Source organism: Salinicoccus jeotgali (assembly GCF_055379195.1).
Genome location: NZ_AP043830.1, coordinates 1,263,922 through 1,321,592 on the forward strand (window position 1 = coordinate 1,263,922; position 57,671 = coordinate 1,321,592).

54 protein-coding genes, 2 pseudogenes and 1 riboswitch (2 of these 57 only partly in view) are annotated in these 57,671 nt (G+C 43.8%); of the genes and pseudogenes, 32 read left to right on the forward strand and 24 right to left on the reverse strand.

Going from position 1 to position 57,671, the window contains the following annotated elements; all coding sequences use genetic code 11:
* The 21 genes and pseudogenes from ACZ43I_RS06380 to ACZ43I_RS06480 form a co-directional block, all read left to right on the forward strand.
* Window positions 1-748, forward strand: the 3' portion of a protein-coding gene (locus ACZ43I_RS06380) for a thymidylate synthase (RefSeq protein ID WP_344703030.1). Its footprint begins 206 nt before the window's first position; 748 of the gene's 954 nt are visible here — the last part of the coding sequence; its start codon lies off the left edge, out of view; its stop codon occupies window positions 746-748.
* A gap of 7 nt (window positions 749-755) precedes the next feature.
* Window positions 756-1,232, forward strand: a complete 477-nt coding sequence (locus ACZ43I_RS06385; RefSeq protein ID WP_344703100.1) for a dihydrofolate reductase — start codon at window positions 756-758, stop codon at window positions 1,230-1,232.
* A 20-nt stretch (window positions 1,233-1,252) separates the two neighbouring features.
* On the forward strand, window positions 1,253-1,801 hold the full coding sequence (locus ACZ43I_RS06390; RefSeq protein WP_344703032.1) for a DUF2140 family protein: 549 nt from the start codon (window positions 1,253-1,255) through the stop codon (window positions 1,799-1,801).
* Between the two features lie 12 nt (window positions 1,802-1,813).
* Window positions 1,814-2,335 (forward strand): peptide-methionine (S)-S-oxide reductase MsrA, encoded by a 522-nt coding sequence (gene msrA / locus ACZ43I_RS06395; RefSeq protein ID WP_344703034.1) that lies wholly within the window; start codon window positions 1,814-1,816, stop codon window positions 2,333-2,335.
* 1 nt (window position 2,336) lies between these two features.
* Entirely contained in the window at window positions 2,337-2,762 is a 426-nt protein-coding gene (msrB, locus tag ACZ43I_RS06400; RefSeq protein ID WP_344703036.1) for a peptide-methionine (R)-S-oxide reductase MsrB, read from the forward strand.
* Window positions 2,763-2,795: 33 nt separating this feature from the next.
* The gene (locus tag ACZ43I_RS06405; protein ID WP_344703038.1) at window positions 2,796-3,296 is read left to right on the forward strand and encodes a PTS sugar transporter subunit IIA; all 501 of its coding nucleotides are present in this window, start codon (window positions 2,796-2,798) and stop codon (window positions 3,294-3,296) included.
* Complete coding sequence (locus tag ACZ43I_RS06410; protein WP_344703039.1) at window positions 3,296-3,517, forward strand: sterile alpha motif-like domain-containing protein; 222 nt, start codon at window positions 3,296-3,298, stop codon at window positions 3,515-3,517. Before ACZ43I_RS06405 ends, ACZ43I_RS06410 begins: the two co-directional genes overlap by 1 nt.
* A gap of 30 nt (window positions 3,518-3,547) precedes the next feature.
* Complete coding sequence (deoD, locus tag ACZ43I_RS06415; protein ID WP_344703042.1) at window positions 3,548-4,267, forward strand: purine-nucleoside phosphorylase; 720 nt, start codon at window positions 3,548-3,550, stop codon at window positions 4,265-4,267.
* Between the two features lie 116 nt (window positions 4,268-4,383).
* A complete protein-coding gene (locus ACZ43I_RS06420) occupies window positions 4,384-5,970 on the forward strand; it encodes a S41 family peptidase (protein ID WP_344703044.1) in 1,587 nt (528 codons plus the stop codon).
* A gap of 99 nt (window positions 5,971-6,069) precedes the next feature.
* Window positions 6,070-7,146 carry an undecaprenyldiphospho-muramoylpentapeptide beta-N-acetylglucosaminyltransferase gene (locus ACZ43I_RS06425; RefSeq protein ID WP_344703046.1) on the forward strand — a complete coding sequence of 359 codons (1,077 nt, stop codon included), beginning with the start codon at window positions 6,070-6,072 and terminating at the stop codon, window positions 7,144-7,146.
* A complete protein-coding gene (locus tag ACZ43I_RS06430; RefSeq protein WP_344703048.1) occupies window positions 7,146-7,772 on the forward strand; it encodes a phosphatase PAP2 family protein in 627 nt (208 codons plus the stop codon). Before ACZ43I_RS06425 ends, ACZ43I_RS06430 begins: the two co-directional genes overlap by 1 nt.
* 185 nt (window positions 7,773-7,957) lie before the next feature.
* Window positions 7,958-8,632 carry a response regulator transcription factor gene (locus ACZ43I_RS06435; protein WP_344703050.1) on the forward strand — a complete coding sequence of 225 codons (675 nt, stop codon included), beginning with the start codon at window positions 7,958-7,960 and terminating at the stop codon, window positions 8,630-8,632.
* Entirely contained in the window at window positions 8,629-9,993 is a 1,365-nt protein-coding gene (locus ACZ43I_RS06440) for a HAMP domain-containing sensor histidine kinase (RefSeq protein WP_344703051.1), read from the forward strand. The genes ACZ43I_RS06435 and ACZ43I_RS06440 overlap by 4 nt, the downstream gene beginning before the upstream one ends.
* Before the next feature lie 112 nt (window positions 9,994-10,105).
* Entirely contained in the window at window positions 10,106-12,880 is a 2,775-nt protein-coding gene (locus ACZ43I_RS06445) for a 2-oxoglutarate dehydrogenase E1 component (protein WP_344703053.1), read from the forward strand.
* Between the two features lie 14 nt (window positions 12,881-12,894).
* Window positions 12,895-14,175 (forward strand): 2-oxoglutarate dehydrogenase complex dihydrolipoyllysine-residue succinyltransferase, encoded by a 1,281-nt coding sequence (gene odhB / locus ACZ43I_RS06450; protein WP_344703055.1) that lies wholly within the window; start codon window positions 12,895-12,897, stop codon window positions 14,173-14,175.
* 85 nt (window positions 14,176-14,260) lie between these two features.
* On the forward strand, window positions 14,261-14,467 hold the full coding sequence (locus tag ACZ43I_RS06455; protein ID WP_344703057.1) for a DUF6501 family protein: 207 nt from the start codon (window positions 14,261-14,263) through the stop codon (window positions 14,465-14,467).
* A complete protein-coding gene (locus ACZ43I_RS06460; RefSeq protein WP_344703059.1) occupies window positions 14,467-15,258 on the forward strand; it encodes an ATP-binding protein in 792 nt (263 codons plus the stop codon). Before ACZ43I_RS06455 ends, ACZ43I_RS06460 begins: the two co-directional genes overlap by 1 nt.
* Entirely contained in the window at window positions 15,258-16,538 is a 1,281-nt protein-coding gene (locus ACZ43I_RS06465) for a hypothetical protein (protein ID WP_464761317.1), read from the forward strand. The genes ACZ43I_RS06460 and ACZ43I_RS06465 overlap by 1 nt, the downstream gene beginning before the upstream one ends.
* A 40-nt stretch (window positions 16,539-16,578) precedes the next feature.
* A complete protein-coding gene (locus ACZ43I_RS06470) occupies window positions 16,579-16,977 on the forward strand; it encodes a VWA domain-containing protein (RefSeq protein WP_464761319.1) in 399 nt (132 codons plus the stop codon).
* A gap of 108 nt (window positions 16,978-17,085) precedes the next feature.
* A complete protein-coding gene (gene brnQ, locus ACZ43I_RS06475; protein ID WP_344703063.1) occupies window positions 17,086-18,399 on the forward strand; it encodes a branched-chain amino acid transport system II carrier protein in 1,314 nt (437 codons plus the stop codon).
* Between the two features lie 166 nt (window positions 18,400-18,565).
* Window positions 18,566-20,264, forward strand: a pseudogene (locus ACZ43I_RS06480) (IS1182 family transposase).
* On the opposite strand, the pseudogene ACZ43I_RS06485 reads toward ACZ43I_RS06480, so the two are convergent.
* From ACZ43I_RS06485 to ACZ43I_RS06495, 3 genes and pseudogenes are all read right to left on the reverse strand, one after another.
* A pseudogene (locus ACZ43I_RS06485) lies at window positions 20,242-21,042 on the reverse strand (toxic anion resistance protein); the annotation flags it as partial. The pseudogenes ACZ43I_RS06480 and ACZ43I_RS06485 sit on opposite strands and share 23 nt — an antisense overlap.
* The gene (locus ACZ43I_RS06490; RefSeq protein ID WP_464761321.1) at window positions 21,002-21,679 is read right to left on the reverse strand and encodes a 5-bromo-4-chloroindolyl phosphate hydrolysis family protein; all 678 of its coding nucleotides are present in this window, start codon (window positions 21,677-21,679) and stop codon (window positions 21,002-21,004) included. The gene ACZ43I_RS06490 and the pseudogene ACZ43I_RS06485, both read right to left, overlap by 41 nt.
* A gap of 26 nt (window positions 21,680-21,705) precedes the next feature.
* Window positions 21,706-21,963 (reverse strand): acylphosphatase, encoded by a 258-nt coding sequence (locus tag ACZ43I_RS06495; RefSeq protein ID WP_425568379.1) that lies wholly within the window; start codon window positions 21,961-21,963, stop codon window positions 21,706-21,708.
* 117 nt (window positions 21,964-22,080) lie between these two features.
* Here ACZ43I_RS06495 and ACZ43I_RS06500 point away from each other — a divergent pair, with 117 nt between their 5' ends.
* Both ACZ43I_RS06500 and cspA read left to right on the forward strand, forming a co-directional pair.
* On the forward strand, window positions 22,081-22,371 hold the full coding sequence (locus ACZ43I_RS06500) for a DUF1033 family protein (protein WP_344703069.1): 291 nt from the start codon (window positions 22,081-22,083) through the stop codon (window positions 22,369-22,371).
* A gap of 136 nt (window positions 22,372-22,507) precedes the next feature.
* Window positions 22,508-22,708 carry a cold shock protein CspA gene (cspA, locus tag ACZ43I_RS06505; protein WP_017548994.1) on the forward strand — a complete coding sequence of 67 codons (201 nt, stop codon included), beginning with the start codon at window positions 22,508-22,510 and terminating at the stop codon, window positions 22,706-22,708.
* 81 nt (window positions 22,709-22,789) lie between these two features.
* Here cspA and lysA read toward each other — a convergent pair whose 3' ends face one another.
* The 11 genes from lysA to ACZ43I_RS06560 form a co-directional block, all read right to left on the reverse strand.
* On the reverse strand, window positions 22,790-24,052 hold the full coding sequence (lysA, locus tag ACZ43I_RS06510) for a diaminopimelate decarboxylase (RefSeq protein WP_344703071.1): 1,263 nt from the start codon (window positions 24,050-24,052) through the stop codon (window positions 22,790-22,792).
* Window positions 24,030-25,118 (reverse strand): alanine racemase, encoded by a 1,089-nt coding sequence (locus tag ACZ43I_RS06515; protein ID WP_344703074.1) that lies wholly within the window; start codon window positions 25,116-25,118, stop codon window positions 24,030-24,032. The genes lysA and ACZ43I_RS06515 overlap by 23 nt, the downstream gene beginning before the upstream one ends.
* Before the next feature lie 12 nt (window positions 25,119-25,130).
* Window positions 25,131-26,267 carry a M20 metallopeptidase family protein gene (locus ACZ43I_RS06520; protein WP_344703076.1) on the reverse strand — a complete coding sequence of 379 codons (1,137 nt, stop codon included), beginning with the start codon at window positions 26,265-26,267 and terminating at the stop codon, window positions 25,131-25,133.
* Window positions 26,260-26,976: a 2,3,4,5-tetrahydropyridine-2,6-dicarboxylate N-acetyltransferase gene (dapD, locus tag ACZ43I_RS06525; protein ID WP_344703078.1), complete on the reverse strand. Its 717-nt coding sequence runs from the start codon at window positions 26,974-26,976 to the stop codon at window positions 26,260-26,262. The genes ACZ43I_RS06520 and dapD overlap by 8 nt, the downstream gene beginning before the upstream one ends.
* Before the next feature lie 2 nt (window positions 26,977-26,978).
* On the reverse strand, window positions 26,979-27,707 hold the full coding sequence (dapB, locus tag ACZ43I_RS06530) for a 4-hydroxy-tetrahydrodipicolinate reductase (RefSeq protein ID WP_344703079.1): 729 nt from the start codon (window positions 27,705-27,707) through the stop codon (window positions 26,979-26,981).
* Window positions 27,704-28,600, reverse strand: coding sequence for a 4-hydroxy-tetrahydrodipicolinate synthase (gene dapA, locus ACZ43I_RS06535; RefSeq protein WP_344703081.1), 897 nt, complete (start codon window positions 28,598-28,600; stop codon window positions 27,704-27,706). Before dapA ends, dapB begins: the two co-directional genes overlap by 4 nt.
* Before the next feature lies 1 nt (window position 28,601).
* Window positions 28,602-29,588, reverse strand: coding sequence for an aspartate-semialdehyde dehydrogenase (locus ACZ43I_RS06540; RefSeq protein ID WP_344703083.1), 987 nt, complete (start codon window positions 29,586-29,588; stop codon window positions 28,602-28,604).
* A gap of 16 nt (window positions 29,589-29,604) precedes the next feature.
* The gene (locus tag ACZ43I_RS06545; protein ID WP_344703085.1) at window positions 29,605-30,807 is read right to left on the reverse strand and encodes an aspartate kinase; all 1,203 of its coding nucleotides are present in this window, start codon (window positions 30,805-30,807) and stop codon (window positions 29,605-29,607) included.
* A 139-nt stretch (window positions 30,808-30,946) separates the two neighbouring features.
* On the reverse strand, window positions 30,947-31,792 hold the full coding sequence (locus ACZ43I_RS06550; protein WP_464761327.1) for an IS3 family transposase: 846 nt from the start codon (window positions 31,790-31,792) through the stop codon (window positions 30,947-30,949).
* A 47-nt stretch (window positions 31,793-31,839) separates the two neighbouring features.
* Window positions 31,840-32,508 (reverse strand): transposase, encoded by a 669-nt coding sequence (locus ACZ43I_RS06555; RefSeq protein WP_344703107.1) that lies wholly within the window; start codon window positions 32,506-32,508, stop codon window positions 31,840-31,842.
* 90 nt (window positions 32,509-32,598) lie between these two features.
* A riboswitch (Lysine riboswitch) is annotated at window positions 32,599-32,775 on the reverse strand.
* Between the two features lie 83 nt (window positions 32,776-32,858).
* Window positions 32,859-34,463 (reverse strand): ABC-F family ATP-binding cassette domain-containing protein, encoded by a 1,605-nt coding sequence (locus ACZ43I_RS06560; protein WP_344703223.1) that lies wholly within the window; start codon window positions 34,461-34,463, stop codon window positions 32,859-32,861.
* A gap of 84 nt (window positions 34,464-34,547) precedes the next feature.
* Between ACZ43I_RS06560 and ACZ43I_RS06565 the strand changes: the two genes are divergently transcribed.
* Window positions 34,548-35,273, forward strand: a complete 726-nt coding sequence (locus ACZ43I_RS06565) for an NAD-dependent protein deacylase (RefSeq protein WP_344703225.1) — start codon at window positions 34,548-34,550, stop codon at window positions 35,271-35,273.
* 15 nt (window positions 35,274-35,288) lie between these two features.
* Window positions 35,289-36,161, forward strand: coding sequence for a CvfB family protein (locus tag ACZ43I_RS06570; RefSeq protein ID WP_344703227.1), 873 nt, complete (start codon window positions 35,289-35,291; stop codon window positions 36,159-36,161).
* A 33-nt stretch (window positions 36,162-36,194) separates the two neighbouring features.
* Here the strand turns inward: ACZ43I_RS06570 and pepF are convergent, their stop codons facing one another.
* Window positions 36,195-38,000 carry an oligoendopeptidase F gene (gene pepF / locus ACZ43I_RS06575; RefSeq protein ID WP_344703229.1) on the reverse strand — a complete coding sequence of 602 codons (1,806 nt, stop codon included), beginning with the start codon at window positions 37,998-38,000 and terminating at the stop codon, window positions 36,195-36,197.
* Between the two features lie 148 nt (window positions 38,001-38,148).
* Here pepF and ACZ43I_RS06580 point away from each other — a divergent pair, with 148 nt between their 5' ends.
* Entirely contained in the window at window positions 38,149-38,472 is a 324-nt protein-coding gene (locus ACZ43I_RS06580) for a hypothetical protein (RefSeq protein WP_344703231.1), read from the forward strand.
* A 475-nt stretch (window positions 38,473-38,947) separates the two neighbouring features.
* On the opposite strand, the gene ACZ43I_RS06585 is transcribed toward ACZ43I_RS06580, so the two are convergent.
* Window positions 38,948-39,514, reverse strand: coding sequence for a recombinase family protein (locus ACZ43I_RS06585; RefSeq protein WP_344703233.1), 567 nt, complete (start codon window positions 39,512-39,514; stop codon window positions 38,948-38,950).
* A gap of 255 nt (window positions 39,515-39,769) precedes the next feature.
* Here ACZ43I_RS06585 and ACZ43I_RS06590 point away from each other — a divergent pair, with 255 nt between their 5' ends.
* From ACZ43I_RS06590 to ACZ43I_RS06605, 4 genes are all read left to right on the forward strand, one after another.
* The gene (locus tag ACZ43I_RS06590; RefSeq protein ID WP_344703235.1) at window positions 39,770-39,964 is read left to right on the forward strand and encodes a hypothetical protein; all 195 of its coding nucleotides are present in this window, start codon (window positions 39,770-39,772) and stop codon (window positions 39,962-39,964) included.
* A gap of 15 nt (window positions 39,965-39,979) precedes the next feature.
* Window positions 39,980-40,753, forward strand: a complete 774-nt coding sequence (locus ACZ43I_RS06595; RefSeq protein WP_344703237.1) for a sodium:solute symporter family transporter — start codon at window positions 39,980-39,982, stop codon at window positions 40,751-40,753.
* 20 nt (window positions 40,754-40,773) lie between these two features.
* On the forward strand, window positions 40,774-41,442 hold the full coding sequence (locus ACZ43I_RS06600) for a sodium:solute symporter family transporter (RefSeq protein WP_344703240.1): 669 nt from the start codon (window positions 40,774-40,776) through the stop codon (window positions 41,440-41,442).
* 174 nt (window positions 41,443-41,616) lie between these two features.
* On the forward strand, window positions 41,617-43,338 hold the full coding sequence (locus tag ACZ43I_RS06605; RefSeq protein WP_464761332.1) for an IS1182 family transposase: 1,722 nt from the start codon (window positions 41,617-41,619) through the stop codon (window positions 43,336-43,338).
* On the opposite strand, the gene ACZ43I_RS06610 is transcribed toward ACZ43I_RS06605, so the two are convergent.
* From ACZ43I_RS06610 to ACZ43I_RS06625, 4 genes are all read right to left on the reverse strand, one after another.
* Window positions 43,292-44,536, reverse strand: a complete 1,245-nt coding sequence (locus tag ACZ43I_RS06610) for a peptidoglycan bridge formation glycyltransferase FemA/FemB family protein (protein ID WP_344702812.1) — start codon at window positions 44,534-44,536, stop codon at window positions 43,292-43,294. The two genes, ACZ43I_RS06605 and ACZ43I_RS06610, sit on opposite strands and share 47 nt — an antisense overlap.
* Before the next feature lie 21 nt (window positions 44,537-44,557).
* The gene (locus ACZ43I_RS06615; RefSeq protein WP_344702810.1) at window positions 44,558-45,832 is read right to left on the reverse strand and encodes an aminoacyltransferase; all 1,275 of its coding nucleotides are present in this window, start codon (window positions 45,830-45,832) and stop codon (window positions 44,558-44,560) included.
* Between the two features lie 7 nt (window positions 45,833-45,839).
* The gene (locus ACZ43I_RS06620; RefSeq protein ID WP_344702808.1) at window positions 45,840-47,099 is read right to left on the reverse strand and encodes an aminoacyltransferase; all 1,260 of its coding nucleotides are present in this window, start codon (window positions 47,097-47,099) and stop codon (window positions 45,840-45,842) included.
* 189 nt (window positions 47,100-47,288) lie between these two features.
* Window positions 47,289-48,548 carry a Y-family DNA polymerase gene (locus ACZ43I_RS06625; protein ID WP_344702806.1) on the reverse strand — a complete coding sequence of 420 codons (1,260 nt, stop codon included), beginning with the start codon at window positions 48,546-48,548 and terminating at the stop codon, window positions 47,289-47,291.
* A 133-nt stretch (window positions 48,549-48,681) separates the two neighbouring features.
* Here ACZ43I_RS06625 and ACZ43I_RS06630 point away from each other — a divergent pair, with 133 nt between their 5' ends.
* Window positions 48,682-49,680 carry a cation diffusion facilitator family transporter gene (locus tag ACZ43I_RS06630; protein WP_344702804.1) on the forward strand — a complete coding sequence of 333 codons (999 nt, stop codon included), beginning with the start codon at window positions 48,682-48,684 and terminating at the stop codon, window positions 49,678-49,680.
* Between the two features lie 60 nt (window positions 49,681-49,740).
* Here the strand turns inward: ACZ43I_RS06630 and ACZ43I_RS06635 are convergent, their stop codons facing one another.
* Window positions 49,741-50,733 (reverse strand): LCP family protein, encoded by a 993-nt coding sequence (locus ACZ43I_RS06635; protein ID WP_344702802.1) that lies wholly within the window; start codon window positions 50,731-50,733, stop codon window positions 49,741-49,743.
* Between the two features lie 146 nt (window positions 50,734-50,879).
* Between ACZ43I_RS06635 and ACZ43I_RS06640 the strand changes: the two genes are divergently transcribed.
* On the forward strand, window positions 50,880-51,836 hold the full coding sequence (locus ACZ43I_RS06640; protein ID WP_344702799.1) for a DUF1002 domain-containing protein: 957 nt from the start codon (window positions 50,880-50,882) through the stop codon (window positions 51,834-51,836).
* A 35-nt stretch (window positions 51,837-51,871) separates the two neighbouring features.
* Here ACZ43I_RS06640 and ACZ43I_RS06645 read toward each other — a convergent pair whose 3' ends face one another.
* The 3 genes from ACZ43I_RS06645 to parE all read right to left on the reverse strand — a co-directional run.
* Window positions 51,872-53,338 carry an alanine/glycine:cation symporter family protein gene (locus ACZ43I_RS06645; protein WP_344702797.1) on the reverse strand — a complete coding sequence of 489 codons (1,467 nt, stop codon included), beginning with the start codon at window positions 53,336-53,338 and terminating at the stop codon, window positions 51,872-51,874.
* A 71-nt stretch (window positions 53,339-53,409) separates the two neighbouring features.
* Window positions 53,410-55,818: a DNA topoisomerase IV subunit A gene (parC, locus tag ACZ43I_RS06650; RefSeq protein WP_344702795.1), complete on the reverse strand. Its 2,409-nt coding sequence runs from the start codon at window positions 55,816-55,818 to the stop codon at window positions 53,410-53,412.
* Window positions 55,811-57,671, reverse strand: the 3' portion of a protein-coding gene (gene parE, locus ACZ43I_RS06655; protein ID WP_344702793.1) for a DNA topoisomerase IV subunit B. The gene runs 119 nt beyond the window's last position; the window shows 1,861 of its 1,980 coding nt (coding positions 120-1,980); the start codon falls outside the window, past its right edge; its stop codon occupies window positions 55,811-55,813. The genes parC and parE overlap by 8 nt, the downstream gene beginning before the upstream one ends.

Below are 57,671 nucleotides of genomic sequence, written 5' to 3' on the forward strand. Positions count from 1 at the left end.
GGATACGAACATACGTTTCCTGCTTCAATACAACAATAATATATGGAACGAGTGGGCGTTTAAAAATTGGGTCGAATCCGCAGAATATGAAGGCCCGGATATGACCGATTTCGGACGCCGTGCGCTGGAAGATGAATCATTCAATGAAACTTACAAAGAAGAGATGGCGCGTTTTAAAAATAAAATTTTGGAAGATGATGCATTCGCCGAGGAATACGGTGATCTTGGAAATGTCTATGGCAAGCAATGGCGCCATTGGCAAGGCCCGGACGGCTCGTTTACCGATCAGTTGAAGAACGTAGTCGAAAGCATCAAAAAGAATCCGGATTCAAGAAGACATATCGTTACGGCGTGGAATCCTGCCGAAATCGATGGTATGGCATTACCACCATGCCACGCCTTCTTCCAATTCTATGTAAACGATGGGAAGTTGAGTCTGCAGCTCTATCAGAGAAGCGGAGATGTTTTCCTGGGCGTACCATTCAATATAGCAAGCTATGCGCTATTGCTTGAGCTCGTTGCACGGGAGTGTGGTCTGGAGGCGGATGAATTCGTCCATACCTTGGGAGATGCGCATATCTACACTAACCATATGGACGCAGTAAATGAACAGCTCGCCCGTAAGAGCTTCAGTCCTCCTAAAATAAAAATAAAAGGCAATAGATCAATGTTCGAGCTGGAATATGAAGATTTCGAAGTCATCGACTATGACTGCCACCCTTATATCAAGGCACCAATAGCCGTCTAGGAGGAGAATCATGATATCTTTAATAGTCGCTTATGCCGACCAATCTGTAATTGGCTTTAAAAATGAAATGCCCTGGCATCTTCCCGAAGATCTTAAACATGTAAAGCAACTGACGGAAGGGAATACAATCGTCATGGGGCGTAAGACATTCGAGTCTTTGGGACGTCCCCTACCCAATAGGCGTAATGTGGTATTGACGCGCGATGAAACTTTCAGTGCAGAAGGCATCGATGTCATCAATCATATTGATGCAATCAATTCCTTGGAGGGAAAAGTATTCATCTTTGGAGGGAGCACCATCTATGATCAGACGATGCACCTTGTAGAGGAAATGCATATCACCCGCATTCACAGACGCTTCGCTGGTGATACATTCTTTCCCGATTATGATCCTTCCGAATGGGAATTGGTCGATAAGATTGAAGGGACTCAAGATGAAAAAAACAGATATCCTTATGAATTCCTGCACTATAGACGCAAATGAATAATGAGAGGAGTGGGGGCTTGAACGTCTGGAAATCTCTCTTCGCAATACTGCTGTCCATCAATATTCTGTTCATCATCTGGGTAACCATTACATTCAGCAATTCATACGATCTGCCTGATGAGAAAAACGGTAATTATAATACAGCAGAATCGGGTATAGAGTTGAAGATGACCAATCAGTCAGTGCAATCCATCCTCAACGATGTAATCGATGATGACTCCATTCAGATTTCTGTGGGTGAAGCAGGCATCTACTTTAAGGCTGTGCAGAGTGTCCTTGGCATTGACGTAGAGACTTCTCTGAACTTGGAGCCTGTCTCTATAGGTGAAGAACTTGTCTTTGCAGTAAAAGATATCGATGTTGCCGATCTGCCGCTCACCCAAGATATGTTCTACTCAATCATCAAAAATCAAAGCGACCTCCCAGAAGGCATCCGTTTTGATGAAGATGAGCGTGCACTATTAATCAACATCAAAGCATTAACGCAGGATTTTAAAATGGAAGTGGAAGTCGAAAAGATTGATTACCGGAATGACGAGTGGTATTTTTCAATAATAAATGATTAAGAGGTGAGTAATTTGTCAACAGCTACACTAGCAGGAGGATGTTTCTGGTGCCTGGTCAAACCATTCGACCAATTTGATGGTGTCAATTCCGTCGTGTCTGGCTATTCGAATGGACATGTGGAAAACCCTACGTACCAGCAAATCTCAACCGGCACAACAGGACATGTTGAGGCCGTTCAAATTGATTTTGATGAAACTGTAATGCCTTACGAAAAACTATTGAATATCTTTTTCCAGACTTTCGATCCAACTGATACAGAAGGTCAGTTTGGTGATAGAGGCCCGCAGTATGCACCGGCTGTTTTCTATCATGATGACAAGCAAAAAGAAATTGCAGAATCTGTAATTGCAGATTTGGACAAACAGAATATATTCAATGGTCCGATAAAAACACCTGTTTTACCTTACAAAAACTTCTATAGAGCTGAAGAAGAACATCAGGATTTCTATAAAACCAACAGTGCCCATTATAATGCGTACTTTAAAGGTTCCGGCAGAAAAGCATTCATAGAAAAGCATTGGGGGATGAAATAAAATGGCAATAGAACGTCATGAATCAGAGTTATCACCAGAAGAATATAGTGTAATGAAGGATAATGGGACTGAACCACCATTCCAGAATGAATATTGGAATCACTACGAGGATGGCCTTTATGTCGATAAATTAAAAGGCACACCGTTATTCACTTCGAGGGATAAATTCGCCTCCGATTGCGGTTGGCCAAGTTTTGCCAAAACAATTTCAGAGGATGTAAGTGAAAAATTCGATGAATCCTTCGGGATGCGTAGAACTGAAGTGAGGAGTGAAGCTTCAGACAGCCATCTTGGCCATGTCTTCGAAGATGGCCCTAAAGAATTGGGTGGCTTGCGCTACTGCATCAATTCAGCCGCTATGGACTTCATACCGAAAGATGAACTCGAAGAAAAAGGTTATGGGGAATACCTCAAATTATTCGATTGAATTTCAAATCCATTTTGATAGGAGAGTAAAATTATGTTCAAAAATCTATTTGGTAAAAAAGACAATGCTGAGAAGAAATTGGAAATCACAAGTCCGTTGAACGGTGAATATGTAAAACTTGAAGATATCCCAGACCCGGTCTTCGCCGAAAAAATGATGGGCGAAGGGTTTGGCGTCAATCCTTCCGACGGTGAAGTCGTTGCGCCCGTCTCCGGGACAGTCATGCAAGTATTTCCAACAAATCATGCAGTCGGACTCAGGACTGCCAATGGGCTGGAAGTTCTGATCCATATCGGTCTTGAGACTGTAGCTATGAAAGGTGAGGGCTTCACAGGCCATGTTTCAGAAGGAGATTCCGTCGAAAAAGGGGATCCACTTGTCACTTTCGATATGGAACTGGTAAAATCAGAAGCGAACAGCACCATTTCTCCTGTCATCATCACGAATAGTGATATGCTGGATGAATTCAAGGTTGAGGATGTCACCAACTTAAACAGGGCCGACACTGTAGTTGTGACCGCTACCGTCAAATAATGAAGAATCATTCGTTCTACCAGTACATGAAAATAAGAAAAGGTGAAAACTCACCAATCGGAGGTTTAGCCGAACATATCTTAAAAGATCCCATGTTCCCGAAATATTCCACTGAATATCCTGAGGTTACGGAATACCTTGAGAACAATCCATATGAAGATATGCCGCTTTCGCATTTTGATACTGCTTTTGACGATTACCTCAACTGGCTGCAGCATTAAGACAACTTAAGATAAAGGAGCAATAAAACAATGAGTATTCATATCAATGCCAAAAAAGGTGATATCGCCGATACTATACTACTGCCGGGAGATCCACTGCGCGCGAAATATATCGCTGAGAACTTCTTGGATGATGTCACTTGCTATAATGAAGTCCGTAACATGCTCGGATTTACAGGGTACTACAAAGGAAAACGCATTTCCGTCCAAGGGACTGGTATGGGAGTACCTTCAATTTCCATTTACATCCATGAACTTATGGACGAGTATGGCGTTAAAAACCTGATACGTGTTGGAACTTGCGGTGCTATACAAAAAGATGTCGAAGTAAGGGATGTTATACTTGCCCAAAGCGCATCAGGAGATTCGTATCAGAACCGTAAACTTTTCAAGAACATTGATTTTGCTCCAACATCCGATTTCGAATTGCTGCTCTCAAGTTATAATGAAGCGCAGAAAAAGGGCATGAATGTTAAAGTCGGAAACATATTCACAGCTGATTCCTTCTATGATGAGAATGGCAATATTGAACAGTTGGCGGAATATGGAGTATTGGCGCTTGAAATGGAATCCACTGCATTGTTTACAATCAGTAAAAAATTCAATGCCAGGGCGCTTTCAATTCTGACGGTTTCCGATCACGTGTTAACGGGTGAAGCAACTTCAAGTGAAGAAAGACAAACTTCTTTCAATGAAATGATAGAGGTTGCCTTAGAAGCAAGCCTGCCATTCATTGGAGAAGAAAAATAATTCCAAAAGAAAGGAAAGGTGTCGACACCTTTCCTTTTTACATATATTTGTTTAATTTTCATCTTTAAACTGGTAAACTGTTACTTAATTATTCAAGTAGAAATTAGGTGTAGATTTTGAAAGAAGAGCATGATTCAAATAATCCCCGAAAAGTCGGGGCCAAACATATAAATATCAATTTTTTCTGGTTCCTCATCATAATACTTACTTCCATCATACTTTCTGCAGTTATTACTGCGTTGAGCCTTGAAGCAGGCAATGAAAAAGCAGTGAATGTAGGTACTGATACCAGGAGTGAGTTTTCCAAACTCTATAGTGTCTATGACACCATCACTGACAACTACTACGATGATGTCGACAAAAACGCACTGATAGAGTCATCAATACAGGGAATGGTTGAAGGTCTCGACGACCCCTACAGCGAGTACATGAACAACGAGGAAATCGCTTCGTTCGAAGAATCCGTCAGTGGAGACTTCGAAGGTATAGGCGCAGAAGTGATGCAGGAAGGCAGTCGCATTATCATCACATCTCCAATGCGGGGTTCTCCGGCTGAAGAAGCCGGAGTCGAGCCTGGCGATGAAATACTTGCAGTTGATGATGAGCCAGTGGAAGGTATGAATGTACAAGAAGCAGTTCAACTTATCCGCGGGGAGAAAGGTACGGATGTCACCCTTACTCTTGTAAGAAATGAGGGGGACCCATTTGAGATTACGATTACCCGTGATACCATCCATATCGATAGTGTTACCTATGAAGAGGTAGATGGAGTCGGCCATATCAGCATAAACAGATTCCAAAGAGGCACCAATGATGAATTCGAAGCTAAATTGAATGAAGCTGCAGAAGCCGATATTGAAGACCTTATCATCGATTTCAGAAATAACCCGGGCGGTCTCTTGGATGAGGCAGTCGGCATGATCAACCAATTCATCGATGAAGGGGAAACTGTACTTTATCTAGAAGAGAATGGGGGAGAACGAAAAGAAATTACAGCACCTGGACCTTCAAATGAAAACACGGACGACTTTAATCTATATATAATGATTAATGAAGGTTCAGCGAGTGCTTCCGAAGTCTTCACCGGAGCAATGGACGATTTGACTGATGTCACAATTGCCGGCACAGAGTCATTCGGTAAAGGTATTGTTCAACAGACAATCGAATTCGGTGATGATTCCCTTCTCAAGTACACTGATACAAAATGGCTTACGCCAGAAGGCAATTGGATTCATGAGAAAGGTATCACACCGGATATCCGACTAGTGAACCCTGATTATTACAGAGTCGAAATGCTTGGGCCTGATGAAGTCTTTACAGAAGGCATATCCGATGAAACTGTTCCTTCCATCAAGGTCGCGCTCGATACTCTCGGATATGCAGTGGATGATTTTGATGAGTCCTACGATAAGAAGCTGACGAAAACAGTGATGAAGTTCCAGGCTGATAATGATCTCGAACAGACAGGCAACGTCACTGGCGAGACAGCCACTGCCATAATGAGTGAGCTGCGGACCTACATCAATGAAAACGATGCGCAACTCAATTATCTTGTGGATTATATCAATGGTGATTATACACGTCCTGAAATCGAAGAGTATGCAAAAGAACATGCGGAAATACTTGAAATGCAGAAACCAGAAGAAGACGATTCAGAAGAAAGTTCTGAAGAGTCCCCTGACGAAGAAGATACAGAAGAATAATCCAGAAGCCGTATGAACATAATGTTTATGCGGCTTCTGATTGTACAGCAAGTCAAAATAGTTTAAAGTAATTACAATAGAACAGTAATGGAGGAAAGTATGGAACTTAAAAAAAGAAAAGTTGCCCTTACCGGAGGCGGAACTGTGGGACACGTCATGCTTAATAAATTGATGATTCCATGCCTGATAAACCGGGGGATAGAACCTATCTACATCGGATCGAAAAAAGGAATTGAGAAAGAAATAATCGGTGCAACATCGATCAAATACTACAACATCTCGAGTGGTAAGTTAAGACGCTATTTCTCGATGGAGAACCTTAAAGATGTAACACGCGTTGCAAAGGGCATCGGTGATGCCAGAAAAATTCTTAAGAAAGAAAAGGTGGAATTTGTATTTTCAAAAGGGGGGTTTGTCAGCGTGCCTGTAGTACTGGCCGCCAGATCACTCGGCATACCTGTATATATCCATGAGTCTGACATTACACCTGGCCTGGCAAATAAAATTGCCGTTAAGTTTGCCACACAGATTTTCGTCACATTCAAAAAAACCCTAGACTATCTGCCACAAAATAAAACTGAATATCTGGGCCCTGTAATACGTGACGAATTGACACGTGGATATGATGAGATTGGGTATGAACTTACAGGATTCACTCCTGAAAAACCTGTAATGATAGTGATGGGGGGATCACTTGGCGCGAAATCAATCAACAACTTCATCAGGAAGAATCTCGACGTGCTGACTAACGAATGGCAGATTATCCATCTGTGCGGTAGAGGAAACTATATTGAGGGGCTGGATAATCCGAATTATAAACAATTTGAATTCGTCAAAAAAGAATTGCCGCATCTTATGAAAATTTCCAAGATTGCAGTTGGCCGTAGTGGCTCCAATGCAATCTACGAGTTTTTGCTGAATGAAAAACCAATGATCCTCATCCCACTTCCTAAAGGACAAAGCCGGGGAGATCAGGTTGAGAATGCAGATTATTTTAAAGAGAAAGGATATGCAGAAGTCATTGATGAAGAGGTACTCGGCATAGATACTTTCCAAGAGGCCGTGAACCGCATCCGAGACGATGAAGATGAGATACTTGCCAGAATGAAGCAATTTGATGCAGGTTTCCGTCCAAAGGACCTGGTGGATATGCTGGTGGATAAGGAGGCGGATTAATGAGCCGCACAAAGAAATTTTCGCTTTTCATGGTATTCGTTCTGATCTTCGGTACCATTGCACTATTCCATGAATCACGGGTCGGCCGCTGGGTGGACAAAGAAGTTTACGAACTTATATATGCTTCTGAGAGTTTCATCACTACAGCATTGATGCTTGGCTTTACCCAAGTCGGAGAAGTCCTCTCAATGATTATATTATCAGTGATGATGATTACTATATTGATGCTCTATAGATTAAAGTATGCGACTTTATTTCTGATCATATCCATGCTCTCCAGCAGCATACTTGTCCCAGTGCTGAAGAATTCCTTTGATAGAGAAAGGCCTTCGATGCTCCGGCTGATAGAAATTACAGGATTCAGTTTCCCGAGTGGCCATGCAATGGGTTCGACCATCTTTTTTGGCTCGTTGATGGTTCTGGTGAAAAACAGTTCCCTCAATCACAAGACCTTACTTTATAGTCTCGCGGCGTTTTTTATAATAATGATTTCATCATCACGGGTATACCTAGGCGTACATTATCCAACTGATGTAATAGCTGGAATTGTCGGAGGTATTGCTGTAGTGACAGGTACAAGTTTTATTATGCATAAAAAGCTTGACAGAACTCGTCTACAACGATAAAATTTTAATTGAAAATGATTCTCAATGAGAATAAGCCCCCCTTATTAATCTAATCATTTTCAAAAACTATATATCCTTTCTAAGTGGTATGGCTGTTTTTCAGCTATACCACTTTTTGTTGCTATCCTTTCTTAGAAATGAAGATTAGTGATATGATATGTAAAAAGAATGATAGGAAGATTACGATGAAACAAATACTTGTAGTCGAGGATGAGCTCAATCTTGCCCGTTTTATAGAACTTGAGTTGACGCATGAAGGGTATGGAGTCACATCAGCTTCGGATGGCGAAGATGGGTTGAGGAAAGCAATGGAAAATGATTATGACTGCATTCTCCTTGATCTCATGTTGCCCGGATTAAACGGTCTTGAAGTATGTAGAAGGCTAAGAAAGGAAAAAGACACTCCGATCATCATCATCACTGCGAAAGGGGAGACGTATGATAAAGTCATAGGTCTTGATTATGGTGCCGATGACTACATTGTCAAACCTTTTGAAATCGAGGAGCTTCTCGCAAGAATCAGAGTGATTATGAGACGCTCACCATCTAAAGGGAATGCAAGCGAGATACTCAGTACCAATGGCATCAAGATAAATTCCGACGCCCACCATGTCTCCGTTGACGGCAATCCAATCGAATTGACGAAGACTGAATATGATCTTTTGTATCTGCTGATGAAGAATGCCGGGATCGTGCTCCAAAGAGAGACTATTCTAGACCATGTATGGGGATATGAAAGTGAAGTTGAAACGAATGTAGTGGATGTCTACATCAGATACTTAAGGAATAAATTGAAGCCCTATAATAAGCACAAGCTGATTGAAACTGTAAGGGGAGTAGGGTATGTGATCCGAACATGAATAAGAAATCGTTGAAGTATAAATGGCTGAGGCTATCCACCCTGATTATATCAGTAACCTATCTGATCTTCAGTTCGATGCTCATATATTTCACCAGTATATATTTGAAGGATCAGGAGTACCGTTCAGTCGATAGAAGTATTGAAGAATTGGAAAGCTTATATGAAACGCAACCGATCAACACCATAAGCCAGGATGAAGTGTATTCAAGCCTATATGACAGACAGAAGATGATACTCTATACCCAAGGTGGCGAGGAGGTCTTCAGCGCCACTACCGGTATACCGATGAAGCTTGATATTGATTTGGAAGCTGTTTCTGAACGGGAAATAAAGGAGTCTGAAATCGATCAGGAAGATTTTCTTATAGGCAGCACCAAAATTGATTCACAGTATTGGGATGGTTACATTTCAGTCATCCATCCCTTGAACTCATACAATTCAGTGATCCGCATGATGATGTTCATAGCAACAGTAGTTGGTTTCATGTCGATTCTCTTCACCTCCGTCATCAGCTACTTCTTTTCCAATAGGATGGTGCGCCCAATCAGGAAGATTGCGAACCAATTGAAACGGATCGAAGAGCAAGGCTTTTCTGAACGTCTGAAGATTACAACCAATTCAGAAGAAACGGACTATATGATCGATTCATTCAACCATCTGATGGATTCACTGGAACAATCCTATAATCAGCAGAAACAATTCGTCGAGGACGCCAGTCATGAACTACGGACTCCCCTCCAGATTATCCAGGGGCATCTGAAATTAATAAGCAGATGGGGAAAGCATAAGCCTGAAGTTCTGGATGAGTCATTGGGCATATCCATCGACGAACTGAGACGGATTAATAAATTGGTCGAAGAACTCTTGATCCTTACAAAGAACGAAGGTAAACCCGATATGAATATGGAGAAGGTGGATATTAACGAAGAGGTCAGAAGCCGTGTTGAATCTATGAGGAAACTCCATTCTAATTATACTTTCACACTTGACTTGGAAGAAGAACCGATCAAATATATGATCAACCCCTACCACCTCGAACAGATACTCGTCATATTTCTTGATAACGCCATAAAATATGATAAAGATAGATGTCACATAATGATTACTACAGAAATGAAAGAAGATCATTTTGACATAGTCATCATGGATTATGGCATTGGAATACCGGAAAAGGAAATCGAAGCCATATTCGATAGGTTCTATAGAGTGGATAAATCAAGGAGCAGAGAAATGGGAGGCAATGGACTCGGCCTTTCAATTGCGAAAAAGCTTATTGAAAGCTATAGGGGAAATGTCTGGCTGGAAAGCGAAGAAGGACAGTTTACGAAGGTAACAATCCGTTTTTATATGAAAAAGTGACCTAAAGTAGCTTATTCTATGTTTTGCTCTTATTATTGGCTTTAAAACCTTATTCTATAGTGCTAAAATGGAGCTGTATAAGTTAAAAAGATTCTAAAGAGGGTGTGGCAAAATGCAGGAGAAAGAACTTGAGAATGCCCCGGTACGTTTCGGCGCTAACATGGGAATGCTTCTCGAGCTTCATGAAATGTATCAGGAAGACCCAAACAGTGTAAGCGAAGAAATGCGATTCCTGTTTGAAAATCTCAGCTCGGGTGGTGCTGTTGCCGATTCTTCGGGAACTGACCATAAGAAGGTGAAGAATCTACTTCACCTCATCGACAATATAAGGCTATTTGGACATTTGAAATCGGAAATCTACCCCGTGTATGACCCTGATATAAAAAATGTGCCAAGTTTGGATTTCAAAGATTACGACCTCACTGAAGAAGATCTGAAAAATATGCCTGCTACTGTTGTCAGCGAGTATCTGAGCGATGACAACGATAATGCATATGAGGCATTAATGCAGCTTCATGACCTTTACACTGGACCGATTGCATACGAATACATGCATGTCAATGACACTGAGGAACGCCAGTGGTTCAAAGAGATGATTGCAGATCAGCGTAATTTTGAAATGTCAGATGATGAAAAGAAGCACCTCTTCAAAATGCTGGCTAAAGTAGAAGGCTTTGAAAAGTACATTCATAAAAACTTCGTTGGTGCGAAAAGGTTTTCTATTGAAGGTCTTGACTCCATTGTCCCTATGCTTGATCACTTGCTTACGCTTATGGCGGGACAGGGGATACCAAACCTTCAGATCGGTATGGCTCACCGTGGGCGTCTGAATGTACTGACGCACATTCTTGAAAAACCATATGAAATGATGATCAGTGAATTCATGCATACCGATCCTATGAAATTCCTTCCTGAAGATGGTTCCCTGGAAATAACACAGGGCTGGATGCGCGATGTCAAATATCACCTTGGAGGCGCTAAAACGCGTTCTGATAAAGGTCTTGAGCAACGTATCACCCTCGCCAACAACCCAAGTCACCTTGAAGTCGCGGGCCCTGTAGTCCTCGGCAGAACAAGGGCACAACAAGAGACTGCGAACCTTGCTGGTCGTCCAGAACAGGATACCAACAAAGCAATTGCAGCCATCATACATGGAGATGCTGCCTTCCCGGGACAAGGAATTGTGTACGAATCACTTAACCTAGGTAAATTGAAGGGCTATTCAGTCGGTGGTTCCCTGCACATCATTGCAAATAATAGGATTGGCTTCACCACTGAAGAAACAGATGCAAGGTCAACTGTCTATGCTTCAGACCCTGCACTTGGTTTCGACCTGCCTGTGATACATGTCAATGCGGATAAGCCAGAACATGTCTTGCGTGCAATGGAAATCGCCCTGAGATATAGGCAGCAATTCGGTAAGGATATCGTCATAGATGTAATCGGCTACAGAAGATATGGCCATAATGAGATGGACGAACCTTCCGCTACAAACCCACTGCTCTACAAGGAAGTCAAGTCGCGTGAAACTCTTGAAGAACTTTATGGTGCCAGACTCGTTGATGAAGATATTCTTTCTGAAGACGAGAAGCAGGAAATTATCCAGAGTGTCTTTGATGAAATGAGAGCAGCGCATGATGCCATCGATAAGAATGATACAAATATAGATGGTGACCTTAAAGCTCCGGACTCGGTGATGGAAGGTCAAGATAGTAACTCCGAAGACAATATTTCAAGGGAGAGACTCCAAAAGATTAATGATGCGCTCTTGGATTATCCAGAGAATTTCACCGTATTCAAAAAACTTTCCAAAGTCTTAGACCGTCGAAAAAAACCTTTCGAGGATGATAAAGAGCTCGTGGACTGGGCACATGCTGAAGCACTTGCTTTCGCTACAATCAATCAGGATGGCACCCCTATCCGTCTGACAGGACAGGACTCCGAAAGGGGCACATTCGCCCAAAGACATGCGGTACTCCATGATCCAGAAAGTGGTGAAGAACTTGTACCTCTTCACAACGTAGAAGATCTGAGTGCTTCATTCGATATACACAACTCACCATTATCCGAAGCTGCTGTAGTCGGATTTGATTATGGCTATAACATTGAACATAAAGATGTTATGACGATATGGGAAGCGCAATATGGCGACTTTTCAAATATGGCTCAAGTTTTATTTGATAATTTCCTATCGTCCGGGAATGCCAAATGGGGAGAAACTTCCGGCATGACCCTCTTCTTGCCACATGGACAAGAAGGTCAAGGGGCGGAGCATTCTTCAGCACGGCTTGAGCGTTACCTTCAGCTTGCGGCAGAAAATAATATGACGGTTGCAAACCTATCCAGTGCATCCAATTATTTCCATCTATTGCGTAAGCAAGCTCAATACATGGATACCGAAAAAATGAGACCTCTGGTTCTAATGACTCCAAAAAGCCTGCTTCGCAACGCAATAGTGAGTGAACCGGTTAGTGCATTCACTGAAGGTCAATTCAGGGAAGTAATCATCCCTTCCTATAAAAAGACAAAAGTCAAAAAAGTATTGATTGCAAGCGGAAAAATGGCAGTAGACCTTCTTGCTGAACAAAAGGATAATCCTGACGATGAAATCATCGTTGTAAGGCTGGAGCAGATTTATCCATTCCCATCCGAACAGCTGAAAGATCTATTGGATGATCTAAAAAATCTCGAAGAAGTGCGATTTGTTCAGGAAGAACCGAAAAATATGGGTGCATACCATTATGCGTTGCCACTATTGCTCGAGATCCTGCCTGAAAAAGTGGAATTGAACTACGTCGGAAGGTTAAGGCGTGCATCTCCTGCTGAGGGCGATGGAGAATCCTATAAACTGATACAACAAAAAATAATCGAAACTGCTTTTAAATAATAGGAGGTTGAAAAATGGCTGAAGTAAAAGTACCGGAACTAGCTGAATCCATAACAGAAGGAACGATTGCGACTTGGTTAAAACAAAAAGGCGACTATGTTGAAAAAGGTGAAAATATCCTTGAGTTGGAAACTGATAAAGTCAACGTAGAAGTGATCAGTGAAGAAGCTGGTACCCTTACTGAACTGAAAGCTGAAGAAGGGGATACGGTTGAGGTCGGACAAGTCATTGCCATAGTTGACGAAAGCGGTAAAGCGGACTCTTCTGATGAACAAGCTTCAGAGAGTTCCTCTGATAATGAAAATGCCCAACCAAAACAAAAGAAAGAAGAAGCGCCTGCCAAAGAGGAGACAAAATCCGAAGAACCAGCGACATCAGAATCTTCCTCTGATGATGAACATGTAGTCGCTACTCCTTCTGCCCGCAAAATGGCACGTGAAAAAGGCATCTCAATCAGTGATATCAATGCTGCCGATCCACGTGGGTTGGTGAGGAGTCAAGATGTCGAGAACCATGGCAATAAACCTGCCGAAGAAAAAGCACCAAAACAATCACAGCAGCCTAAATCACAAGACTCCGGCAAACCTGAAAAGCCGGTAGTAAGGGAGAAGCTCTCACGCAGAAGGCAGACTATTGCCAAGCGTCTGCTGGAAGTTTCCCAGAACACTGCCATGTTGACGACATTCAATGAGGTTGACATGACAAATCTGATGGAACTCAGAAAACGTAAAAAAGAAGAGTTCCAGGAACGTCATGATGGTACCCGCCTTGGGTTCATGTCATTCTTCACCAAAGCTTCAGTAGCAGCACTAAGAAAATATCCAGCGGTAAATGCTGAAATTGATGGAGACGATCTCGTACTCAAACAGTTCTATGACATCGGTGTTGCAGTATCGACTGAAGAAGGTCTTGTAGTGCCTGTCGTACGGGACTGTGATCGTAAGACATTCGCTGAAATAGAGAGTGGCATCGCAGATATGGCGAAAAAAGCTCAAAATAAAAAGTTGGGTCTCGATGACATGACCGGCGGCTCGTTCACAATAACAAACGGTGGCGTCTTTGGATCACTGATGTCCACGCCTATCATCAATGGTACTCAGGCAGCCATTCTTGGAATGCATACCATCCAAAAGCGACCTGTTGCAATAGATGATGAAAATATGGAAAACCGCCCAATGATGTATATCGCACTAAGCTATGACCACCGTATAATTGATGGCAGAGAAGCAGTCGGTTTCCTGAAAACGATTAAAGATCTTGTAGAAAATCCTGAAGATCTACTTCTTGAAGGCTGATAATATATTTTGTGTCAGGCGTCCATGTGACGCCTGACTTTTTTATGTTAGAATCATATTAAATAAAATGACTGGAGAGATTGATATGTTACATGAAACATGGCACGAAAATGACCTAGGTACAGTAAAGGTAGTGCATACAGATGCCGAAAAGTATAAAGTTTCTGATATGTTGACTGTTGGTAAAACATATAAAATGGTGAACGAAACTGAAGAATATATATTCGTCATAGATAATTCCGGAAAAGTCGGCGGCTATTACAAGACATATTTCGAAAAAGTGGAATCATAATGGCTATTCGTTTTCTCCATAATGATGAAACCATATATGAAGATTCGAAAATAATAATGTCTCTGAATAAAAATCTCCTGCTCAAAGGGCCGACCGGGTCGGGAAAGACCAGACTTGCTGAAAATTTAGCTGAAGATATGAATAGTTCCATGTACAGCATCAATTGTTCAGTGGATGTAGATATAGAATCTTTGCTTGGTTTCAAGACAATCGAGTATATCGATGGCAAGCAGGAAGTCGTATTCGTGTCAGGGCCCGTCATACAGGCGATGAATGAAGGGGCAATTCTCTATATAGATGAGATAAATATGGCGAAACCGGAAGTTTTGCCTATATTGAATGCCGCTTTGGACTACCGCCGAACCATTACCAACCCTTTAACAGGTGAAACAACGACGGCAAAGGATGGATTTAATGTCATTGCCGCGATAAATGTCGGATATGTCGGAACAATGCCCATGAATGAAGCGCTACTCAACCGGTTCAACGTAATCGAACTCGGTTATGTCTCGAGAGAGGCACTGACTGAAGTTCTGAAAGCACAAAGCCTACAACAAGAGGAATCAGTCATTGACGCAATCACTCTTTTCCATACTGATCTCGTTACCATGACAGAACAGGGGCAGATTTCACAGGAAGCTTCCAGTGTCAGGAGTCTGATAGACCTCGCAGACTTATCTACTAAAATACCTATAAACCGTGCGTGTCGTCGCACAATCATTGATAAGCTCGATAGTAACCAGGAGAAGAAGGCGATTTTAAATGCAGCTGAGTTACGCTTTGGAAGGTGATGGATATCGCTTATTCATTTATTAAATTCAACGATGAAGTTATAGATTCAAAAATTATGATGGAGTTGACGGATCTGACGCGCCTTCTGCTCAAACAGGAAAAAACTACTGTGATGGTGCGTAAATTCAGTTACTTCAATCCAGTTGACAATATCTTCAATCTCAGTTTCTTTTGGAAACATAGACAGGATATATCCGAATTGGAAGGATTCAGATACGATATCCTGACACGCTATCCGTCCATTTTTATATTTGATTATACTCTATACAGTGAAATGAAAGAGGTATCCAGATTTACCCAACAAATCTTTCTTTCGCTGGAATACAACCGTACTAGAAGATATGCATTACAAGAACGTCCGTTAATAGTAGACATGATTGGTCCAGGTGACAATATTATGATGAAGGAATATGAAAAACCTTCCAAAAGTGATGCTGAGAAGTTTTTAAAAGGGTTTAATACAGCCATTTTAAAATCCGAAGGTTCATTTTATTTCATGGATGAATATTTTAATATCATCACCCATTCTACTGCTGAAAGTATAAAGCTGGCAAAAGAAATGACAGATTATTTGTCCAGGTACATCTCAGTGTCTTCAAAGTTTCAGATTCACGATATGCCGTTCAGTGAAATCGAGTCGGCCATCCGCCAAGATGATTTACGGAAGGATGCACAGAAACTAAAAAGCCAATCCAATGAAGACCAGCAGGATGAGATGAGGCAGATAGATACTAAAACGGATAGGGATGCGAGACAGGCTAATATGATTGGTGAGGCGGGAGACAACGCGTCCCAGAAAAACGACCATGGAAAGCAAAATGATTATAATGATGATGTTGATGATTACCACGAAGGTTTCGGCACAAATACTGGTGATAATCATTTCATGGACTCCTATTCTGCCAACCACGATGCTGTCCTGAATATTGTGCAACCTAAAATAAATCTCACGGATTACACGGATTACAGATCATTATATGATACCTATCACTCTGCAGCTCGGAAAATCATTCTAGAAATCATGCAGATTCTCGATTACAAGATAAATTCTATACAAGACAATCGATCTTCAGGCAGGCTCATGAAAAATCCAGTAGGACCAATGATTACAGGTAGCCATAAAGTTTTTACAAAGAAAAATACAGAATCGAGAGAAATAGATGCTGCATTTACTCTTATCATCGATCAATCTTTCTCTATGATGGAGAATCTCGAAGGATGCCGTAATGGGGCAATCATCATCAACAATGTCCTAAAGACGCTTGAAATCCACATTTGAAGTCATGAAAAATCACTATCCCAACACCATCTATGAGCATATGGATTTCGAGCGGTCCAAATATTACTATCCTGTTTCTTTATTAAATATTGAAGCTTCGGGAGATAATAGGGATGGTATGATCTTAAGGCATGAGATGGAGCTTTTGAATAGGCGTAATGAAAAGAATAAATTCATCATTATGTTTTCAGATGGACTGCCAAGCGCAGAGGAATATAATCAGAGTGGCATAATTGACACTCATGAAGCCGTGCAGGAAGCAGCTAAAAATGGTATAGGAGTAATCAATATCTTCATAAACCAAGATAATGAAGAAAATACACTAGAAGCCATAAAAAATATATATGATACTAATGCTGTCATTGTTGACGATGCTGAAAATATCGTATATGTTCTGCCGCAACTTATGCAAAGACTACTGACGCAGATTTTATTGTAACTCTCTGCGTCTTATATCTGATAATTTAGAATTTTCATAGACTAAAACAGTTTTATACTGTAAACTAAAGTCTATCATTTATATCAAATTCAATTAGGAGGTCAATAAATGAAGTTTAAAAACAGTCTTATAGTTGGATTTATGTTGTTTGCCATGTTCTTTGGAGCAGGCAACCTTATTTTCCCTCCGGGTCTGGGTTTTCAAAGTGGAGATCTATTCTGGCTGGCGATTATCGGGTTCGTCATCACTGGAGTAGGGCTACCTCTGGTTGGGGTGATTGCAGGCTCAATCTCAAGAGGAGGGTATAGGGAATCACTGAAAGTGGTCCACCCCGTCTTCGCTGTTCTTTTTATGGTTGTTATATATTTAGCTATTGGGCCTTTCTTTGCCATTCCAAGAACTGCAACAACTGCATATGAAATGGCTGCTGTTCCATTTATCAATGGAGCAGGTGGAGTTAGTCTTCTTATCTTTTCAATTGTCTTTTTCATTATAGTATTCGCCCTCAGCTATAATCCAACAAGCATGGTCGATAATATCGGACGGTTTTTGACGCCTGTATTACTACTTACCATCGTCGCTCTTATCATTAAAGCAATAATGATGTATACAGGTAATGATCCAAATCCTTCTACCGAAGAATTTGATGCCAGTGCACCATTCTCTGTCGGTTTCACGGAAGGCTATCTGACTATGGATGCCATAGCAGCTATAGCATTCTCAGTTATCGTTTTGAACGCCATCAGAGGACTCGGCATCAACAGCCGGAAAGAATTGTTGATCGAAACTATAAAATCCGCTTCAATCGCAGCTCTGTTGCTTGGAATAATTTATATATCACTCGGTTGGATAGGCAATAGGGTAAATATAGGAGACGAAGTTATAGGTGACCAGAACTTGGGCACATTCATCCTTACATTCACCGCTAGCGACACCTATGGTGGTTTTGGGGCTGTATTATTAGGGGTTATTGTACTAGTTGCCTGTTTGACAACTGCCACAGGGCTCATCGTTGCAGTCAGTGAATATTTCAACAGTATTTTGCCTAAAATTTCATACGAAACTTTCGTCATCGGTTTCACATTGTTATCACTTATACTTGCCAACCAAGGATTGAATCAGGTAATACAGACAAGTGTACCTGTCCTTTACATCATCTATCCAGTCGCCATGGCGTCTGTTGCGTTGTTGTTCATAACATACTTTGTCCCTTCACCGAGACTCAGCTTCCAACTGCCTGTTTACCTTATAATCATAACCAGTGTTTTGGCTGTCATTCAACGTAATGGTTGGATGGATATCGGATGGATTGAAAACATGCCGTTATTCTCAAGTTCATTCGAATGGATTCCAGTAATGATAATCGGCTATATCGTTGGTTATCTGATAGGTCTCAAGAAAGAACGTATATCTTATTCTTAATAAAATAAAGAATCGGGGCTGGGACATAAGTCCCGATCCAAGCAGAATCCCCCGGGTTAAAATGAAAATTTTAACCCGGGGGATTCCTATGTATATAAATGAAAGACAAAACAAAAGGCACCCTTTATAATGTAAGTAACCACACAAACAGAAAAAGAGGTGCCTTATGTATAAAGATTATACCATGAACCAGCTGACACTGCCACTCGATTTGGCAGTCATCATACCCGAAGATGACATCGCCCTTGCCGTCAATGCATTGGTGGAAAGCATCCCAGAGACTGAATTTGCGCCCTTTGACCATGCCTTCGGTGCGACGTCGTACCATCCAAGAATGATGATGAAGATCATCCTCTGCAGCTACACACAATCGGTGACGTCCGGGCGCAAAATTGAAGCGCTGTTGACAGACAGCGTCCGGATGATGTGGCTGGCTCAAAACCAGACGCCCTCCTACCGGACCATCAACCGGTTCCGGGTGCATCCCCACATGGATGCGCTGATCCAGGAAGCGTTCATCCAGTTCAGGATGCAGCTGGAAGCCCAGGCGCTGATTGATACGGATGCGATTTTCATCGATGGTACGAAGCTCGAGGCCAATGCCAACAAATATACATTCGTCTTCCGGAGAAGTGTCGAGAAACACCAGGAGAAACTCCGCGCCCAATCGAAGCTGATGTATGAAACGCTGTATGAAGAGCAGATCGTGACGGCCCTCCTTGAAGAATCGGAAGCCATCGTGACGGCCGATCACCTGCACACGATGCACCAGGCGCTAGAGACGGTGGAAACGGATTTGACGGAGACCATCGAGGCGACGGAAACCGTGGAAAAAAGAAAAGCCCGCCGGTCTGAACGGTCCGTCATCCGAAAGACTAAAAAGAAATGTGCAGACCTGCGGGACCGGGAATTGAAATATACCCAACAATTGGAGATCCTCGGTGCCCGCAACAGCTACTCGAAGACCGACCCCGATGCGACATTCATGCGCATGAAGGAGGACCATATGCAGAATGGTCAGCTGAAAGCCGGCTACAACCTGCAGATTGCGACCAACAATCAATTCGTTTTAGGCTTTGACCTCTATCCCAACCCGACAGATACCCGGACCCTGCCGCCATTTCTCCATACGATGCTGGAACATTTCCAGCATCTGCCTGAAAAGATTGTGGCCGATGCCGGCTATGGCAGTGAATCCAATTATGAGATAATCATGGACGACTACGGCCGCACCGCGCTCATCCCCTATAATACATACCATAAGGAACAGAAGCAGAGGCACCAACCCGATGAAATGCATCCGGACAACTGGGTGTATGATGATGAGAATGATATGTACATCTGCCCGGACGGACGGCCCCTCCAGTTTGAACGCTATGCCGATCGGACCGACAAATATGGCTACACCCGGGCGTTTAAAATGTATGCATCAGCAGACTGTACCGGATGTCCCCTCCATGACATATGCATCAAAAGCGACAAGCAGACCACCAAGCGCATCCAAAAGAATATGAACCTGGACTACTTCAGAGCCCAGGTGAAAAAGCAGCTTTCAGTTGAAGGGCACCGCAACATCTATCAGCAGCGCAAGGTGGATGTTGAGACGGTTTTCGGCAATTTGAAGGCCAATTTGGCGTTCAGGCGATTTTCACTCCGCGGGAGACGCAAAGTGAAAATCGAAATCGGCCTCGCATTATTGGCCGGGAACCTCGGGAAGTTCAACCGAATGATGCGCACTGCTTTGGAAGCAGACACAAAAAATGGCGATCCATCCGCTTTATCGGGATGGATCGCCATTTTTCTTAGTGTTCAGGGGCCTTTATGTCCCAGCCCCGATTCTTTTTAATAACGATGTTCATCTTTAAGTTCAAGTAGCCTTGATTTAAGCTCGTCTTCCATATTGACGAGTTCTTTTTCTGCAGCTTGCCTCTTTTGGGATCCTTCTTGCTGTATCCTTAGTGTTTCTTCTATAGTGCTGACAAGATTGTCCTGCGTGGTTTTCAGCGTTTCAATATCTACTATACCACGTTCATTTTCTCTCGCTGTTGTAATCGAGTTCTGCTTAAGCATCTCAGAGTTCTTTGTGAGCAAGTCATTAGTCGTGTTCGAAACAGCTTGTTGAGCCTGTGAAGCTGATTGTTGACGGAGTAGGGTCAACGCAATCGCCATTTGGTTTTTCCATAGTGGTATGCTCGTTAATATTGAACTTTGTATCTTTTCCGCAAGCGTCTGGTTGATGTTCTGTATCATCCTGATCTGCGGGGCTGATTGCAATGTGATTTGACGCGACAGCTTCAGATCATAGATCCTTTTTTCAAGTCGATTGATGTACTGCATCATGTCATTCACTTCCTGAACGTCCATCTGGTTGTCAGAGTTATGTGCCTTGTTCTTTAATTCTGGCAAGGTTTTTTCATTCAGTTCTTCCTTCTTTAATTCTGCAGCTGCAATGTAGATGTTGATTGCGTCAAAATAATCCTTATTCTGATTGTATAACTGGTCTAGTGATTTTATATCCTTTATCAGCACTTCCTTGGCGTGTTCAAGTTGGATGCTGATTCTGTCTACTTGTGAAGCGACGCTCTGGTGTTTCGATATCAGCTCATTTACAGATTTTTTCACTCGTTTGAATATCCATTTGATTATCCAGCTTCAAGGTAGTCGTCTTTCTTTTTCTGTTCAATTTAATGATGTCCTTTTCCACCTCGAGATTTTGATAGCCTGTGGCATTCATCGCTGATAGATTAGACTGGATGGTACGCTTTAGTTCAAAGAGGGAAATCCGGGTTTCATGAAGCTTGATTTTTTCATCTTTTGTCTTTCCAGGCATCTTATATAGAAACAAATATTGTTCTATAGTGTTGACGGCAGAATCCAGGTTTGAATGGAAGAATTGCTGGATGCTGAAGAAAAGTTTGGGATCATTTTCTACAGCTTGATAGATAGTACGCGAAAGCCTGTTTATATCGTATATCAATTTTGCATCTTTTAATGTTCTGACATTCTTGTAGCTTTGCCTCAAACGCTTCATCTTTTCCCTGGCTTCAGACAATTGCTTTTTAACATGCTGATACTCACTTTTAGTAATACCCATCTTTTCCAGTTGTGACCGCATACTTTTCGTCTGCACTGGTAGGTAAGATGAAAAGAACGCCCCAGCCGCAATCATCATATCGAATATAAGATGAATATCAAAGGCGATCATCGAAAGCATGCCGGCAATCAACGCAACCGGTATGGATACAATCGACGCAACCAAGTGGGAGATATTTTTATTCATAAAAGCAATACACCTTCAGTCGATAACTATTTTGTCGAGAAATTACTGTAGCTGGAGTCATATGGCATTTTCTTGATTGAATGATCATCAACTTGTGAAGCAGGGGAGGCGCCTTTGATGATTTCTTCAGTAAACTCATCAAGATCATCTTTTTTACCGGATGCATAGATTTCCACATAATCTCTTACATTTGCTGCGTAACCGGTTATGCCAAATCGATCGGCGATTCTTTTTGTAGAATACCTGAACCCGACTCCTTGGACTTTTCCAATAACAATAATCATTCTTGTCTCCATTTCATAACACCTCTTATTAATATATTATAAGTTTTTTGGCTTGATAATGCGAATTATACGCGTATATAATACATTTATTAAAGTTACCGAATTGGGGTTTTTAAAATGTACGAAATTGTCATACTAAAGGCTGATTACGAAGGTTGGTGGCTTTTTGAAGGCTGGCAGGAAGAAATAGTTGACCGGTATACGTATGATACAGAGGAAGAAATGGTAAATGGATATACAGATATTATTCTAGGTATGAAGAAGCGCTTCAACTTATATAAGATTGGTAAGTATGATATGCATGCCTTTTTCAATGGTTGTGAATTGGAATACTGTGAAGATTGCGATGAAGACCTTCAAATTTTCTATACTCCAATCATGACCAAGGATAATGAAGTGGTCAAATAGGATACTCAGAATATTCTTATGATACAAAAAATATATTAGCATATTGGTTTGCAAAATAAGTCAAAATAGAGTATAATCAATATATCAATAGTCATAGGATATTTACTATTGAATATCGTTTTTGGAGGATTTATTAATGAAACAAGGTACAGTAAAATGGTTCAATGCAGAAAAAGGTTTTGGCTTCATCGAAATTGAAGGCGAGAATGACGTATTCGTACACTTCTCTGCAATCAATCAAGAAGGCTACAAATCACTTGAAGAAGGTCAATCAGTAGAATTCGAAGTAGTTGAAGGCGACCGCGGCCCACAAGCTGCTAACGTTGTTAAACTATAATATAAATCAATTTATTTTAAATGGATTTGTATCATCTAAACCCCAAGGCTTTTGCCTTGGGGTTTTTAAATATTAATATATTCAAGTAACATCGTTCTCTATCAACTGGGCAAGTGTCTGCCTTTTTATGATTTTACGTATTCCCTCATCCGAAATGAACACTACTGCCGGTTTTCTCATCTGATTGTAATTGGAAGCCATTGAGTAATGATAGGCCCCTGTAGATTTGACTACAAGCAGATCTCCACGCGTGATATTTTCAGGCAGGGCATTGTCTCTACTGATCACGTCTCCTGATTCACAAAGTTTCCCGACGACATGTGATCTTATTTCTTTTCCTCCCCTTTTTTTGACTGGAAGTACTGTATACTCAGCGCCATATAGTGCTGTACGTAGATGGTCACTCATTCCGCCATCTATGGAAACATACTTGGAAACACCTGGTATTTCTTTGACCACACCTGTCTCGTATAGAGTGAATCCTGCTTCTGCAACAATTGAACGCCCAGGTTCTATCATAATGTGGGGCAGGGGCATACTATATTGTCTGCATAGGTTTTTCAATTTGGTGAGAATGTCTTCAAATGCTTCCTCAATCGGAAATCTGGCATCTTTTTCTGTGTACTTGATGCCATACCCGCCTCCCATATTGTGCACCTCAATTTGAATGTCATTTTCCTTCAACCATTCCAACACTATTTCCATGGCATCGATAAATGGCTGCCTTTCGGTCAATTGGGACCCAAGATGATAATGTATACCTTTAAATTCAAGATGGCGGCTATGATTGATCTCCTTTATAGCCTCTAAAGCAGAGCCATTGGAAATCGATAAGCCGAACTTGCTGTCTGTCTGGCCAGTCTGTATATATGAATGGGTGTCAACATCAACCTCCGGATTTACCCTCAACAATACTTGAACTGGCTGCTGGGCAATATCATCTATAAGTGCCACTTCGTCAAGGGCGTCCACCACAAATAATCCAATCCCTACTGAAAGTGCGTACTCAATCTCTTCTCGAGTCTTGTTGTTGCCATGAAAATGTATATCCCGAGCTGGCATTCCACCAGCAAGGGCTGTGTAAAGTTCACCTGCTGATACGACATCCATCTTCATGTTCTCTTCCCGCAGTAGGCGCACCATCTGGACAGAAGTAAATGCTTTTGAAGCATACGAAATTGAATATCCCATTGCACTTTTCTGGAGGGCGCGGTGATATCTGCGGCAATTTTCCCTTATCTCATCTTCATCATAAATAAATAGGGGGGTACCATATTTATCAGCAACCTCCGATAGAGGATGCCCTTTGATCTGAAGTTCATTATCTACATACTCTAATATCATTTAAAATCACCTTTTTTAGAGATTTATAGTTCAGCGCACCGAGCTGTTCTGAATTGGCACCAACGCCTAAGTCGGTATACTCATCTATCCTTATATCGTTGCTGTATAGAGTCACCTCATCACCGACTTCAACAGTATCATCGACTTCAACTATCATATGGCTCATCATCAATGCTTTTATCGGGAATCTTCTAGTGCCTATCATACAATCGAAGTCAGCGCGTTTCCTCAGAATTCCGTCACCATAGCCGATATCTACTATTGCGATATGTACATCATCGTCTGCCTCATAAACACCCCCATAACCGCACTTCTGTCCTTTTGTAAGCCTCCTTATCTGAATGATTGGGGCTTTCAACGAAAGACTCTGTATATAGTCATCTGCAGGCAAAAGGGAGTAGGGGCGGGACCCATAGAGCGCAATGCCTAACCTGAGATGGGTGTGGTTTGTAAGGAGGCCATCACGTGCATAGCTGGCACTGTTTTGTGCATGGATATATTTGAAGTGATGACCGGTTGAACTGACTTCTGCAAGCACATCCATCCATAATGAACGCTCCAGTTCATAATCATCCATTTCCATTTCGTCTGCATAGCCGAAATGCGTCCATATACCTTGAATGTCGATTACTGGTTCCTGATCACTGAAGTATACATCCCGGATCACTTCTTTTATGTCGTCCGCATTTTCAAATCCTGAACGGTTGAATAGTCCGGCATATTCCAGGTGGACTTTTATCTCTGATAACCTATCTTTATTTTCATAGTAATATTGCAGAGAGGGTAGGGTGATGTGAATGTCTTTCTCCTTGGCTTTCTCGATTTCCAGCACGGGATTCATCAGAAAGACCATTGCTTCTTCAGACATTTCCCTGATGGTGAGCGCTTCATCCATCGATGTCGTCGCGAATGCTTTTATTCCTGCTTCAAGGAAAGATGTAACTGCAAATTGAAGGCCATGGTTATAAGCATTATTCTTAACGACCGCTATCACATCATTGCCATTCGTCGCTTGCCTGGCTGTTTGTATGAACTGTTTTTGATCTATCGTAACAACACCACCCATAGGGTCACCACCTTAAAGAGTATCATTCAGAAGTGTCATATAATAATCTGCTACTGTCGTCAATATTTTTTCGTCAAAGTCAAAAAGGGGGATGTGGAGACTGTTTGTAAACCCTTTATCCTTGTTGCGGCAGCCGAAGAACACAAAATAGCAGGGAGCCAACGCTCTGTAGAAGCTGAAATCTTCACCGAATAAGTATGGTTTTTCATTGTCAATGACATTTAAATCCAATAGAGATAATGCATCTTCGACTTGCGGGCGTAGTTTGCTTGAATTGATGACTGGTGGATAACCTTCATTGAAAATCATTTCCACTTCTGCACCAAAAAGATCACTTGCAGAATTAGCCAGTTTCTTCATACGTAATTTAATCTTTGCAAGGTCTTCTGCTTCGTAGGTTCTTATCGTCCCTTCAAGGTAGCCTGTTGAAGCCACAGTATTGATTGCTTCGCCTGCTTTTAGACTGCCGATATGGATGATGTTCCGATTGAGTCCATTCAGATGGAAATGCTGGAGTTGGGTAAGCTGGCTGGAGATGCTGAGAAGTGTTTCGATGGCCGAGACACCTTCATGCTTTGCAGCGACATGGGCAGAAGAACCTTCTATATAAAAACGGAATTCAGTCGCGCTGGCTGTAATCTCCTCATCCCGGACCACCACCGTCCCTTCGTCTTCTTCCGGCATCATATGGATTCCAAATATTGCCTCAATATCTCCTGGATGCCAAGCATCAAGCAATTGGCTGGCTCCTGCTCCAGTCTCCTCAGAAGGTTGGAAGATACAGACCACATTATGCTTCAAGTTACCTTTATCAGAGAGTACTTTACAGCGTTTGATGAAAAGCATCATCGCGGCAGTGTGGCCATCATGACCACATGCATGCATTCTCCCATCGTTCCTGCTGCGGTAGTCAACATCATTCGCTTCCTGAATGGGCAGCGCGTCTATATCCGCCCTAAAGCCGAATGTCCGATCAGAATTACCACTTACATAGGCGACTACACCGGTCTCAAGAGGCTGTTCGAACGTTATATCCAAGCTGTTCAGAAAAGCAGTTATATATTCAGTCGTCCAGTGTTCTTCAAGGGATAGTTCCGGGAATTGGTGGAGCGCGCGCCTATACTCCTTGACCTCCTTCAATTCAGTCATTGAGTTTCCTCAAAGCTGAAACGATTTCCCTTTTTGAACCCTCCACATCTTCTGCCTGCTTAATGACTTTAGCAGGCGTACCGGCGACAACTGCACCCTCAGGAACATCATCAGTGACAATTGCACCGGCTGCTACGATGGCACCTCTCCCAACCCTTACACCTTCTAATATGACGGCGTTGGCACCGATCAAGACTTCATCTTCTATGACGACTGGCGATGCACTCGGCGGTTCTATCACACCTGCAAGCACTGCGCCTGCGCCTACGTGTACATTTTTTCCTGTGTAGGCACGGCCTCCTAAAGTAGCATTCATATCAATCATGGTGCCTTCACCCACAACGGCCCCTATATTTATGGTGGCACCCATCATTACTACTGCACCATCTTCAATTACAACATTTTCACGGATGAAGGCGCCGGGTTCGATGCGTGCATTCGTTTCGGACAAGTCCTTCAAAGGAATGGCTGAATTTCTTCTATCCATTTCTATTTCAATGTCATCAAGAATGTCTGAGTTCGTTTCCTCAAACTCTTTCCAATCTGCAAGGTCGGTGAATATCGTTTTTGAGGCTTCACTTCCAAACACTTTGAATGAATCGGGAAATTCCACACCTTCGAAATGACCGTTCACATATACTTTTACAGGTGTCGTTTTATGTGCATCGCTTATATATTGTATGATTTCCTCTGCTGAAAAATTCCTCATTTTTATCTCTCCTCGAATAGGTTGTTATAATCGTAGAATCCTTTTGGACGATGTACCAATTCTGCCGCTGCTTTTAGAGCCCCATTTGAAAATATTTCTTTGGACTGTGCCTGATGGGTAATCTCTATCACTTCATCATCTTTCGCAAAGATGACATCATGTGTGCCGACGATCGAACCACCGCGGATGGCGCTTACGCCAATTTCATCACTACTCCTTTTTTCATGGCTATTTGATCGGTCATATACCGGATAACTGCCATCACGATGATGGAGGGCGGTATCGAGAAGTTTGACAAGCGTACCGCTCGGGGCATCCACTTTTTTATTGTGATGCCGCTCAACCATCTCCAGGTCAAACTCCTCCAGCAGTCCGAGTGCCTTTTTCAGGAGGGTGTTCATGACATGGACCCCGTAGCTCATATTTGCACTGAAGAATATTGGTGCTTCGCGGCTTTTATCTTTCAGCTTTGAAATGATTGCTTCTTTTTCTCCGGTAGTGGCCACAACAAGGGGAGTTGTCACTTCATTTTCCAGGAGTCGTAATATTAGAGCAGGGTGGGAAAAATCAATCGCCACATCTGCTTGGGCATCATCTATATTTTGAAATCCAGGGTAGGGGGAGTGGTTATCGCCATTTACTATGACCCCGACCACGTCATGTCCTTCTTCTTCTGCCAGACGTGCCGTGATTTTGTTCATGGCGCCGTAACCGACCAGCAGTATCCTCATATCTTGATGCCCTCCTTATAGTTCCTCAACGTCCGTAACGCATGTTCCAGTTCTGCGCCTTCCAAAGGAACCAGGGGCAATCTGAATTCATTTAATCCAAAACCAAGAGCGCTTGTCATCGCCTTTATCGGCATCGGGTTGACATCCATCTGTGCGGCTTCTATCAAAGGCGTCAGCTGTTGAAACTTTGCCTCGGAGTCCATCTTGTGTTCTTTAATCGATTCGTATATATCCTGCAGTTCACCCGGAATGACGTTTCCTACCACTGAAATCAAACCTTTGCCGCCAATCGAACAAAATTGATGCATGTTGTCATCATTGCCGCTGTAGAGATTAAAATTTTCATTCCCAGTCAGCTCGAGTAGCTGCTTTGTATATTCCAGATCGCCGGTTGCGTCCTTCAGGGCGATGATGTTGGGGTGCTTGCTGAGTGCGTATACCGTCTCCGCTTCAATGGTCATGGCAGTACGGGACGGCACATTGTAGAGGACCACTGGCAAGCTGGTGGAATCCGCTACTTTGATAAAATGCTGGTAGAGTCCCTTCTGATTCGTCTTATTGTAGTAGGGGGTGATCAGCATGATGGCGTCCGCTCCTGTGGCTTCTGCAAACTTGGACATTTCCACGGTGGATTGTGTCGCGTTTGTCCCTGTACCTGCAATGACAGGCACTCTACCAGCCACCGTGGTCACTGCCGCTTCAATCAGCAGCTTGGCTTCTTTCATGGAGAGGGTCGGGGACTCTCCCGTAGTACCGTTTACTATGATCGCTTGGGCGTTATTTTTGATCAAGTATTCTATATGATCGGAAAATGCGTCAAGATCTATCTCATCATTGCTGAATGGGGTTGTAATCGCAACGCCGACTCCTTCAAAAATCAAACGACTATCCATATCATCCACGCTCCGTTTCCATCATCATTTTTAAAATCTGTACCGAGTTCTGCGCGGCTCCCTTTAAAAGATTGTCCGCTGTGCACCATATATGGAAAGTATTATCCAACGATTCATCTTTACGGATCCTGCCGACGAACACTTGTGATTTGCCGGTGCTTGCCAATGGAGTAGGGTACAGGTTGTTGCTCGGATCATCAATTATGCTGATATGGGGCAATCCTTTGAACGCTTCCCTGATATCTTCAACAGTCGCCTGCGCCTCAAGTGTGACGTTAATCTGGACGCTATGGCTGTTTGAAACAGGGACCCTCACACACGTAGCAGTCACAGGGAGTTCAGGCTGGCTCAATATCTTACGTGTTTCTGAAATCATCTTATGCTCTTCTTTTGTGTAGCCGTCTTCCATGAAGACGTCGATATGGGGGAGGACATTATCATGGATCGGGTGGGGATAAGTGGTTGGAGCCGCACCTTTCGCACCGTCTTCCAGATCACGCAGACCACCACTCCCTGAACCGGACACTGCCTGATAGGTAGTGTAGTCGACTCTGCTTAAGCCGAATCTTTTCTTCAATGGGTCAAGCACAACTACAGACTGGATTGTAGAACAGTTCGGGTTTGCTATTATTCTGCGCTTCAGTTTTGGCGAATTGATCTCCGGCACTATAAGATCGACGTCCTCATGCATCCGCCAATGGCTGGAGTTGTCTATTACGATGGCTCCGTTTTCCTCAAACAATGGCGCATAATGTTCACTCGTCGTCCCGCCTGCACTCATAATGACGTAATCGAATTTTTCATCCACTGATTGCTCGGTCAATGCTTGGACCGTGTACAATTTATTATGGATTTCGATTTGTCGGCCTGCAGAACGCGGAGAAGAGTACAATATGAGTTCTTCCGGTTCTATTTCATACTTCCCGAACATTTCAACCATCTTATCTCCGACGACACCTGTCGCCCCCACAATTGCAACCTTAACCATCTAAAAACCTCCAAAATTATATATTGAATTTTCCGGCGAGCATCTCGACTGCCCGAGTTTCGTTCTTCTTGTCGATCACATAGGAAATGCTGATTTCCGAAGTGGTCGTCTGATAAAAAGGTATGTCGGATTGGTGTAATGAGATAAAAGCTTTAGATGCAACACCCGTCATATCCCGCATGCCGGAACCGATGATTGAAACTTTAGCCCGGTCTGTCCTGACCTCCGTCACCATTTCTCTATGCATCTCCTCAATCGACTCGAGTATTTCGTGTAGTTGCAGGGCGTCGGTTCCCTTGACCGTAAATGAAAGTTGAAATCCTCCACTGTTGATGACTTGCGATATCATGTCGATATTGACTTCATGACTATCAAATTGCTTGAATAGATCAAATATAAGTGTGGAGTCTTGTCTTGGCTCGTACAGCGTCACATGCATCATGTTGCTGTCTAAGGCAATACCTGTCACCGCTTTACGTTCAATGATCTCTGTCTCCTGCATAATCCATGTTCCTTTCTTTTCTGATGATGTCTGTCCCAAATAAAGGGGAATGGAATGATTTTTGGCAATCTCTATGCAACGCGTTTCAAGAACGCCTGCACCAAGTGCACTCATCTCCATCATTTCGTCATAATTGATTTCATAGATTCTGCTTGCCGCGCTGTAGAGGCGGGGATCTGTTGCATAGAGACCTTCTACATCCGTATATATCTCACAAGGGATATTACATCGTGCAGCCAGGGCGACTGCTGTAGTGTCTGAGCCTCCGCGTCCCAGTGTTGTTATTTCTCCTTCACCATTGACGCCTTGAAATCCTGCTATTACGACAACATCATATGATGCCAGGCTGGATTCTATGGCATGTTGATCTATATTTGCAATGCGGCTCTTCATATGACCGCCAAATGTCTTTATCCCCGCCTGATAGCCAGTCATCGCCTTAGTGCGCACACCTAGATTTTCAAGGATGATCGATAGGTAGGAGATGGTCTGCTGTTCGCCTGTTGTCAAAAGAAGAGCGACATGATCTTCTTTTGGGGCGGAGGAGAGCGTATTGATGTTTGTCAGCAACTCATCCGTCGTTCTTCCCATGGCACTTACCACCACTATCAATTTTTCTCCAGATTGTATCCTTTCCTGCAATTGTTCCGCTATGATTCTGATCTTATCGAAACCACCAACTGATGAACCACCGAACTTCAAAACTTTAGCGTCCATATGTCCTCCTGTCACTGGGAGCACACACCAGAAATAATAAAAAAAACAAGTCTGGCAGAATGATCTGAACCCTACCAAGTTGACAGATGAAATAATATAAATGTTTCCCGCCTGAGAATGGAGATTCTCAGGCGTTTTTCTATGCCGCCAATGCCCTGAATTCCAGCGGACTCAATCCCTTGAATTTGTGTTGCGGTCTGTGGTGGTTGTAAAACTCAATATAGCGTGTAATGTCTTCTATAATTGTTTGATAATCCGCATAGTACTTCTGCTTGCGTCTGATGTGGAACCGTTCCGATTTGATTTTTCCCCAGAATGCTTCAATCGGGCCATTATCGATGCATCTTCCGACGCGGGACATGCTTTGTTGAATCTGCTGGGCATCCAGAATCTTTTTAAAGCCGTAGGAGGTGTACTGGAAGCCACGGTCACTGTGCACAAGCGGCGTTGCCTGCGGGTGCTTTTGAATCGCAGAAGTGAATGTATCAAAAACAAGCTGATTATTGTTTGAACGGCCGAATTTGTAGGCCACAATACTGTTGTCGTACAGATCGATGATCGCGCTCAAGTAGGCTTTCTCTCCGTTCAGCGCTTTGAATTCAGTCACATCGGTGAGCCATTTCTCATTCACATGGGCTGCGTGGAAATCTCTGTTCAATACGTTCTCAGCGACCTGTTGCGGTGTGTGGGGGACGTATTGTTTCTTTTTGATCCGGGTCACCGATTTCAAGCCCATCCGTGTCATCAGCCGATAGATGCGTTTCCTGTTATACCCCGTCCTCAAGGCTTTGTTGACCGCATGGCACATCTGACGATAGCCATAGATGCCGTCCGTTTCAACATAGATTTCGGCAATCGCACTGGCCACTGTGTCATTCTCTGCTTCAGCGTGTGGCACGGGGCGTTTCTGATATTGATAATACGCTTGTCTTGAGATGCCTGCCGTATGGCATAATTCAGAGATGGCATAGCCTTCATTATGCAACGTAGTGATGGCAGTGTGGAGCGTGTGACTGGGAACCCGGCTGTATTTTAATCCCTCTCGAGTTCCTCCAACTTTTTTAGCAGGGCGTTCTCCACCTCAAGCTTTCGTTTATCTGCTTTGAGCATGGAAATTTCTCTGTTCAAGCGGTCCGTCTCAGTGAGCTGGTCTTCTGATTTTCCTTTTCCGCGTCTGTCCTCAAGGCCGATTTCACCATATTCCTTGTATTTCACAATGATATTCCGGGCCTGCTGGTAACTCACCTCAAATCTTTCGGCAAGTTCACGATAACTGATATCCCCCTGTGCATGATACTGCGCAATCTCAACCCGTTCTGCGTACGTTGTTTTCCGTCCCTTGGTCAATGGTGAAGCTCCCTCCCGCGTCGTTCTTATTTCTTCACCATTATTGTAACGTATAATCCAATTCCGAACAGTTGTTTTCGACGGTATGTCATATTTGTGTGCGAGTTCGTGAGTGGAGATCATTCCATTCATATATTCTTTTGCGACCATTTTTTTAAAGCCGCGGGTATATGTTCTATGCCTGTCCCGTTTCTTTAATCCCTCAGCACCATGCTTCTCATACTTTATCCGCCACTTTCTAAGTGTCTCAACAGACACCTGATGCTTTGTGGATATATGGCTTGGACTGATGCCTACCCTCAATTCCTGAATCATTTTCAGCTTTTCTTCAAATGAATAATATTTGTCAGTCATAAAAGAACCCCCTCCAGGTTTACAGATGTTTTATTTCATCTGTAAACCTGGAGGGGGTCAAATCAGAATGCCAGACTTGTTTTATCCATATACAAGTGATGCACTCCATTATTAAAAAATAATGACAGACCCGTAGCTCTTAACCACCGGATCCAATAGCAGACTGCTGCAACAGTGCACTATTTCGGCATCGCACCCTTTCACCAGCTTAAAGTTCGCAGACTTTAGCAAGCGGCTACTCATGATTGATGCGCCTCATCCAAACATATTTGATTTGTAGATATGATTATACATAGACAGCCTATATAAGTAAACTGTTTTATTTTATATTTTTTTAAATTATCTTTTAATTAGGATTTTATGAGACCTTTGTCCTTCAGGTACTCCTCATAGCTTGATTCTTTGACGATTGCACCTTTATCCTGCAGTTCAATCACTTTATTTGTGATGGTGTTGATGAATTCAAAATCATGTGAAGTGAATATGATTGAGCCTTTGAAATCCTTCAATCCATCATTCACTGCCGTGATGCTTTCAAGATCCAAGTGGTTTGTCGGTTCATCAAGAAGTACCACGTTGGCTTTGGATAACATCATCTTAGAGAGCATTGCACGAACTTTTTCTCCCCCGGAAAGAACATTTGCTTTCTTCTTAGCTTCTTCACCACTGAAAAGCATGCGGCCTAAGAATCCTCGGAGGAAAGTTTCTGTCTGCTCCTCAGGAGGGGCATACTGACGCAGCCAGTCCACCAAGTTCGTGTTCACCCCTTCGAAATAAGCTGAATTGTCTTTTGGCATATAACTTTGACTTGTTGTCACGCCCCATCTTACTTCTCCTTCATCAGGAGTAATTTCGCCAGCCAATATGCGGAGGAAAGTAGTGCGGGCAATTTCTGATGAACCAATTAAAACTGCTTTATCATAAGGGTCGAGTGTCAAATTGACGTCATCCAACACCTTGACGCCATCGATGCTGTGGCTAAGCCCTTTAATATAGAGGAGGTCATTGCCGATTTCACGTTCTGGCGTGAACTTGACGAATGGATATTTTCTTGATGATGGCTTTATGTCATCCAATTCGATCTTTTCCAAGGTCTTCTTACGGCTTGTCGCCTGCTTGGACTTGGAGGCGTTGGCACTGAAGCGTGCAACGAAATCCTTGAGTTCTTTGATTTTCTCTTCTTTTTTCTTATTCTGGTCCTGTGCCATTTGCTGGGCGAGTTGACTGGATTGATACCAGAAATCATAGTTGCCCACATAAAGCTCGATCTTACCAAAATCAAGATCCGCAATATGGGTACATACATTATTAAGGAATCGACGGTCGTGGGAAACCACGATAACAGTATTATCGAAATTGATGAGGAACTCCTCAAGCCACTGAATCGCTTCTATATCGAGACCGTTGGTCGGCTCATCCAAAAGCAGTACATCCGGGTCGCCGAACAGGCTTTGGGCCAACAGGACCTTCACTTTCTGATTGTTTTCGAGTTCCGACATATTCTTATCGACCAAGTCAGATTTTATACCCAGTCCGTGGAGCAGGCTTTCAGCGTCGGCTTCGGCTGTCCATCCGCCCATTTCACCATATTCACCTTCAAGCTCGGCTGCACGTATGCCATCTTCATCAGAAAAGTCCGGTTTCATGTAAATTTCGTTCTTCTCATTCATTATTTCCCAAAGTTTCGAGTGTCCCATCATGACGACGTCCAATACACGCTGATCTTCGTAACCGAAATGGTCCTGTTTCAATACAGCGAGACGCTCGTCTTTCCCTAGGCTCACATGACCAGTCTGAGCTTCTATTTCTCCTGAGAGGATATCCAGAAATGTTGATTTGCCGGCGCCATTCGCCCCAATGAGACCATAACAATTTCCTGGCGTGAATTTTATATTTACGTCTTCGAATAGTTTGCGGTCACCAAACCTAAGACTTACGTCTGTTACCTGTAGCATAGGCATTCTCCTTTAGTATATTCTTAAGCGATGATACCACATTTATGGTACCATTGAAATATAATTCTAGGAGGATGAGTACCGATGGAGAACGATATACGCCGGTTTCAAAGCATTATCGATACCAGTCACGATATCGTCTTTTTTACTGGTGCTGGAGTTTCAGTTGAAAGTGGCATACCGGATTTCAGGAGTATGGGTGGATTGTTCGATGAAATCAGACAGTCGGGAAATTCACCTGAATATCTTTTAAGCCGCGACCATCTCGATGAAGAACCTGAGCGCTTTGTGCAGTTCTACAGGAAACGCCTGCTGACCAGCGACAAGCACCCAAACATTGTCCATCACTTCATTGCGGAAATGGAGACTGCAGGGCGTTCGCTTGGGACCGTGACCCAGAATATTGATGGCCTCCATACCGAGGCCGGCAGCAATAATGTAGATGAATTGCATGGTTCGCTCAATCGTTTCTACTGCATCTCATGCAATCAGGATTATACTAAGGGTGCCTTATTACAAAATGATGTAATGACGTGTGAATGCGGCGGGATATTGCGGCCTGACATAGTATTATATGGAGAGATGCTCGACGAGCGTGTCCTGCAGTCCGCCCAAAACAAGATATCAAAAGCGGATACACTGATTGTATTGGGGTCGTCACTGGTTGTGAACCCCGCAGCTTATCTGCTCCATTACTTCAAAGGTCACCATCTTGTCATCATCAACAGAGAAGAAACGCCTTTTGATTTTATGGCCGACCTGGTCATCAATCAAGATATGACCACGATAATAAAAAATATAGAACACTAATGAAGGAGATCATTCATGAATCAGATATCAGGTACAGTACAATTTTTAAAAATCATAAAAAGGGAAGGTTCCACATATCACCTTAAAGGGGAAGACGCAGTCTATATCAGAATGAATGCATCTGCCTCGGAACAGGATTATGAGATAGGGGAAGAAATCAGCGCATTCATTTATCCAAATAGAAGTGGGGAACTGTTTGCTGCTCCTATAGTGCCAACTGCAACTGTTGATAAATACGGTTACGCAGAAGTGGTTGAGGTGACACGGGAGGGAGCGTTCGTCGATGTCGGGGCCCCGCGTGAAATCCTTGTGCCTTGGGTTGACCTCCCTAAAGTGAAGTCAGTCTGGCCTAAAGAAGGGGACCAGCTTTATTTGAAGTTGAGGGCTGAGAGCGACAACCAATTGTTCGGGCGCCTGGTCACTGAACAGGAAGCCGCCGAGCGCTTCACACCACTTGATCAATCGGCATTCGCAGACTACAGGAATAAATGGATGGAAGGACGTCCTTACCGTCTGCTTAGGATAGGCTCGTTCCTTTTGACGAATGAAGGACATAAAGTCTTTATCCATGAGAGTGAGCGCGAAGAAGAACCACGCCTAGGTGAGTTGAAGAAGTTTAGGGTGATCGGCATCAACGATAAAGGGGAACTGAACGGTTCTTTCATCCAACAGGCATATAAGAAGATGGATGCAGACAGCGAAAAGATACTGGATTACATCGAGCGCAATGGCGGACGTATGCCGCTTAATGATAAAAGTGCGCCTGAAGATATAAAAGAAGCTTTGAATATGTCAAAAGGCGCTTTCAAAAGAGCACTTGGCCGTTTGATGAAGGAAGGTAAAATCGTCCAGACTGAAAAAGAGACTGAAATGAAGGAAACCCGGTAATCATATGATTACCGGGTTTTTTCTGCTCATTTTCTATCCTTCTATCTGGTCGGTCAACTGCTCCAACTCATCAACCAGTTCTCCTATATAATCAATGGTATCACGGAGAGGCTGCTCAGTCGTGATATCGACTCCTGCCATCTTGGCTAACTCGACAGGGGTCTTCGTACCACCCGCCTTCAGAACCTTCAACCAATCATCCACGGCCGGCTGTCCTTCATTGAGTACACGCTTGCTCATGGCAGTCGCAATCGTCAGGCCAGCTGAATAGGTATACGGATATAATCCCATATAGTAGTGGGGTTGCCTCATCCATGTCAGTTCGGCACCTTCAGTGATGCTTACATCATCCCCCCAGAATTCTTCAATGACATTGCGCTTCAGCATGTTGAGGTCACCTGCGGAAATATTCTCCTTGGCATCAACTTTTTTGTAGACTTCACGTTGATAGGCAGCCTCAAGCAGATGCGTCACGCAGTTATGGTAATATGTCCTGGATATTATTGAACTGATGACCCAGCGTTTGAATTTGGGATCTTCGGAGTTCTCTAGAAGATGATTCGCCATCAGCATTTCATTCATTGTGCTGGGTGCTTCCACAAAATACATCGAACTGCGCGCGTCGAAGATATTCTGCTCACGATTGGCATTATGGAAGTGTCCAGCGTGCCCCAGTTCATGGGCGAGTACAAACACCTCAGTCATGAGGGAAGTCCAGGATATCAAGATGAATGGGTGCGAACCATACGGGCTGGCGCAGAAGGCACCTGTAGACTTACCTTTATTCTTGACAAAATCTATCCAGCGCTCATCATAGGCACGGTTCACCATATTGAGGTAATCATCACCCATGACTTTGAGAGCATCATTGATATACTGTCTGGAATCTTCGACACTTATTTCAGGTTCCGACGCCGGATCGAGTGAAACCTTCAAATCCTCATATTTCATTTCATCAAGTCCATGAACCCGTTTCAACAGTTTTGCATAGCGTCGCATATGAGGGGCAAGGTCACTCATTATCATATCAATTTGACGATGGTAGAGTGATTGATCCACATCCTGCTCATGCAGCAGGTAATCTATAACAGAATCGAACCCTCTAAGATCGGATGTCGTTTTTTCCTGCTTCAGCTGCAAATCATAAGTACCGGCAGCAGTATGCTGATACTCTGAGAGTGTATCGCTGAATGCTCTGAATGCATTGCGTCTCACCTCAACATCTTCGTGCCCTTCCAATTCCCCCTCAAAAGACAGGTAGGAGAGGGGATATTCCTTTCCATTGGCGCTGAAAGTCCCGAAATCGATATCCAACAATTTAGTTTTAAGGTATAAGCTGTAGGGGCCGTTGAAAACTGGTGAATAGCTTGCGAGCGCTTTTTCAACTTTCGGATCCAATTGGTATGGTTTATTTTTAAGCAGTTCATCTATGAAGTGGAGGAATTGCGGCGCTTCTGATTTCACTTCTTCAAGAAACGCTTCCTCTTTTTGAATCAGTTCACTTGTGAGGAAACTAGATTCGCTGTTGAAATATGTACTGATATTACTCGCCATACCATCCAATTTCTGAGCATTCTCGTCACCTTGGTCCGAAGAGAGCTTCAAATTGGCATAATTGCCGATTGGAACGAGTGATTCGAGGATGGACTTGTATTCTTGGATGGCTTCTATTGCAGTAGTAGGGCTGTGCAGGTTTCCGGAGTACTCCTCATTAAAACCTTTGATCTTGGGACGGACCTCCTCGATTGCTTGTTCGAAAGCACCATCATCAGCAAATAAATCGCTCAAATCCCAAGTATATTGAACTTCAACATCTTTTCTTGATTTCATTTCTTCCATAGTTAAAAATCGCTCCTTTAATTCCGGAATCCGAAGTATTAATGATAGTATACAGTAATATTCTAAAAATTCAAATCATATACTTTGCAAATATTTCAAAGTAATATGGGTAATATAATTATAGCGATATTGAAGGTGGGGTGAAATTATGATAGAAAACTTCAATTTTTATTTGATTACGGTTCTTGCCGTCATTATTTTAACAATCTTGGTCGGGTGGTTATTGCATAACTATATCCTTATTCCTGTATTCTCTTTTATATTGATGACGTTGGCGGCATTCGTAATTCCTAACTTTATAGAAGGCACTGACTGGAAGCCTTTGTTTGGCTACGCAGTATTCTTAGGTGTCCTGTCATTAATCGTAAGCATACTCGTGTGGATGTATGTCAAGGGACGTAAACGGAAGAAGGAATTATCCACCTCAGATGGTGGTGGAAAACCGGTGGATACCAGTACTAAAGACGTATAGTTTCAATGGATTGGTAAGATGCAGAAACTTCTTTGGAGAGGATAATCCAGAGAAGTTTTTTTATGTTCATATGGGAATGCGTTCGTCTACATGTACGTTTTGTATATACATGTAGATGAACGTAAGATTGCTGAAATTGTATATTTGATATTGGAATCATGTAACGAATACGAACAAGTTGATTCATTCAAGCCCAACGTACACTAGAAGCCGAGGCCTGCTTGAATCTACCTGAGTCAAATTGATTTATAGATAGTTGCTATAGATATTGCTATAAGATAAAAAAAGAGTAGTATCATCCTCTCGCATATGTAACTTCCTATAATATATATTATGTAAACTTTAATATGTAATTGGTAAATCATTTGTAAAATAATACTTTTAGCACCAAAATAAAGCCTGATCCGTATATCGATCAGGCTTTATTCTTTATCCGCTATATTGATATTGGTACAATCTTCCTTGATTTATCATCCTATGATTCACTTTGTTTTGATTCGTTTACAACTTTATATACAGTCGCTCTAGATACACCAACCATTTCTGCAATCTGTTTACCTGTATACTTCCTTGTATCATATAATGATTGTATCATTGCTTTTTTATCGTCTGTAATACCAGGTCTGCCGCCATTTCTGCCTCTCGCCCGGGCTGACTCAAGCCCTTTTTTGGTGCGTTCGCTCAGCAAGCTTGCTTCAAGTTCTGCGAATGCCGACATCATCGTAAAGAACATCTTTCCCATCGGATCTTTTGTAGTCACATTCATATTGATGATTTCAAGGTCTATGCCGCGTTTTTCCAAGGTCGTCGCCAATTCTATAAGTTGTTTTGTAGTACGGCCCAATCGATCCAACTTGGTGATCACCATAGTATCACCTTCCCTCATATACTCTAAACACTGATCCAGAGCCGTTCTTTGAGCTTTCTTACCGCTTACCTTTTCCGAGAATACTTTGATGCATCCTGCTTCTTCAAGCATATCGAGCTGACTTTCCAGATTTTGTCCCTTAGTACTTACTCTTGCATATCCTATTTTACTCATTTTTCCATCTCTTCCTTTTAATGTATTTTTAACGGTATATATATAGTATAAGTACACTGAGATAAAAATACAAGTTAAAACACAACAAAAACACCTATTTTATTAACATTTGTTGTTTTTATGTTAATGTATGTAAAACCCTCGTTAAATAGACACATTAATATTTGCAAAATTCATTCATTTAAAGTTTAATAGATGCATATTGAGAGTATATTAGTAAGGACTTTTTATTAATATACTTATGGAGCTGATAAAATGGTCTATACCATTGTCACATGCTTTATCTTCATGGCTTTCGTCGCTTTTTATTCCTATATGAAAACACGCAATACTGTAAGCGACAGTGCTGGGTATTTTCTGGCTGGACGCGGTTTGACAGGCGGATTCATTGCTGGTTCCCTTGTGCTCACCAACCTTTCTGCAGAGCAGCTTATCGGGCTTAATGGATAGGCCTACAGTTCAAATATGTCCAATATGGCATGGGAAGTGACGGCCGGCTTTGCCGTCATCATCCTTGCACTGATTCTTCTTCCAAGATACATAGGCGGTTCGTTCACCACTTTACCTGAATTTATAAATAGCCGTTTCGAGAAAGGCACAAGGATGATGGTGACTTTACTTTTCATGCTCGGCTATACATTCGTCACAATCCCGTCTGTTCTCTATTCCGGATCCATTGCGGTGCTGCAACTCTTCGATGTGCCCGCCCTCCTTGGTCTCTCCCTTGAGCAGTCGATGTGGATTGTCATTTGGATGGTAGGTATAATCGGTTCCATATATGCTATATTCGGCGGATTGAAGGCAGTTGCGATATCGGACACCCTGAATGGCATTGGCTTACTTATCATCGGTCTGCTTGTACCTGCCATCGGTTTCTACTCTTTGGGGGATGGAAACGTATTGAGTGGCATGAAGGTGATTGCCACTAACAATCCAGAAAAATTAAACGCCATCGGCTCGAAGGAAGACTCTGTTCCTTTTGGTACGATATTCACCGGTATGATTTTCGCCAACTTATTTTATTGGGGTACCAATCAGTATGTCATCCAGCGGACACTTGGGGCGAAGAACCTGGCTGAAGGACAAAAAGGAACTTTGTTTGCCGGTTTCCTCAAAATACTTGTCCCCTTCATGATGATGATACCAGGGATCATCGTCTATCATCTGTATGGAGATGGTCTTAAGACCATGGATCTCGCCTATCCTACCTTAATTGCCGAGTTACTGCCCCTGTATTAAGTGGTTTCTTTCTAGCTGTCCTGCTCGGTGCTGTTTTCTCAAGCTTCAACTCGCTGTTGAACAGTGCAGCGACGATGTTCGTCTACGATCTTTACAAGGTCAAAGTGAACAGAAATGCTTCAGACTCTGAGATGATAAAGGTCAGTAAATGGTTTGGCACCCTACTTGCCCTTGTTTCCTTCTTCATCGCTCCACTCCTGCTCCGGGCGCCAGAAGGATTATGTAATATCATCCGTGAATTTACCGGATTTTTCAATATACCCGTAATTGCCATCATCCTCACTGGAATACTTTCCAGAAAAGTACCTCCTATCGGGGCCAAGATTGCGATTATCGTCCACGTTGTGCTCTATTATATGCTGATATGGGGTCTGCCGATGTTTTTCGGAATCAGTTTCGACATCAGCTTCATCCATATACAGGGGATACTTTTCGTGTTGGCTGTAGCAATCATGATGCTCTTTATGTTGATAAGCCCACTTGATGAACCTCATCACTTCAAGTCTGACCCGAAAGTGGATATGACACCATGGAAATTAGCCCTCCCGGTAACCTTCCTGCTCGTTGGAGCCATTGTATTCTGTTATATCCTCTTTTCCCCGGTCGGCCTTGCCTATGCCGACAACATCGTTTCACCATGGTTCTTGCCATCTACAGGAAATGGAATGACAAGTACGGGGATATGCTGAAAAAAATGCAGACTGAAAAGAAGGGGCTGGGACATAAGTCCCGATCCAAGCAGAATCCCCCGGGTTAAAATGAAAATTTTAACCCGGGGGATTCCTATGTATATAAATGAAAGACAAAACAAAAGGCACCCTTTATAATGTAAGTAACCACACAAACAGAAAAAGAGGTGCCTTATGTATAAAGATTATACCATGAACCAGCTGACACTGCCACTCGATTTGGCAGTCATCATACCCGAAGATGACATCGCCCTTGCCGTCAATGCATTGGTGGAAAGCATCCCAGAGACTGAATTTGCGCCCTTTGACCATGCCTTCGGTGCGACGTCGTACCATCCAAGAATGATGATGAAGATCATCCTCTGCAGCTACACACAATCGGTGACGTCCGGGCGCAAAATTGAAGCGCTGTTGACAGACAGCGTCCGGATGATGTGGCTGGCTCAAAACCAGACGCCCTCCTACCGGACCATCAACCGGTTCCGGGTGCATCCCCACATGGATGCGCTGATCCAGGAAGCGTTCATCCAGTTCAGGATGCAGCTGGAAGCCCAGGCGCTGATTGATACGGATGCGATTTTCATCGATGGTACGAAGCTCGAGGCCAATGCCAACAAATATACATTCGTCTTCCGGAGAAGTGTCGAGAAACACCAGGAGAAACTCCGCGCCCAATCGAAGCTGATGTATGAAACGCTGTATGAAGAGCAGATCGTGACGGCCCTCCTTGAAGAATCGGAAGCCATCGTGACGGCCGATCACCTGCACACGATGCACCAGGCGCTAGAGACGGTGGAAACGGATTTGACGGAGACCATCGAGGCGACGGAAACCGTGGAAAAAAGAAAAGCCCGCCGGTCTGAACGGTCCGTCATCCGAAAGACTAAAAAGAAATGTGCAGACCTGCGGGACCGGGAATTGAAATATACCCAACAATTGGAGATCCTCGGTGCCCGCAACAGCTACTCGAAGACCGACCCCGATGCGACATTCATGCGCATGAAGGAGGACCATATGCAGAATGGTCAGCTGAAAGCCGGCTACAACCTGCAGATTGCGACCAACAATCAATTCGTTTTAGGCTTTGACCTCTATCCCAACCCGACAGATACCCGGACCCTGCCGCCATTTCTCCATACGATGCTGGAACATTTCCAGCATCTGCCTGAAAAGATTGTGGCCGATGCCGGCTATGGCAGTGAATCCAATTATGAGATAATCATGGACGACTACGGCCGCACCGCGCTCATCCCCTATAATACATACCATAAGGAACAGAAGCAGAGGCACCAACCCGATGAAATGCATCCGGACAACTGGGTGTATGATGATGAGAATGATATGTACATCTGCCCGGACGGACGGCCCCTCCAGTTTGAACGCTATGCCGATCGGACCGACAAATATGGCTACACCCGGGCGTTTAAAATGTATGCATCAGCAGACTGTACCGGATGTCCCCTCCATGACATATGCATCAAAAGCGACAAGCAGACCACCAAGCGCATCCAAAAGAATATGAACCTGGACTACTTCAGAGCCCAGGTGAAAAAGCAGCTTTCAGTTGAAGGGCACCGCAACATCTATCAGCAGCGCAAGGTGGATGTTGAGACGGTTTTCGGCAATTTGAAGGCCAATTTGGCGTTCAGGCGATTTTCACTCCGCGGGAGACGCAAAGTGAAAATCGAAATCGGCCTCGCATTATTGGCCGGGAACCTCGGGAAGTTCAACCGAATGATGCGCACTGCTTTGGAAGCAGACACAAAAAATGGCGATCCATCCGCTTTATCGGGATGGATCGCCATTTTTCTTAGTGTTCAGGGGCCTTTATGTCCCAGCCCCTTCTTTTCTATATTCTATTCAATTTCTGTGCCATCTTGTATACAGGCTTGTTGAATACTTTCTCGAAGGTTCCTGGAAGCTCTTCTATGAAGGTATTGTAGCCTTTTTTGAACTTGAAGACTCCATAGTCTTTGGACTGTTCTGTAAAATCACCAGTCAATCCAAAGAAATTGAAACGTTTCACTCCGAGTTTCTTTGCTTTTTTGATCATCTGCCATGTCGTGAAGTTCGTACCCATGAACATGGAATGTTCCGGATAACTGCCACTGAACAGATAAACCATTTCATGGTTGTTGTAATAATACATGGCTGCAGAAAGCTCTATGACTGTGCCATACTCTTGCTGCACGCCCTGGATTTTTTTTATCCGTTTCTCTTTGTTTCCGAGGAGGTCTTTCACTTCATTCATTCTCCCCTTCATCCTTTTTGTACCATTGCCGGAATCGATCTTCTCCTGCATCTCTTCATATTCTGCAGAAAGTTCGCCGAGTTCACCATGCAATTGTTCCAAATAATCTTCCAGATTGATATAGCTCAAAGTGAGATAAGTACGCTCCTTTAGAGCATGGAGCAGATTTTTTATCTTTTCCCCACTTACCGGGTCGAAACCGATGCGTTCCTCGGTATCTTTATATATCTGGATGAATTTATCATATTCATCCTCCTCCAAATAACGCAATTCCAGCCCCATCTGCTCACTTGCACGCGTATTATAGCGTGTTTTTGAATCCATATCTTTAATGAGCTGCTCTTCATCCTTATTCAAATCAAGTACAGCCTGATGTCTGAGCAGTTCGTCTGTAACCAGCTGTTTGGTGAAGCCATTATGTGAATACCCCTGGTTGATGTAGATGTCTATGATTTCATGATTATTTTCAGGGCTTTCCACGATTTCTCCATCGTTGCCTCTCATCTGGTAGATCATATAAGGCGAATGGATGAGTTTTACAGCATGATGCTTTTTGACGTGATCATCGATTTCCTTCAGGAAGAACTGCAGCCTCTCATTCGAGAACGGCTGGATCAACGGACCTGTATGTGAAGTGAATAGCCGATAGCGTTTCAGGACCGATGTGGCGCTGAGCATGGAAACCCCGACTAGCCCATCATCTTCATAGAGGCCAAGCAGGTGCGTCTCCTGTGTCTTTGAAATGTAATCATAATAAAGCGGGTCATGGAGATAGTGGCAATGCCCGTCATACTCTGCCATGAACGCTTTAAACGTTTCCTCTTGGATTTGTGATATCTGCACTGTTCAACCCTCCTTCACTATTCAGTTGCTTTTTGAGGCTGTCTTCTGTTCGATTTTACGTTTTACCTTATAGAGATTATAAGGCACTTTACTGATGACCTTGACGAAATCACCGACCAGTTCCTCTATTTCAGCGTTGAAGCCACGTTTGAAACGGTAGACGCCATAATCTTCCCCATCTTCAGAGAAGTCACCACTCACCCCGTAGAAGTTATATCTGTCGATTCCATTCTCCAGACAATACTTCATCATTTCAAAATGCATCATGTAAGGTCCGACGAAATGAGCGAACTCGCTTGAACTTGCACCTGAGTTATAGACCATCTCATAAGGGGTTTCAAAGTAGATGCCGGCACCAAGATTCAGGACATTGCCTTCTTTTTCACGCATCTCCATAGCACTGTCGCGATCTTCAGTCATCTTGTTGATCTGTTTATCGTGTTCAGCAATCTTATTCAAAGTCTTATCATTCTTGTTGTCTTTATCCATGAGCTGGTCCCGCTTCCGCTCATTGTCTTCAATCTGCTCTGAGAGGTTCTCCACATATTCATCCAACTCTATATACGCAAGAGGGATAAGGACCTTATCTCCATAGGCTTTCTTGAAATTGGAGAAGTATTCTTTCGGATTCGGATGGGTGAAGAACCCCTGCCTCTCACTTGTATCCAAGTAAAGATCCATGAATATATCAATCTCATCGACATCGAGAAACCGCACCTTCACTCCGAATTTCTGTGCTTTCTTTATATTCCTCTTCCTCTGTGAATCGAAGGACTTGAAAAGGCTCTTTTCATCATGGCCCGATAAATCGAGGACACTCATCCACCGCGCCTGGGAGGTTTTTGAATAGCCACGGGTGAACCCTTGATGCACATACCCTTCGTCCTCCATCAATCTGATCAATGCATCCTGGGCCGGGTATTCCTCTTTAGGCACTACATCCTTATCATACTTTCTATAGATCCAATTCGGATCAAGCTTTACATACAGCCCGTTATTCTTCTTGAGATAGGCAGTCAATTCCTGCAGATAGAACTTTACAAGGTCATGGTCATGGTAATCCAGCACGGGCCCCCGGTTGGAATAGTAGAAATACTTGCCGAGGACCGTCTTCTTCAACGTAAAGAGACATGCTGCTATCACCGTTCCACTTGCATCCTTAACGCCAAGTAGGCGTACCTTCTGTTGATCCATTTCCCTATTCTTTTTATTTTCTATCATCTGGAAAAAGGCCGATTCTTCTCCTTTTTCTATATAATCCTTATATTCCTTTTCAGTCAGTTCAACGAATTTCATCCGTTTGTTACCTCCCTATTCTCTCTCTTAGTTTTACGAGTGACTGATACACCCTATACGCTGGCTTATTGATCGGCTTGATGAAATCACCGATATATTCATAGACTGTGGCGTTGAATCCTTTTTTGAACTGGATGACGCCGTAGTCTTCCGCTTCTTCTGAAAAGTCTCCACTGATGCCGTAGAAATTATACAGTCCAATATCATGGTCCAAGGCATAGTTGATCATATGCCATTGGATCAGATAACTGCCCGCAAAATGCCTGAAATCATTATCGCTGCCTCCTGCAAGATAAACGACTTCATGCGGAGTGATGAAATAGTAGGCACTCGCTATGGGAAGCTCATTGCCGTGGGTTTCGCGCAATGTACGGCCTTCCTGCAACTTATCTTCTATATTTTCGAGCTGCGCCGTCAGATTCGTTATTTTCTTTTCCGCTTTGCTGTTGGCCGGATCTTTTTCAAGGTCACGGTTCGCTTTACTGATGTTTTTCACCAATGCGTCTCGGTCCTTTGTAATCGATGCGACATATTCATCCAAATTGACATAAACAAGCGGAATCAGGACATTGTCCCCGAAGTGCTGCTTACGGCTGATATAGTAGGAATCATCGCGATCTGTGAAGGATTTCATTTCAGATGTATCTCTCATGAATTTCCTGAAGACATCTATCTCATCAAGCCCAAGATAACGGACATGAAGACCATGCTTCTGTGCTTTTTTTATATTCCGCTTCCGGAGGCTATCCATATCATTCAACACAGCTTTGCCGTCCTTGCCTCTAAGGTCAAGTACCGAATGCCATCTGATCTGAACGACCGGATCGAACCCGACGGAGAATCCTTCATGTGTAAAATCCAGCGCTTTGAAGTAATCGAAGATATAGCGGTTTCCACTATCTTCGAGGATATCACCTTCGTGGTTGCGTTTTTTGATTACTTCATAGGGATCTACCCTTACATGCATCACTTTCTTTGGCTTCAAGAAGTCATTCAGTCCTTCGAAAAATGTATCGAACACCTTTTTATCTGAATAGTCCATGACGGGCCCACGATTGGTATAGGCATATTTGAACACCTTCATTACAGGGGTCAGGGTGATCAGGCAAGCTGCTTTTACCGCTTCCCCGTCCTTCACTCCTATCAGGTAGGTTTCAACGCCCTGCTCAATTTTCAGGCGATAATTATCCACCGTCTGTGTAAAATGACTGAAGTGTGTCCGTGTGAACTGTTCGAACTCCTCAGTGGTCAACTCTGTAAATTGCATAATGGCACTCCTGTCAACTAATTTTGTTACTCCGAATATATTATCAGATTCCAAACTTAATGCGAATTGAAACCTCATAAATATATATAGTCCCATCCATTATATCATCTGCGAACGGTACTGGCAGTATTTCTGCGAAGTTCATGTCTACACGACTACAATGCACTGTCATTTCCATCAGAATGCCATTCACCTTTTATGGCCAGCTATCAATCCTTCCCTAAGTTTAAGCGTCGAAGCTTCCGTACAGCTCAGGGCCCTCATCACGCTGAGTTGTCCAAACCGGACCTTTAATGCATCAATGGTCCTAAGAAGATCCTCCCTCTTCAATTCCCCCGGGTCTTCGAACAGGGATAGCTGCCTCACGTCATCCGGTATCAGATTTGTCAAAGAAATACTTAAAGTACGGTACATCGCATAGGCGTCTGCCATTTTGATGATGTGGTCCCATACACCCTCCATGATGATATTTCCGTCACTCGTCCCCCCGTCTAACGTGAATTGCTTTCGGTACACCTTGCCATCTGCTGTCCCTACAGAAAAATGGATGGTGCGTGCCAACCGTTTTGATAGGCGCAAACGATGCGTCACTTCATCAATATGCTCAAGCATTACTACATAGACTTCATCAAGGTGATAATCACGCATAAGGATTTGGCTTTTGGCAATGGACGGCGCATGCACACTATGCTTTTCACTGATAGTGCTGAAATCGATGCCATTGGCATGGAGATGCCAATCGACACCGATGATGCCAAAGTCCCGCTTCAAATATTCGGGCGGGTAGCGCGCCAGGTCACCCACTGAAAATATCCCACGTTCATTCAAACGGGCTTCACTATTCTTATTGATTCCCCACAGTGTTCTAAGCGGTTTGATATGCCACATTTTTTCAGGTACGTCCTCATAACGCCACTCTGCTATACCAAAAGGTGCACGCTTCGCTTCAATATCCAGAGATAACTTACTGAGCAGTGGATTCTCCCCGATGCCGATGGCACAATCAATACGCGTCTCCTGATAGATCTCTTTCCTGAGGCGTAGTGCCAGTCCCCAAGGACTTTCTTCAAACAACCGGAAACTCTTTGTAACATCCATGAAGTACTCATCCACGGAATATTGATGAAAATCTTCCGGAGCGACGTATTTCAAAGCAATTTCCGTTATTCTGGAAGAATAATCGAGATATGTCTTCATTGAGGGATTAATGATATAAATATCTTTACGGTTCGGAATTTCAAACAACCGACTGCCAGTCTTTATCCCCATTCTTTTGAGGGCTGGTGTTGCAGCCAATACAACTGCCCCCGGGTTTTTAGTGTCTGCCACTACCGCAAGACGTGTCGTGAGTGGATCTAAACCTTTCAAGATGCAAGAAACACTAGCAAAGAAGCTTTTTTGGTCTACACAGAAAATGTGCCGTTTTGGGCAGATATGATAGTTATACATGTAACACCCTCCAAACAGAACATATGTTCGTATACCCATAAATTTATCATATCATAAAATAGGAAGTTCCAAACATGATTATTTATGGATTTGGGTATGATATATTGTAAAGATCAGTAAGGAGGAAAATGATTTGAAGGACATCATCGCATTACTTAAGAAAGGCAGTGCAGCATCGCTGACTGCATCTATCGTCAATTTCTTCATCGCAGCCATAAAAGGCGGTGCTTTCATACTGACGGGAAATGTTGCCATGTTTGCTGAGATGATGCATTCCATTGGCGATGCACTTAACCAGTTCTTTGTTTATGTAGGTTCCGGATTGTCGAAGAAAGCGCCGACCAAACGCTTCCCCTTCGGGTTTGGACGTCTCGTGAATCTTGTTTTACTATTTGCTGTCATCATTGTCGGTATATTGGCATATGAGACGGTGCGCGAGGGGCTAAAGCACATTTTAGAACCGCTTCCGGTGGAAACCGATACAACAATGCTGCTCATCAACATCGGCGTTCTCGCTTTGGCGGCTGTGCTTGAGACATTTGTTCTATTTAAAGCAGGTAAAGAATTGCTCAAGCAGGCAGATCAGCCTTTTGATGGCTTAAAACCGCTTACGACAAGCTTTATCCATATGGACCGTGCAAAACCGGCGACCAAATTGGTGTTCCTGGAAGATACGGTTGCAACCGGTGGTGCACTGCTCGCCATCCTTGCCATACTCATTGCACGCTTTACAGGCTTTTCCCAAGCAGAAGGCATCGCCTCGATCATGATCGGTATCGCCATGTTCTACATCGTCTACAAAATTTTCATGGAGAATGCCGCGGGGGCACTTGGTGAGCACGACCCGCGCATGGAACAGCGTGTTTCGGAGATTGTGTTGAGACATGATGAAATCAGAGACATACGTAAGCTCTTCGTCATGAAGGAAGGGGACCTCCTCCACGTTGAAATTGTGGCGGAACTGGATCCCGACCTCTCTGTTGAAGAAGCAAATGCCATCCGGGATGACATAGAGGAGATGATCCTGAAACAAAGGCATGTCGTTGATGTAAATACAGAATTTGAGGTCGATGATGGGCACCGGGCATGGCCGCAGACCCAGAATGAATTGGATAAAAAGCCTAAAAAATAATTATGCTCCAAATAAAAAAGGATGGCCTGCAATACCGCGGCCATCCTTTTTTTGTCTTGTCTATTCGGTTGTAGCCTCCTCTTCAGCCGGATCTTCGGCATTATTTTCCAAAAACTCATGCATATATTGGCTGTTTGCTTCAAAATCGAGATCGATCACATTGCCGGCGTGTGATGTGTCCATAAATTGATAGGTGCCTTCTACAGGTACCGTAAGCGTGTCTATCTCCTTATCACTCCTTAGGAGGAAGGATGCCATCATCCGATACATCTCCCCATCGGTCATGCTTGTGTTGACGTGGCCCATGCCCGTCCCTGCAATTTTAGGGAGCTTCAACACGCCACCGATCGTCAGCACTTCATCTTTCAGGGCGGTGATGACTTGCTGTTGACGCCTTACCCGGCCAAAGTCCCCTTCTTTATCCTGGCGGAATCTTGCATATTCAAGTAGCTCCTGCCCATTAAGACGCTGTTCACCCTTTTTCAGTTCGACTTCTATCTTTTCGGACATATCCTTTTCGACGTCTACCATCACCCCTTTTTTGTTGACCACATCCACTACGGATTCAAATGCTTTGTAGTCGACGACTGCATACTCTTCAATCTCGATGCCGAAATTTTCTTTGATGGTGCGTCTAAGGAGTTCCACGCCCCCGAGTGAATAGACGGAATTTATCTTGTAGCTTTGAAAACCGGGGATATCCACATAGATGTCCCGCATCATCGATATGAGTTTCATATCCTTATTCATATAATCATATTGGGCAAGCATGATGACGTCCGTGCGCTGTGCCCCGTCAACTTCGCGGTCTGCTCCTAACAGCAGTATGGTCTTCTTGCCATCATTATTGTCATCCCCACCGAATTCATGTGCCTCTTGTTCGACTCCATTGTCCTCGGCTATATCCAACCCGGATTGATAGGAGAAGAAGATATACAAAACGATGAAGATGAGCGCTATAAATATAATTAAAGGGATCAGCGTACGCTTGCGCAACCGTTTTCTTTTCATACCCTCACTAGTGCGTCCAGAACGTCTATAGTCGTTATCCATGATACTTGGCTCCCGTCATTAATGTATTCAATCATTCTATCGCGTTTAAAAAGAGATTAAAAGAGAAAACCGCATTTGACCGGATATAATAAATTGTAGAAAGTAATGAGCATATAGTAGAATATAAATATTAGATAAGGAGGGTTATGATGATCCGGAATTGGTTTTTTATCGCATTGGTGGCCCTGGTGCTGATACCCACTGAAGTGCAGGCGGCCGAGTGGCAGGAAGCAGTCACCGTCTATGGTGCCGCCCTTGAGGACGACCCCCAGCTATTGGAGGATACCGAAGGCATACTCGGTACAAAAAAAGAGGACAAAATCACATTCGTCAACTCGGAGGATGTCGCCAAATACATCGGCAAGGATTATGATGATGCCGTGCTCAAATCAAGCATCCGCATCATTCAGAGGGAAGACGGATATGGGCTTGACATCACCGTAGATGAAACGATGGGTAAGATTACCCAAATTACGGAAGAGACGTATAAAAATGCCCTGCTCACATCGGGTATTACAGATGCGGAAGTCACGATCGGAGCCGCTCAAGATGTCACAGGGGAAAGTGCCCTCTCAGGGATATATAAGGCATTTGAAGCACAGGGACAGGAAATTGATACCGACCGCACCCGTAATTCCCAAGATGAGTTGGAAGCCATATCAGATATCTCAAAAGAAAATGCGCAAAAAGAAGGCTTTTCACAGGAACAGCTGAATAAAGCCATTACAGACATTAAAATTGAAATCATCAATCAGGGTGGGAATCTGACTGAAGCGGATATTCGCCGAATAGTAGAGGAACAGTTGAATGAGAACGGTCTGGATGGCATAGTGACGGGTGATCAAATCAACCGCCTCGTCAATATTATGATACAAATACAGAACACGAATATATTTACAGATGAAGAAGCAGAACGCCTCAAGGACAGCGCCCAGAACCTGATCGATGAAATAAGGTCAAGCGATGCATTCAAACAAGCGGCTGATAAGGCAGAAGAAATTGGTCAGGACATCCAGGATTCTGATGCATGGAGCACCTTTAAACGGGCCGTCTCTGATTTCTTCAGCAGCATCATTTCCTTCTTCAAGACATTGTTCAATTAAAAAACCAGACCTTTAGAAGGTCTGGTTTTTTAATGTTAGGATCTATCCTGATCGCGGTACGCGTAACGATTTTCACCCCACTCGTCCACATCGCTAAGATCCGCTTTGATATTATTCGTCTGGAAAACTGGATTTTTACCATCCCTCAGTTGCGTCTTGTAGTCGGCGGCAACTTGCCAGACCACATTGCTCAAGCCGAATACTGCAACAAGGTTGGTCACGGCCATCAACGCCATAAACAGATCGGCCATCGACCATGCCGTTTCAAGGTCCATTATCGCTCCGATGAAGACCATCAGGACTACAAGGAGTTTAAAGGCAAACAACAATGTTTTGTTTTCCTTGATGTAGTTGAGGTTGCTTTGACCATAGAAGTAGTTGCCGAGTATCGAGCTATATGCAAACAAGAGGATGACAATCGCAATGAAGGTGGCGCCGAAGGCACCCATCTGCTCGCCCATCGCCGCCTGGGTCACTTGAATGCCCTGCTGTGCCTCTTCACCGTAACTCAAGTCCGTATACATCAGTATGAGGATTGCGGTTGCTGTACAAACGATCATCGTATCGAAAAATACACCGAGCGACTGGATGAGGCCCTGTTTGACAGGGTGGCTGACGGCTGCTGACGCTGCTGCGTTCGGTGCCGAGCCCATCCCCGCTTCATTCGAGAATAAACCTCTTTGGAATCCATTCAATATCGCGGCACCGATTGCACCACTGAACACTTCCCGGATGCCGAAGGCGTTCTGGAATATATCTGTAAGCATCGGGATGACCCGGTCATAGTTGATGACGAGTATCACGAATATCACCGCCAGATATATAAGTGCCATAATCGGTACGATATATCCCGTGACATTGGCAATCCACCGTGCCCCTCCAAATATGACGATGGCCGCAAGTGCTGCGATGATGAGGCCGATGATCCAACGGTCTATGTTGAATGCCTCTTCATAGGCATGCGCAATGGTATTGGCCTGCAATCCATTGAAGACAAAGCCGAATGTGACTGTAATCAATACTGCAAAGAAGACGCCGAGCCACTTCTGGTTGAGCCCCTTCTCCATGTAGTATGCCGGTCCACCGCGGAAGCCACCGTCTTTATCTTCGACTTTGTAGACTTGCGCCAAAGTCGATTCGAAGAACGCTGTCGCTGCACCAAAAAATGCAATAACCCACATCCAGAAGACTGCGCCCGGTCCACCGAGCACGATCGCCGTGGCCACACCGGCGATGTTGCCGGTACCTACACGGGACGCTGCACTGATTGCGAATGCCTGGAAAGGCGCGATGCCCTTTCGACCGTCCGGCAATGTCTCCGCCTTCTCGGTAAGTACATTGAACATTTCCTTGAACCATCTGAATTGCACGAACTTTGAACTGATCGAGAAATATAAACCTGCAAGAATCAATAGTCCTATGAGGAAATCTCCCCATAAAAGATCATTACCAACTTCAATGACACTTTTGAACCAACCTGGTACTACTCCTTCATTTTCCATAAAGCACCTCCCAATATAAGTGATGTTATATTATTCGGATGGCTGCTTCAAGTCTAAATTTTTCACTTCATTCAAACATTTTTGAATTTCACCCGCTCCACTTCGCCGAATGTATCTTCATCGACAACGAACGATCCATTGGCGTAGCGGCCGCTGAGTCTGATTGATTTGGCATCCAATCTAAAGGCATCCTTTTCGGACTCAAGGGTGATTTCCACATTATCTTCGACAAGGTTAGCCCCTATAATGCGGTGGGGCTTTGATTTTATTTCCTTCAATAATGCAGTGCCGACTTGGGCTCTGGCGCCATTGTCGAACGCATCGAGACTTGTCCGTTTGACCGCCCCGCGCTGGGATACACTGACTATATGACGCTCAGTTGTAATGAGTCCGGCAAACGCCAGCTTGTCATCCTGCTTCAGTTGAATCGCTTTGACCCCTTGCGCCTTCAAACCGACAGGATTCACTTCAGATATCGGATACTTCAGCGACATGCCTTTTTCAGTCAACAGCAGAATCTCCTCTGTGCCTTTAGTAGCCACCATCACTGATGCCACCCGGTCATCTCCTTTCAGGCTGATACCTGAAATTGGCCGTCTTATGCGGGAAGCTTCATAAAGCTCAAGGCCGGTCCGTTTTATCTGACCATTCTGCGTTACTGATATGATGTCCAGACCGGCATCGAATGCCTCGAAGGTGAAGGCAGCCACTGGAGATTCTTCAGCCGCGATTTTGAAGCGGTTTGACAGGTGTTGTCCATTATCCTTCCACCGGATGTCTGACAGTTCATGCACCGGAATGATCATATAATTGCCGAGATTCGTAAAGACGACAAGGTTTTCCAGTGTATGGGCTTGTCTAGCATACAAGACTTCGTCCGTTTCCTTCATACCAAGCTCTTCTTTCGCACTCGCCTGATAACTTCTCAAGCTCGTACGTTTCACATAGCCCTCACGGGTCAGTGACACCATCACATCTTCTTTGGGGACGAGCACTTCTTTTTCCAGTTCAATCGCTTCGATTTCATCTTCGATGACGGTTTTTCTCATGGAACCATATTGTTTACGGATGTCCCTCAGTTCTTTTTTAATGACTTTCAAGAGCTTTTTTTCATCTGCGATAATTTCACGCAGCTGGTTGATCGTATAATCAAGCTGACTGTGTTCCGTCTCAAGCTGGACGATGTCTGTATTCGTCAGGCGATATAGCTGGAGCATGACAATCGCTTCTGCCTGAGCATCGGTAAAGCCGAAAGATTCAACCAAGTTTTCCTTGGCGTTCCGTTTGTTGTTCGATTCCCTGATGACGCGGATGACATCATCGAGAATGGACAAGGCCCGCATCAGGCCTTCTATGATGTGGATTCTCTTTTCCGCTTCTCCAAGCTCATAATTGGAACGGTTCAGAATGACTTCCTTCTGGTGCGCAATGTAGCTGTTTAGTATCTCTTTTAAGCCAAGCTGTTTCGGCGCACGGTCGCTGATGGCTACCATGTTGAAATTATAGGAGACTTGCAGATCGGTCTTTTTATAGAAATAATTTATGATTCCCTCAACGTTGGCTTCCTTCCTGACTTCAATGACGATCCGCAGTCCTTCCCGGTCCGTCTCATCCCGCACCTCAAGGATACCATCAACTTTGCGGTCCGCGCGCACCTCATCCATTTTCTTGACAAGGGTTGCTTTATTCACCTCGTACGGCAGCTCCTCGATGATGATCTGCATGCGTCCGCTTCTTAACGTCTCAGTCCTGACTTTGCTTCGGACGACGATTCTCCCCCGGCCTGTTTCGTATGCCTTCTTCAGTTCATTTCTGCCTTGGACGATGCCACCTGTCGGAAAATCAGGCCCTTTGACGATATCAATCAGTTCGTCTATCGAAACAGTCGGCTTATCGATGACCTTTAATGTCGCATCTATGACTTCCTCCAGATTATGTGGAGGGATATCGGTCGCATAGCCTGTCGATATGCCGGTTGAGCCATTGACAAGAAGATTTGGGAACTTCGAAGGCAGTACCGTAGGCTCCACTTCTGTATCATCGAAGTTATTGATGAATTGCACTGTATTTTTGTTGATGTCCCGGAGCATTTCATTGGATATTTCAGAAAGCCTCGCTTCCGTATAACGCATCGCTGCAGGCGGGTCTCCATCAACACTCCCCTTGTTGCCGTGGATGTCAATCAGTTCTTCTCGCATCTTCCATTCCTGGGACAGCCGGATCATGGCCTCATAGACACTTGAATCCCCGTGCGGATGGTAATTACCGATAACATTACCGACGGTTTTGGCACTTTTCCTGAATCCTTTCTCGGACGTATTGCCTTCCTTATACATAGCATAGAGTATACGCCGCTGAACCGGCTTCAGACCATCCCGCACATCTGGAATCGCACGGTCTTGTATGACATATTTACTGTAGCGTCCAAAACGGTCTCCGATTATATCTTCAAGCTGGAGCTGCTGAACATGATCAGTCATTCAAATCACCACTTTCACCCAGTTTAGTGCCGTCTTTTTCGAGGATGCTGTCTGCATCTTCCAGCGTGAAGCTGACATTCGATTCAATCCATTTACGCCGCAATTCAACATTATCACCCATAAGTGTCGTGACACGCTTGAGGGAAAGCGCTTCGTCCTCGACGCCGACTTGTATCAGCGTTCTTGTTTCAGGATTCATAGTCGTCTCCCAGAGCTGTTCAGGCATCATTTCACCGAGCCCCTTGTAGCGCTGGAGCTCAATGCCCTTGCCCATGTCTTTTTGTGCTTCCAGCAACTCATCCTCGGTCCACACGTAGCGGACATCTTCTTTCTTCTTCGTCTTTTTCTTCAATTGGAAAAGCGGAGGCATGGCGATATAGATTTTGCCAGCATCAAAAAGCGGCCTCATATAGTTGAAGAAGAATGTCAACAGCAGCACTTGTATATGTGCCCCGTCTGTATCTGCGTCCGTCATGATGATGATTTTATCGTAGTTTGTATCCTCCACTTTGAACTCGGTACCGACACCGGCTCCGATGGTATGGATGATTGTATTTATTTCTTCATTCTTGAATATATCCTCAAACTTCGCCCGTTCCGTATTGATGACCTTGCCGCGGAGCGGGAGGATTGCCTGGAACCTTCGATCTCTGCCCTGTTTGGCGGATCCACCGGCAGAGTCCCCCTCCACCAGATACAACTCATTCTTTTTGGCGTTGCGGCTCTGTGCCGGTGTCAGTTTACCTGACAGCAAGGTGTCCCGCTTACGTTTCTTACCGTTACGTGCCTCTTCACGGGCTTTTCTCGCAGTTTCACGTACATTGCGTGCCTTCACGGCTTTTTTGACAAGCTGTGTGCTGAGCGTACCGTTTTCTTCAAAATAATAAGGCAGGTGTTCGCTTATCAATGACTCCATCACATTTCTCGCTTCACTTGTCCCGAGCTTACTTTTTGTCTGGCCCTCGAATTGGAGCAGGTGCTCAGGGATTTTGATGGAGATGATGGCAGTGAGCCCCTCTCTGATATCGTTTCCTTCGAGATTTTTATCTTTATCCTTCAACTCATTGATTTTTCGGGCATATTCATTGAATGCCCGCGTAAAACCGGTTTTGAAGCCAATCTCATGTGTACCTCCGTCCTTCGTGCGGACATTGTTGACGAATGAGATGAGCGTTTCTGCGTACTGGTCATTATACTGGAAGCTCACCTCAGCCAAAATGCCATCGTACTCTCCTGAAAATACGACAACATCACCTATGGAATCCTTGCCTTCATTAAGGAATTCAATGAACGCTTTCAAGCCGTCTTCATATTTGAAGACTTCTTCAATCGGTTCATCGGGCCGCTTGTCTGCAATTGTAATTTCAAGGCCTTTTTCAAGGAAGGCCGACTCACGCATCCGCTCCATGATTGTTTCGAAGTGGAACGTGGTCCCACTCTGGAATATTTGACGGTCGGGTTTGAAAGTGACTTCAGTTCCGTTTTCCTTAGTGTTGCCTGTCACTTCCAGCGCACGATCGACTTTTCCGCCCTCTTTGAATGACATTTCGTGTACTTTGCCATCGCGGAATATCCTGATCTTCACCCACTCACTCAGCGCATTCACTACAGATGCTCCGACGCCGTGGAGGCCGCCTGAAGTTTTGTAGCCGCCGGATCCGAATTTCCCACCGGCATGGAGCACCGTGAAGATAACTTCCGGTGTGGGCTTGCCAGAAGCATGCATGCCTGTTGGCATACCCCTTCCATTATCACGTACTGTAATGCTCTCATCAGGATTTATTTTAATATTTATTGCGTCGCCATAGCCATTGATGATTTCATCTACTGCATTGTCGACCACTTCATAGACC

Excerpts from the sequence above, each read along its gene's own strand:
- msrB (WP_344703036.1), top strand. The coding sequence starts at position 2,337 with ATGGCAATAGAACGTCATGAATCAGAGTTATCACCAGAAGAATATAGT.
- ACZ43I_RS06405 (WP_344703038.1), top strand. The coding sequence starts at position 2,796 with ATGTTCAAAAATCTATTTGGTAAAAAAGACAATGCTGAGAAGAAATTG.
- ACZ43I_RS06410 (WP_344703039.1), top strand. The coding sequence starts at position 3,296 with ATGAAGAATCATTCGTTCTACCAGTACATGAAAATAAGAAAAGGTGAA.
- deoD (WP_344703042.1), top strand. The coding sequence starts at position 3,548 with ATGAGTATTCATATCAATGCCAAAAAAGGTGATATCGCCGATACTATA.
- ACZ43I_RS06425 (WP_344703046.1), top strand. The coding sequence starts at position 6,070 with ATGGAACTTAAAAAAAGAAAAGTTGCCCTTACCGGAGGCGGAACTGTG.
- ACZ43I_RS06430 (WP_344703048.1), top strand. The coding sequence starts at position 7,146 with ATGAGCCGCACAAAGAAATTTTCGCTTTTCATGGTATTCGTTCTGATC.
- ACZ43I_RS06435 (WP_344703050.1), top strand. The coding sequence starts at position 7,958 with ATGAAACAAATACTTGTAGTCGAGGATGAGCTCAATCTTGCCCGTTTT.
- ACZ43I_RS06440 (WP_344703051.1), top strand. The coding sequence starts at position 8,629 with ATGAATAAGAAATCGTTGAAGTATAAATGGCTGAGGCTATCCACCCTG.
- ACZ43I_RS06445 (WP_344703053.1), top strand. The coding sequence starts at position 10,106 with ATGCAGGAGAAAGAACTTGAGAATGCCCCGGTACGTTTCGGCGCTAAC.
- odhB (WP_344703055.1), top strand. The coding sequence starts at position 12,895 with ATGGCTGAAGTAAAAGTACCGGAACTAGCTGAATCCATAACAGAAGGA.
- ACZ43I_RS06455 (WP_344703057.1), top strand. The coding sequence starts at position 14,261 with ATGTTACATGAAACATGGCACGAAAATGACCTAGGTACAGTAAAGGTA.
- ACZ43I_RS06460 (WP_344703059.1), top strand. The coding sequence starts at position 14,467 with ATGGCTATTCGTTTTCTCCATAATGATGAAACCATATATGAAGATTCG.
- ACZ43I_RS06465 (WP_464761317.1), top strand. The coding sequence starts at position 15,258 with ATGGATATCGCTTATTCATTTATTAAATTCAACGATGAAGTTATAGAT.
- ACZ43I_RS06470 (WP_464761319.1), top strand. The coding sequence starts at position 16,579 with ATGGATTTCGAGCGGTCCAAATATTACTATCCTGTTTCTTTATTAAAT.
- brnQ (WP_344703063.1), top strand. The coding sequence starts at position 17,086 with ATGAAGTTTAAAAACAGTCTTATAGTTGGATTTATGTTGTTTGCCATG.
- ACZ43I_RS06490 (WP_464761321.1), bottom strand. The coding sequence starts at position 21,679 with ATGAATAAAAATATCTCCCACTTGGTTGCGTCGATTGTATCCATACCG.
- ACZ43I_RS06495 (WP_425568379.1), bottom strand. The coding sequence starts at position 21,963 with ATGATTATTGTTATTGGAAAAGTCCAAGGAGTCGGGTTCAGGTATTCT.
- ACZ43I_RS06500 (WP_344703069.1), top strand. The coding sequence starts at position 22,081 with ATGTACGAAATTGTCATACTAAAGGCTGATTACGAAGGTTGGTGGCTT.
- cspA (WP_017548994.1), top strand. The coding sequence starts at position 22,508 with ATGAAACAAGGTACAGTAAAATGGTTCAATGCAGAAAAAGGTTTTGGC.
- lysA (WP_344703071.1), bottom strand. The coding sequence starts at position 24,052 with ATGATATTAGAGTATGTAGATAATGAACTTCAGATCAAAGGGCATCCT.
- ACZ43I_RS06515 (WP_344703074.1), bottom strand. The coding sequence starts at position 25,118 with ATGGGTGGTGTTGTTACGATAGATCAAAAACAGTTCATACAAACAGCC.
- ACZ43I_RS06520 (WP_344703076.1), bottom strand. The coding sequence starts at position 26,267 with ATGACTGAATTGAAGGAGGTCAAGGAGTATAGGCGCGCGCTCCACCAA.
- dapD (WP_344703078.1), bottom strand. The coding sequence starts at position 26,976 with ATGAGGAATTTTTCAGCAGAGGAAATCATACAATATATAAGCGATGCA.
- dapB (WP_344703079.1), bottom strand. The coding sequence starts at position 27,707 with ATGAGGATACTGCTGGTCGGTTACGGCGCCATGAACAAAATCACGGCA.
- dapA (WP_344703081.1), bottom strand. The coding sequence starts at position 28,600 with ATGGATAGTCGTTTGATTTTTGAAGGAGTCGGCGTTGCGATTACAACC.
- ACZ43I_RS06540 (WP_344703083.1), bottom strand. The coding sequence starts at position 29,588 with ATGGTTAAGGTTGCAATTGTGGGGGCGACAGGTGTCGTCGGAGATAAG.
- ACZ43I_RS06545 (WP_344703085.1), bottom strand. The coding sequence starts at position 30,807 with ATGGACGCTAAAGTTTTGAAGTTCGGTGGTTCATCAGTTGGTGGTTTC.
- ACZ43I_RS06555 (WP_344703107.1), bottom strand. The coding sequence starts at position 32,508 with ATGACTGACAAATATTATTCATTTGAAGAAAAGCTGAAAATGATTCAG.
- ACZ43I_RS06560 (WP_344703223.1), bottom strand. The coding sequence starts at position 34,463 with ATGCTACAGGTAACAGACGTAAGTCTTAGGTTTGGTGACCGCAAACTA.
- ACZ43I_RS06565 (WP_344703225.1), top strand. The coding sequence starts at position 34,548 with ATGGAGAACGATATACGCCGGTTTCAAAGCATTATCGATACCAGTCAC.
- ACZ43I_RS06570 (WP_344703227.1), top strand. The coding sequence starts at position 35,289 with ATGAATCAGATATCAGGTACAGTACAATTTTTAAAAATCATAAAAAGG.
- pepF (WP_344703229.1), bottom strand. The coding sequence starts at position 38,000 with ATGGAAGAAATGAAATCAAGAAAAGATGTTGAAGTTCAATATACTTGG.
- ACZ43I_RS06580 (WP_344703231.1), top strand. The coding sequence starts at position 38,149 with ATGATAGAAAACTTCAATTTTTATTTGATTACGGTTCTTGCCGTCATT.
- ACZ43I_RS06585 (WP_344703233.1), bottom strand. The coding sequence starts at position 39,514 with ATGAGTAAAATAGGATATGCAAGAGTAAGTACTAAGGGACAAAATCTG.
- ACZ43I_RS06590 (WP_344703235.1), top strand. The coding sequence starts at position 39,770 with ATGGTCTATACCATTGTCACATGCTTTATCTTCATGGCTTTCGTCGCT.
- ACZ43I_RS06595 (WP_344703237.1), top strand. The coding sequence starts at position 39,980 with ATGTCCAATATGGCATGGGAAGTGACGGCCGGCTTTGCCGTCATCATC.
- ACZ43I_RS06605 (WP_464761332.1), top strand. The coding sequence starts at position 41,617 with ATGTATAAAGATTATACCATGAACCAGCTGACACTGCCACTCGATTTG.
- ACZ43I_RS06615 (WP_344702810.1), bottom strand. The coding sequence starts at position 45,832 with ATGAAATTCGTTGAACTGACTGAAAAGGAATATAAGGATTATATAGAA.
- ACZ43I_RS06620 (WP_344702808.1), bottom strand. The coding sequence starts at position 47,099 with ATGCAATTTACAGAGTTGACCACTGAGGAGTTCGAACAGTTCACACGG.
- ACZ43I_RS06625 (WP_344702806.1), bottom strand. The coding sequence starts at position 48,548 with ATGTATAACTATCATATCTGCCCAAAACGGCACATTTTCTGTGTAGAC.
- ACZ43I_RS06635 (WP_344702802.1), bottom strand. The coding sequence starts at position 50,733 with ATGGATAACGACTATAGACGTTCTGGACGCACTAGTGAGGGTATGAAA.
- ACZ43I_RS06640 (WP_344702799.1), top strand. The coding sequence starts at position 50,880 with ATGATGATCCGGAATTGGTTTTTTATCGCATTGGTGGCCCTGGTGCTG.
- ACZ43I_RS06645 (WP_344702797.1), bottom strand. The coding sequence starts at position 53,338 with ATGGAAAATGAAGGAGTAGTACCAGGTTGGTTCAAAAGTGTCATTGAA.
- parC (WP_344702795.1), bottom strand. The coding sequence starts at position 55,818 with ATGACTGATCATGTTCAGCAGCTCCAGCTTGAAGATATAATCGGAGAC.